38 protein-coding genes and 1 pseudogene are annotated in these 45550 nt (G+C 72.5%); 20 read left to right on the forward strand and 19 right to left on the reverse strand.

Annotation, left to right across the window (positions count from 1 at the left end):
• The 4 genes and pseudogenes from AC51EU_RS03560 to AC51EU_RS03575 form a co-directional block, all read right to left on the reverse strand.
• Positions 1-661: pseudogene (locus AC51EU_RS03560) on the reverse strand (ATP-binding protein); the annotation flags it as partial.
• A complete protein-coding gene (locus AC51EU_RS03565; protein WP_496265138.1) occupies positions 658-1293 on the reverse strand; it encodes a Pvc16 family protein in 636 nt (211 codons plus the stop codon). The pseudogene AC51EU_RS03560 and the gene AC51EU_RS03565, both read right to left, overlap by 4 nt.
• 33 nt (positions 1294-1326) lie before the next feature.
• Positions 1327-1998 (reverse strand): helix-turn-helix transcriptional regulator, encoded by a 672-nt coding sequence (locus AC51EU_RS03570; protein WP_496265139.1) that lies wholly within the window; start codon positions 1996-1998, stop codon positions 1327-1329.
• A 319-nt stretch (positions 1999-2317) separates the two neighbouring features.
• Positions 2318-2524, reverse strand: coding sequence for a hypothetical protein (locus AC51EU_RS03575; protein WP_496265140.1), 207 nt, complete (start codon positions 2522-2524; stop codon positions 2318-2320).
• A gap of 200 nt (positions 2525-2724) precedes the next feature.
• Between AC51EU_RS03575 and AC51EU_RS03580 the strand changes: the two genes are divergently transcribed.
• The 7 genes from AC51EU_RS03580 (at position 2725) to AC51EU_RS03610 (ending at position 12077) form a co-directional block, all read left to right on the forward strand.
• Positions 2725-4059 carry a chloride channel protein gene (locus AC51EU_RS03580; RefSeq protein ID WP_496265141.1) on the forward strand — a complete coding sequence of 445 codons (1335 nt, stop codon included), beginning with the start codon at positions 2725-2727 and terminating at the stop codon, positions 4057-4059.
• Positions 4060-4269: 210 nt separating this feature from the next.
• Positions 4270-5781, forward strand: a complete 1512-nt coding sequence (locus AC51EU_RS03585) for a glycoside hydrolase family 3 protein (RefSeq protein WP_496265142.1) — start codon at positions 4270-4272, stop codon at positions 5779-5781.
• A 986-nt stretch (positions 5782-6767) separates the two neighbouring features.
• Positions 6768-7799, forward strand: coding sequence for a phytanoyl-CoA dioxygenase family protein (locus tag AC51EU_RS03590; protein WP_496265143.1), 1032 nt, complete (start codon positions 6768-6770; stop codon positions 7797-7799).
• A gap of 14 nt (positions 7800-7813) precedes the next feature.
• The gene (locus AC51EU_RS03595; RefSeq protein WP_496265144.1) at positions 7814-9115 is read left to right on the forward strand and encodes a DUF6271 family protein; all 1302 of its coding nucleotides are present in this window, start codon (positions 7814-7816) and stop codon (positions 9113-9115) included.
• A 20-nt stretch (positions 9116-9135) separates the two neighbouring features.
• On the forward strand, positions 9136-10371 hold the full coding sequence (locus AC51EU_RS03600; protein WP_496265145.1) for a type III PLP-dependent enzyme: 1236 nt from the start codon (positions 9136-9138) through the stop codon (positions 10369-10371).
• The gene (locus AC51EU_RS03605) at positions 10372-10920 is read left to right on the forward strand and encodes a GNAT family N-acetyltransferase (RefSeq protein ID WP_496265146.1); all 549 of its coding nucleotides are present in this window, start codon (positions 10372-10374) and stop codon (positions 10918-10920) included.
• A gap of 5 nt (positions 10921-10925) precedes the next feature.
• The gene (locus AC51EU_RS03610; RefSeq protein ID WP_496265147.1) at positions 10926-12077 is read left to right on the forward strand and encodes an MFS transporter; all 1152 of its coding nucleotides are present in this window, start codon (positions 10926-10928) and stop codon (positions 12075-12077) included.
• Positions 12078-12134: 57 nt separating this feature from the next.
• Here the strand turns inward: AC51EU_RS03610 and AC51EU_RS03615 are convergent, their stop codons facing one another.
• A complete protein-coding gene (locus tag AC51EU_RS03615) occupies positions 12135-13013 on the reverse strand; it encodes a polysaccharide lyase (RefSeq protein ID WP_496265148.1) in 879 nt (292 codons plus the stop codon).
• 500 nt (positions 13014-13513) lie between these two features.
• A complete protein-coding gene (locus tag AC51EU_RS03620; protein WP_496265149.1) occupies positions 13514-14293 on the reverse strand; it encodes a TetR/AcrR family transcriptional regulator in 780 nt (259 codons plus the stop codon).
• A gap of 102 nt (positions 14294-14395) precedes the next feature.
• On the opposite strand from AC51EU_RS03620, the gene AC51EU_RS03625 reads away from it, so the two are divergent.
• From AC51EU_RS03625 to AC51EU_RS03645, 5 genes are all read left to right on the forward strand, one after another.
• Complete coding sequence (locus AC51EU_RS03625; RefSeq protein ID WP_496265150.1) at positions 14396-15862, forward strand: MFS transporter; 1467 nt, start codon at positions 14396-14398, stop codon at positions 15860-15862.
• A 183-nt stretch (positions 15863-16045) separates the two neighbouring features.
• The gene (locus AC51EU_RS03630; RefSeq protein ID WP_496265151.1) at positions 16046-16423 is read left to right on the forward strand and encodes a DUF6204 family protein; all 378 of its coding nucleotides are present in this window, start codon (positions 16046-16048) and stop codon (positions 16421-16423) included.
• Between the two features lie 2 nt (positions 16424-16425).
• Positions 16426-17313, forward strand: a complete 888-nt coding sequence (locus AC51EU_RS03635; protein WP_496265152.1) for an alpha/beta fold hydrolase — start codon at positions 16426-16428, stop codon at positions 17311-17313.
• 471 nt (positions 17314-17784) lie between these two features.
• On the forward strand, positions 17785-19320 hold the full coding sequence (locus AC51EU_RS03640; protein WP_496265153.1) for an AMP-binding protein: 1536 nt from the start codon (positions 17785-17787) through the stop codon (positions 19318-19320).
• Positions 19321-19559: 239 nt separating this feature from the next.
• The gene (locus tag AC51EU_RS03645) at positions 19560-20348 is read left to right on the forward strand and encodes an SDR family NAD(P)-dependent oxidoreductase (protein ID WP_496265174.1); all 789 of its coding nucleotides are present in this window, start codon (positions 19560-19562) and stop codon (positions 20346-20348) included.
• 85 nt (positions 20349-20433) lie between these two features.
• Here AC51EU_RS03645 and AC51EU_RS03650 read toward each other — a convergent pair whose 3' ends face one another.
• Positions 20434-21360 (reverse strand): ScbA/BarX family gamma-butyrolactone biosynthesis protein, encoded by a 927-nt coding sequence (locus AC51EU_RS03650; RefSeq protein ID WP_496265154.1) that lies wholly within the window; start codon positions 21358-21360, stop codon positions 20434-20436.
• A gap of 242 nt (positions 21361-21602) precedes the next feature.
• Between AC51EU_RS03650 and AC51EU_RS03655 the strand changes: the two genes are divergently transcribed.
• Positions 21603-22265 carry a ScbR family autoregulator-binding transcription factor gene (locus AC51EU_RS03655; protein WP_496265155.1) on the forward strand — a complete coding sequence of 221 codons (663 nt, stop codon included), beginning with the start codon at positions 21603-21605 and terminating at the stop codon, positions 22263-22265.
• 29 nt (positions 22266-22294) lie between these two features.
• Here the strand turns inward: AC51EU_RS03655 and AC51EU_RS03660 are convergent, their stop codons facing one another.
• The gene (locus AC51EU_RS03660) at positions 22295-22945 is read right to left on the reverse strand and encodes a ScbR family autoregulator-binding transcription factor (RefSeq protein ID WP_496265156.1); all 651 of its coding nucleotides are present in this window, start codon (positions 22943-22945) and stop codon (positions 22295-22297) included.
• Positions 22946-23434: 489 nt separating this feature from the next.
• Between AC51EU_RS03660 and AC51EU_RS03665 the strand changes: the two genes are divergently transcribed.
• The 3 genes from AC51EU_RS03665 (at position 23435) to AC51EU_RS03675 (ending at position 24732) form a co-directional block, all read left to right on the forward strand.
• Positions 23435-23800 (forward strand): ArsR/SmtB family transcription factor, encoded by a 366-nt coding sequence (locus tag AC51EU_RS03665; protein ID WP_496265157.1) that lies wholly within the window; start codon positions 23435-23437, stop codon positions 23798-23800.
• 234 nt (positions 23801-24034) lie between these two features.
• A complete protein-coding gene (locus AC51EU_RS03670; protein WP_496265158.1) occupies positions 24035-24202 on the forward strand; it encodes a DUF6126 family protein in 168 nt (55 codons plus the stop codon).
• Between the two features lie 101 nt (positions 24203-24303).
• Positions 24304-24732, forward strand: a complete 429-nt coding sequence (locus AC51EU_RS03675) for a VOC family protein (protein ID WP_496265159.1) — start codon at positions 24304-24306, stop codon at positions 24730-24732.
• 105 nt (positions 24733-24837) lie between these two features.
• Here the strand turns inward: AC51EU_RS03675 and AC51EU_RS03680 are convergent, their stop codons facing one another.
• The 4 genes from AC51EU_RS03680 to AC51EU_RS03695 form a co-directional block, all read right to left on the reverse strand.
• The gene (locus tag AC51EU_RS03680) at positions 24838-26070 is read right to left on the reverse strand and encodes a DUF418 domain-containing protein (protein ID WP_496265160.1); all 1233 of its coding nucleotides are present in this window, start codon (positions 26068-26070) and stop codon (positions 24838-24840) included.
• Between the two features lie 140 nt (positions 26071-26210).
• On the reverse strand, positions 26211-27461 hold the full coding sequence (locus AC51EU_RS03685) for an aspartate kinase (protein WP_496265161.1): 1251 nt from the start codon (positions 27459-27461) through the stop codon (positions 26211-26213).
• Positions 27462-27541: 80 nt separating this feature from the next.
• On the reverse strand, positions 27542-28924 hold the full coding sequence (locus AC51EU_RS03690) for a diaminobutyrate--2-oxoglutarate transaminase family protein (protein ID WP_496265162.1): 1383 nt from the start codon (positions 28922-28924) through the stop codon (positions 27542-27544).
• A gap of 65 nt (positions 28925-28989) precedes the next feature.
• On the reverse strand, positions 28990-33039 hold the full coding sequence (locus tag AC51EU_RS03695; protein ID WP_496265163.1) for a Pls/PosA family non-ribosomal peptide synthetase: 4050 nt from the start codon (positions 33037-33039) through the stop codon (positions 28990-28992).
• Positions 33040-34384: 1345 nt separating this feature from the next.
• Here AC51EU_RS03695 and AC51EU_RS03700 point away from each other — a divergent pair.
• Positions 34385-35758, forward strand: a complete 1374-nt coding sequence (locus AC51EU_RS03700; protein WP_496265164.1) for a M1 family metallopeptidase — start codon at positions 34385-34387, stop codon at positions 35756-35758.
• Here the strand turns inward: AC51EU_RS03700 and AC51EU_RS03705 are convergent.
• Positions 35713-36855, reverse strand: coding sequence for a PP2C family protein-serine/threonine phosphatase (locus tag AC51EU_RS03705; RefSeq protein ID WP_496265165.1), 1143 nt, complete (start codon positions 36853-36855; stop codon positions 35713-35715). The two genes, AC51EU_RS03700 and AC51EU_RS03705, sit on opposite strands and share 46 nt — an antisense overlap.
• A gap of 164 nt (positions 36856-37019) precedes the next feature.
• Here AC51EU_RS03705 and AC51EU_RS03710 point away from each other — a divergent pair, with 164 nt between their 5' ends.
• Complete coding sequence (locus AC51EU_RS03710) at positions 37020-37439, forward strand: GNAT family N-acetyltransferase (RefSeq protein WP_496265166.1); 420 nt, start codon at positions 37020-37022, stop codon at positions 37437-37439.
• Between the two features lie 80 nt (positions 37440-37519).
• Positions 37520-38260 carry a Type 1 glutamine amidotransferase-like domain-containing protein gene (locus AC51EU_RS03715; protein WP_496265167.1) on the forward strand — a complete coding sequence of 247 codons (741 nt, stop codon included), beginning with the start codon at positions 37520-37522 and terminating at the stop codon, positions 38258-38260.
• 17 nt (positions 38261-38277) lie between these two features.
• Here AC51EU_RS03715 and AC51EU_RS03720 read toward each other — a convergent pair whose 3' ends face one another.
• The gene (locus AC51EU_RS03720; protein ID WP_496265175.1) at positions 38278-38466 is read right to left on the reverse strand and encodes a hypothetical protein; all 189 of its coding nucleotides are present in this window, start codon (positions 38464-38466) and stop codon (positions 38278-38280) included.
• Between the two features lie 47 nt (positions 38467-38513).
• Entirely contained in the window at positions 38514-38762 is a 249-nt protein-coding gene (locus AC51EU_RS03725; RefSeq protein ID WP_496265168.1) for a hypothetical protein, read from the reverse strand.
• A 373-nt stretch (positions 38763-39135) separates the two neighbouring features.
• Here AC51EU_RS03725 and AC51EU_RS03730 point away from each other — a divergent pair, with 373 nt between their 5' ends.
• Complete coding sequence (locus AC51EU_RS03730; RefSeq protein WP_496265169.1) at positions 39136-41604, forward strand: ATP-dependent Clp protease ATP-binding subunit; 2469 nt, start codon at positions 39136-39138, stop codon at positions 41602-41604.
• A 10-nt stretch (positions 41605-41614) separates the two neighbouring features.
• On the opposite strand, the gene AC51EU_RS03735 is transcribed toward AC51EU_RS03730, so the two are convergent.
• The 4 genes from AC51EU_RS03735 to AC51EU_RS03750 all read right to left on the reverse strand — a co-directional run.
• Complete coding sequence (locus tag AC51EU_RS03735; protein ID WP_496265170.1) at positions 41615-42625, reverse strand: acetamidase/formamidase family protein; 1011 nt, start codon at positions 42623-42625, stop codon at positions 41615-41617.
• 142 nt (positions 42626-42767) lie between these two features.
• Complete coding sequence (locus AC51EU_RS03740) at positions 42768-43616, reverse strand: heme ABC transporter ATP-binding protein (protein WP_496265171.1); 849 nt, start codon at positions 43614-43616, stop codon at positions 42768-42770.
• Complete coding sequence (locus tag AC51EU_RS03745) at positions 43613-44683, reverse strand: FecCD family ABC transporter permease (protein ID WP_496265172.1); 1071 nt, start codon at positions 44681-44683, stop codon at positions 43613-43615. Before AC51EU_RS03745 ends, AC51EU_RS03740 begins: the two co-directional genes overlap by 4 nt.
• 1 nt (position 44684) lies before the next feature.
• Positions 44685-45550: heme/hemin ABC transporter substrate-binding protein (locus AC51EU_RS03750; protein ID WP_496265173.1), on the reverse strand; the 866-nt coding region annotated here is incomplete at its 5' end.

Genomic DNA, 45550 nt, shown 5'->3' on the forward strand with positions numbered 1-45550 from the left:
GGAACGCCCCCAGCCGCGCCGCGAAACCCCCCGCCGGTTCCGCCCGGCCGGGCGGCAGTACCTCCACCTCGTGGGCGGCCAGCTCCGGGTCCGGCGCGTCGTCCCCCAGGAGGTGGGCGATCACCCGCTCCGGAACGTGCAGGGCCCGCCCCGGCAGCGGGCGGTCCTCCTCCGCGACAGCCACCAGCGCGCCGGCCCGCAGCGGGGCGGACGGATGGAACCGGGCCCGCGCCGCCGCCTCGTACGGGCCGGTGCCCGCCAGGTCCAGGGCGAGGCCGACCGTGGCGCGGCGCCGGCCGACGTCGTCGTTGAGATAGCCGTACAACGGCTCGAAGCCCCGGTCCACATCGGGGGCCAGGGCGCACAGCAGAAGGTGCGCGTCAAGGTCCGACAGGCCGAACTCCCTGACCAGCGGGGCGAAACGGCCGCCCCCGGGGCCGTCCGGGCCGGTGCCGTCCGGCGGCCCCGCCCGGTACCCGCCGCCGGTGGCACCGGCCGCCAGTTCCCGGGCCCGCTCCGGTGTCACATACAGCCCGCGCAGCGGGTCCCCGGCCGTCGGGTCGTCGGCGCTGCGCACCTCGACCAGATCGGCCACCCGCTTGCGCAGCCCGGCCAGCCGGACCAGCAGGTCCTCCGCCGCGTCGTCGTGCCGGCCGCTCATCCGTCCGTCCCGCCGCCGGGACCGGTGCGCAGCATGCGGGGCCGTACGTCGTCCGCCTCCGCGTGGCGGTCGCGGACGACGACCGTGCCGTGGGTGACGGGCGGGGCGACGGGGAACGACGGGGTCACCGGGAACGGCACCGTGATCACCAGGTCCAGGGACGGCTTGAGTTCTCCGCCCAGCGCCGACCAGATGTCCGCCAGCGAGCGCGACTCCGCGGGCGGCACCGCGACGGACACCGGAAGCGACGCCCGCAGCGTGGAGAGCACCTCGGGGAGCGCGGCGGCCGGCAGCACGTCGTGCGGCAGCAGACACGCCAGCGCGCCCGAGAGCAACCGGTGCTCGTCCTGCGGCCGGTTCGTCCACGCCGTGATCAGGTACGACAGCCGGAACCAGCGCGGCGGCCGCCGTCTGCGCACCGCCACCCCCTCCGCGTCCCGCTCCACGAACGTGCCGCGCTCCCGGCGCGCCACCTCCTCGCGGATGTCGTAGAGATAGGCGTTGAGGGTGGGGGTGGTGCGGCGCGCCGCCCACTCACGGGTCGGGGCCTCGAACGCGACCTCTCCCAGCCCGTCCGGCAGGGCCCCGCCGCGCAGCAGCCGCCGCACGGCCTCGTCGACCTCGTCAATCACACCGGCCTCCCGTGTCCCGCGTACCGGCGTGCGTCATGAGATGTAGCCCTCCCGCAGCGCGTACGCGACGGCGTGCGCGCGGTTGTTCAACTGCAACCGTGTCATCAGCGAGTGCAGCACGTTCTTGACCGTCCGCTCGGAGTACGACAGCCGCTCCGAGATCTGCCGGGTCCCCATCCCGTCGGCGACCAGCCGCAGCACATCGACCTCACGCGGCGCCATGCCGAGCGTCGGCACCACCGCGCCGTCGGGCGCCTTCACCACCGAGCGCCGCAACCTGCCGACCTGCGCCAGCAGCCGGCCGGTCAGGTCCGGCAGCAGCTCGCCCTCGTCGCGCGCGGCGCTGCGCACCGCCTGGACCAGGCGCTGGGGGGTCGCCTGGTGGTGCCAGAGGATGGCCCGTATCCCGCACTCCACCACATTCATCAGTTCCGGTTCGCGCAGTTCGCGGGCGATCAGCACCACCCGCCGCTCGCCGCGCGTCAGCCGGCGCAGCTCCGCGGTGGCGAGATCGTCGAGCCGGTCGACGATCAGCACGGCCACCGCTGCGAACGGTCCTGAGGACGGGGCCTGCGGGGCCTCCGCGCCGGGAAACCGGCTCTGGCGGACATCGAGGGCCGGCTCGTGCTGAAGATGGTTGATCACCCCGGCCCGGCTCAGGGGATCGGAGGCATGAACGGTCACCGAGAGGCGTTCTGCGAGCACTGGTGCTCCTGTCTTTCTGTCGTGCCGACGAGAAAACAGGGTGCACGGGGGCGTTCAACGTCCGATAAGTGGCGCGTCAACATGCCGCGCGCCGGTGTTGCGCGCTCCACGGCGCACGGATTTCGGTTCGCCCCCCGTCCACGCCGGCGCGCAGCGCACGCGAACGTCCTGTACCCGGCTCGTGGTACGGCCGGACACCACCGTTCCGTATCCGCGCGCCCCGCTGAAGAGGCGAAGGGGCAGAGCGCGCGACCGTACGCACCGCCACCGAGCGCACGGAAACGACCGGAAGGGCACACGAGGCGCGCGGCCGGACCGCTCACCGCTCGTCCGCCACCGACCCCACCCGCCGGCACTCCCGTACCGCCAGCCACCCCTGGCGCACCGTCAGCACCGCCCACAGACCCGTTGCCCCCGCGAGCCAGCGCGCGTGCAGCAGCACCGCGCCCGTCGCCGACACGGCGGTGACCAACAGGTCCGCCACGGCCACCGACGCGTCCCGCACCCATCGCGTGTCCCGGTTCATCGCCGTGCCCTCACCCCGCCACCCCTTGTACCGCGGGCGCGCCGCCGGGCGCCGGGAAGGCGTGGACCTGCGGCGGTACGGGCGACGGACGTTCCACACGGTTGACGTACCGGGGCATAGGGAGCGACACGCGGGGCGGGCTCCGGCCCGCACGGTCCGGCCGGGGGAACGATGACCCGTGGACCGAGCGGAGGCGTGCGGTGGGCGACGGACAGCGGAAGGGCAGTACGGGGCGGACCGCCCCGCGCGGACCGGTGGAGCAGCCGAACCTCGTCGCACCCGCCGACGCCCCCGCGCTGACCACACGGTTCTGGGCGCTGATCGTCGCCACCGGCGTCTTGGCCGGCCTCGCGGGCACCGCCCTGATGCTGCTGCTGGAGGCCGTCGCCCATGCCACCTACTCCTACGGCTCGGGAAGCTTCCTCGCCGGGGTCGAGCACACGGGGGCCGCCCACCGGGTGACGGCCCTGGCCGCCGCGGGCGCCGTGGCCGGTGCCGGCTGGTGGTTCCTGCGGTGGTGGACCGGCCCCGGCGGCTCCGAGGTGAGCGCGGCACTGTGGCGGGACGAGGGACGGCTGCCGCTGCGGCGGAGCCTGGGCACCGCCGTACTGTCCGTGGTGATCGTGGGCATGGGCGCCTCGCTCGGACGGGAGGCGGCGCCCCGGCTCGCGGGCGCGGCACTCGCCGGCCGGCTGGCCGACGGCGCCGGCCTGGGCGCCGCGCACCGCAGGCTGCTCGCCGCCTGCGGCGCCGGAGCCGGGATGGCCTGCGTCTACAACGTGCCCCTGGGCGGGGCACTGCTGACGCTGGAGGTGATGCTGGGCAGCCTGTCGCTGCGGCTGGCGCTGCCCGCCCTCGCCACCTCCTGCGTCGCCACCGCCGTCTCCTGGACCGCACTCCCCACCGGGCCCACGTACCACATGCCCGCCGTGGCGCTGACGCCCTCGCTGACCGTCTTCGCCGTGGCGATCGGACCCGTCGCCGGACTGGTCGCGGTCGGCTGGGTGCGGATGATCCGGATCGCCCACACCCACCGCCCCTCGGGCCGGGCACGACCGGTCGTACCGCTGCTGGTGTTCACCGTGGTCGGCGCCCTCGCCGTCCCGTACCCGCAACTGCTGGGAAACGGCAAGGACATCGTGCAGCTCACACTCGGGGCGCAGCTCGCCGCGCCCGCGCTGGCGGCCCTGCTCCTCCTCAAGCCCGCGGCCACCGCCGGGAGCCTGGGCAGCGGCGCCAGCGGCGGGCTGTTCACCCCGACCGTGGCGACCGGCGCGCTGCTGGGGGCGCTCGCCGGGCAGGGCTGGTCACTGCTGTGGCCGGGCGCGCCCGCGGGCTTCGCGGTCATCGGGGCCGCGGCCGTGCTCGCCGCCGCCATGCAGGCACCCGTGGCCGCGGTGGTGCTGACGCTGGAGCTGACCCGTACCGCCGACGCGCTGATGGTCCCGCTGCTCCTCGCGGTCACCGGGGCGATGCTCGTCTCCCGCCGGCTGGACACGCCCTCCCTCTACTCGGTGCGCCTCCCGACCCAGTGAGACGGGCCCCGGAACCGGCCGTACGGGAGCGGCGAGGGGCCGCGCCAAATCCCGTCCCCACCTGCCATTTTGCACCAAATCACCATTTCCTCATGCCTTGACATCCCGGATTGGTACAGGCCAATATCCGCCTGGACTGCACCAACGCCGCCGCGGCCGACCGGGCCGGCCGGCCCCGCACCCGTCCGTTCGCCCCCTCGGAGGTCCCTCATGGCAAGCAGCAGCCCGGAACTCGCACGGCTGGCCAACTCCGTACTCCAACCGGGGTTCGTGGGCACCACCGCACCGGACTGGGTCCGCCGCAGGATCGCCGACGGCCTCGCCTCCGTCGTCCTCTTCGGCCGCAACATCGAGAGCCCCGAACAGGTCGCCGCGCTCACCGCGTCCCTGCGCGCCGAGAACCCCGAACTGATCGTCGCCATCGACGAAGAAGCCGGCGACGTCACCCGCCTCGAAGTGCACACCGGCGCCTCCTGGCCCGGCAACCTCGCCCTGGGGGCCATCGACGACACCGACCTCACCGAACGGGTGGCCCGCGACATCGGCCGCCGGCTGCGCGCCATCGGCGTCTCGCTGGACTACGCGCCCAGCGCCGACGTCAACTCCGCCCCGATGAACCCCGTCATCGGCGTGCGCTCCTTCGGCGCCGGCACCGACCTCGTCGCCCGCCACACCGCCGCCTGGATCCGCGGCCTCCAGTCCGCGGGCGTCGCCGCCTGCGCCAAGCACTTCCCCGGCCACGGCGACACCACCGTCGACTCCCACCACGACCTGCCGCGGTTCACCGCCGACGCCGACACCATCGCCAAGGTCGCCCTGCCGCCGTTCACCGCGGCGATGGAGGCCGGTGTCCGCACCGTCATGACCGCCCATATGCTCGTCCCCGCCCACGACGCCGAACTGCCCGCCACGCTCAGCCCCCGCATCATCCACGACCTGCTCCGCCGCGAACTCGGCTTCACCGGCCTCGTCGTCACCGACGGCATCGAGATGGGCGCCGTCTCCGACCGCTACGGCATCACCGGTGCCACCGTCCGGGCGGTCGCCGCCGGCGCGGACGCCGTGTGCGTCGGCGGCGAGAGCGCCGAGGAGTCCACGACCGCCGGACTCGCCACCGCCCTGGAACGCGCCGTCCTCGACGGCACCCTCCCCGAGGAACGCCTCGCCGACGCCGCCTCCCGCGTACGGGAGTTCGCCGGCTGGTCCGCGGAACTCGCCCGGCGCGCGGAGCCCGCGGCCGACACCGCCGACATCGGCCTGGTGGCGGCCCGCCGCGCCGTACGCGTCCACAAGCAGCCCGGCGCCCGCACCGACCTGCCCCTGACGGGCGCCCCGCACGTCGTCGAACTGGCCCCGACGATGAGCCTCGCCGTCGACGCCCGCACCCCCTGGGGCGTCGCCGACCCGCTGTGCGCCCTCCGCCCCGGAACCACCTCCGTCCGCATCGACGAGTCCCAACTTGCCGGGTCGGACGACACATTGGAGCGTTCGGCGCTCGCCCCCGCGGCCGGCCGGGAACTGGTCGTCGTCGTCCGTGACGCGGCCCGGCACCGCTGGATGGCGCAGGCACTCGCCAGCCTGGTGCGCCACCGCCCCGACGCCCTCGTGGTCGAGATGGGCGTTCCCGTGGGCGACCGCCCCGGCGCCGTCCACCTGGCCACACACGGCGCCACCCGCGTCTCGGGAATCGCCGCGGCGGAGGTCCTCACGGGCGCCGCGTGACGGGAGGGGGCGGTCCGAGGGCGGGCCGCCCCCTTCGTGCGTCTTCTGGCGGGGAAGTGCGGGGCGTGTCTTCCCGCCGGTCGAGCCACTCCCTCCGGCTCGGTCATGCCTTCGGCGCCGCCGCCGGTTCCGTCCTGACCGCGCGGTCGACGTGCGCATCCGGCGGAGTTACTCCCTGAGCACGTGGAACGCCCCTGCAAACAGGCTGACTTCACCACACCGTCCAGCCGCCGAAGCCCCTGCCGCGCCGTACCCCCCCCGCAGTGGCCCTCCGCGAAGACTGCCCCGCCGAACACCGGCAGCTTCCCTTCCCTCCGTACCTTTTCGGTCACCGCAGGTGCCCTCGCGCCCCGCGCCTCCCCGGATCTCCAAGCGGAAGGTTGACACCGAAAGTTGGTCTAGTCCATCTTGGGGAAAGCGTGTTCGGCAAGGTCGAAAACCCGGCGTGGTTCCTTGCCGGACGAGTGAGCCTGCCGAGCGGCACCGCAAGTCCACCTGGGTTTCCACGACCTGTGATGGGCGTCGAGTACAAGGAGGTAGGACCGGCTCCGCCGCCACAGAGATCCACGGAAACCGACCACCGCCCGGCGTGGGCAACGACGCCCCGCCGCACCCCTGTTGTGCCGCCCCGTCACGGATGCCGTGACGTCGCCATCCCCGCCAAGGGCCCGCGGCCCGGAGCGTGACACCCCCAGGCGTACGCCCCGGACCCACGCGGCACGGCCACCCCCCGCCACCCCCGTTCTCCGACACCGCGTCGTCGCGCCGTACCGCGATGACGTACCCCCGCACTGCCTCCCTCCCGGACGGGCAGGTCAGGGCGCATGCCCGAACCCCCGCTCCGGACGCCCGGCCCCCTCGCGTCGCACGACGAACCGGTCGTGCCGACGCACCGGTGGACACCGTCCCCGCCTCCCGCCCGGGAGCCACGGGGGAGCGGCCGGCCCTTCTCCACCCGCAGTACGTCCACGTTCTGGAGTCACCCCATGCCCACCCCCGACGGATATCTGTACCGAGCCGCATCGGACGTCCCCTATTTCAGCGCGGACGGCGAGTCCTATCTGGCACGGACACCGCTGAAGGACATCCGGAAATCGCGTCCCCTGCGCGTACTGTCCGAAGAGGACTTCACCTTCTGGCAGACCTACGGATATGTCGTGGTCAAGGAGGCGATTCCCGCCGCCTCGGCGCAGCGCCTCCTCGATTTCGCCTGGGAATTCCAGGGACTCGACCCCGACCGCCCGGAAACCTGGTACCCCGAGCGCACCTTCCGCTCGGACCTGGACCGCGATCTGTACGTCTACGGATTCGTCGAGGCGTACCACCACCAGCTGATCTGGGACAGCCGGCAGAACCAGCGGGTGTACGACGCGTTCGCCGACGTCTGGGACTGCGAAGAACTGTGGGTGACCCTGGACCGCCTCAACCTGAATCCGCCCAACGTCAAGAACCGCGACCGCGCGCTCATCGCGCCGACGGAACGCGGTTTCGACATCACCCTCCACTGGGACGTCGACTCCACACTCAGCGTGCTGCCGCAGCGGGTCCAGGGCATCATCGCCCTCAACGACACCAGCGCCGAGCAGGGCGGATTCCAGTGCTCGCCCGAACTCTTCCACCACTTCGACCGCTGGAAGCTCGATCAGCCGGCCGACCGCGACCCCGTCAGGCCCCGCGCCGACCGCGCCGAATTCCCCGTCGTCCGGCCCGAATTGCAGGCGGGTGACCTGCTGATCTGGAACGGCATGCTGGCACACGGCGTGGCGCCCAACACCTCGGAGAACGGTGTCCGCGCCGTCCAGTACCTGTCGATGATGCCCGCCCTGGAATCCCATCGGGAACTGCGGAATTCCCGCGTCGAATCCTGGCGCCGGCTGAGCACACCGGACTGGAACGCGACCTTGCTCGGCGACGCCGTCCGGCACGAATCCCTGCGCTACGGCACGGCCACGCTGAACGCCTTGGGAGAAAAGCTGCTGGGGCTCACGTCCTGGAACGGGAACGACACCGAACGGTGAACGGGAGAACCGCGATGCGCTCCATCTGCCTGACCCTGCCCACCAACCGCGCGTGCACCCCCATGGTCCACGCCCTCCACGACGAAGCCGCGTATGCCGCACGGAATTTCGACGTCGAGGTGCACGTACTGATCCTGGATTCCTCCGGCCCCCGGTCCTTCGCGGAACACGCCGAGGCCCTGCGGCGGATCTCCCCGGTGCCGCGGGTACGCGTGCACCATCTCGACGAAACCGCGCAGCGCGGCTTCCTGAGCCGGGTGATCGCCCGCGCCGGAGTCGTCAAACCGGAGCTGACGCTCGACCTCATGCTCCCCGACGCCCTCTCCTACGGCGCCTGCACCAACCGTGCCTTCCTCCTCGCCCGCGCCCTCGGCTGCGCCTCCGTCCACCGCAGGGACTCCGACAGCCGCTACCAGGTCCTGGACGGCGAGCCCGTCTACCCGATCCACCACGAACTCACCTCGCTCGGCAAGCGCGCCGCCGACGCGGCGGGCGGGGTCGGCGAGACCGACCTCGACGCGTCCCACGCCGGCAAGCCGGTCGTCATGGTGGGCAGCTCCTTCATCGGCGAACTGTCCGTCGACATCGGCGAGATCCAGCGGCTCGACCCCGGCGTCCACCACGACGTCGTCAGCCTGTGGGCCCCCGCCGCCTGGCCGCCCGAGAAGAAGCGGGAACTGGTCGAGGAGTCCTTCAAGGGCGCGGGCACCGCACCGTTCACCGGCGACCGCTCGCTGCTGACCCTCGTCGACCCCATGCGCGTCGACATGTGCAACATCAGCTTCCACCAGGTCCATGAGCGCGTACCGCTGCCGCCCGCGACCGACACCATCGGCAGCGACTACTTCCTCATGCACCTGGTCCAGGACGCCGCCCTGCCAGGCGTCCTCCACAACCGCAACATCGTGAACTTCTACACCGGCGAGCGGCGCACCGACGCCGGCTTCATGGCCTACCACCTGCGGTTCACCAAGTTCTTCCTGTCGATGCTCTACCTGAACGACGTCTACGACGGCATGGCCCGCGCAGGCGGCACGCTCCTCGACGCCACGCACCAGGTACGCGCCTCCCGCGTCGCCGACCTCGTGTGGGAGAGCACCCGCCTCGACACCGACGAGAACACCGAACGGCTGGACGTCATCGAACGCTCCTACCGCACCCTCCAAGGCCGCTACGCCGCGTTCGCCGCGTCCCTCGCACCACGCCGCCGCAGACTGCTCGACGAGGCCCGCCAGGACATGGAGGACTTCGCGCGGCTCATCGAGGCGTGGGAGCCGCTGATGCGGGCGAGCCGGACCACACCCGTCCACCCGTAGCCGGACCCGGGGCAACCACCATGTACCTCACCACACCACTGCGCACGGCCCTGGCCGCCGCCACCGAGGACCAGCTCGTCCTCGACCTCGGCGGGATCGAGGAGCGGTACGCGTCACTGCTGCGGGAACTTCCCGGCGTCTCCGTACGGTTCGCCATGAAGGCGTGCCCCGTACCCGAAGTGCTCGCCTGCCTGGCCCGGCAGGGCGCGGGCTTCGACGCGGCCAGCCCCCACGAGATCGCCCAGGCCCTGCGCGCGGGCGCGCCCGCCCGCAGCATCCACTACGGCAACACCGTCAAGTCCGACCACCACATCGCCGAGGCCCACCTCCTCGGCATCCGGGACTTCGCGACCGACAGCGCCGAGGACGTACGGGCCGTCGCGGCCCACGCCCCCGGCGCGCGGGTGTTCTGCCGGGTCGCCACCGACGGTGCGGGCGCCCTGTGGGGCCTGAGCCGCAAGTTCGGGTGCGCGCCCGCCGACGCCGTCCGCGTGCTGGAGACGGCGCGGGACGCGGGCCTGACACCGTCGGGCCTCTCGGTGCACGTCGGCTCGCAGCAGATGACGGCCGAGGCATGGAGCGACGCGATCGACCGCCTTGCCGACGTCGTCACCGCCCTCGCGAGGCGCGGCATCCACCCCGACCACATCAACCTCGGCGGCGGCCTCCCGGCCCTCGGCTGCCTCGACCGCCACGGCAGCCCCCTCGACCCGCCCCTCGACAAGATCTTCGCGGTGATCCGGGACGGCATGCGACACCTGCGGCGGACCTCGGCCGTCCCCCTGGACTTCCTCATGGAACCCGGACGCCACCTCGTCGCCGACCACGGCGCCATCAGGGCCCACGTCGCCCGGCTCTCCACCCGCCGGCAACTCGGCGGCACACGCGAGCACTGGCTGTACCTCAGCTGCGGCAAGTTCAACGGACTGTACGAGACCGACGCGCTCCAGTACCCGCTGCACTTCCCCACCCACGGCGACGGGGACCACGTCCCGGCCGTCGTCGCGGGCCCCACCTGCGACAGCGACGACGCCTACGGCCAGGGCCGCGCCCTCGTCCGCGTGCCCGCCGGGGCCGCCTCCGGGGACCCGGTCTGGGTCCTGTCCTGCGGCGCCTACAGCACCAGCTACACCACCGTGGGCTTCAACGGCTTCGGCCCGCTCCCGTACACCTGGGTGCACGGCGAGCGCACCGGACGGGGCGGCCCGCCCTACCGGGCACCGGACACCGGTGCCGTCGCGGGAGGACCGCAGTAGATGAGCCACGACATCCGCGTACGCCGCATCGCCGACGGCGACTGGGACGCCATCACCGCGCTGGAGGCCCGTACGTACACGCCCCTCGGACTGTCCGAGGACCGGGCCGCGCTGCGGTCGCGGGCCGAGGCGTCACCCAGCACCTGCTTCGTCCTCGACCACGGGCGGCGGCTCGCCGGCTACCTGCTGGCCCTGCCCTACCCGCCCTTCCACGGCCCGGACCTGGACCGCGCGGAGGACACCGCCTTCCACTCGCGCAACCTGCATCTGCACGACCTCGTCATCGCACCGGACCTGCGCGGCAGAGGACTGGCCGGGCACCTCCTGCGCCACCTCACCGCCACCGCCCGGACCAAGGGGTACGCGCACCTCTCCCTCATCGCCGTCGGAGGCAGCGAGACCTTCTGGGCCGCGAACGGCTACCTGGCCCACCGGGACGTACCGCTCCCGGACAGCTACGGCACCGGTGCCGTCTACATGTCCGCCGCGGTACCCGCCCCGCTCACCGGCCCCCTGCCCGGATCACCCCTGGAAGACGAAGTAGGTTGATGCACATGTCGCCCGGTAGCGACGGTTTCCGCCGGTCACTGCCCGCCATCGCGGCACTCTTCTGCGCGCTGGGGTTCCAGTACGCCACCTGGGCCGCCCGGCTCCCCGCCATCAAGACCGAACTCGCGCTGAGCGAGGCCGAACTGGGCCTGCTGCTGATGGCCTGCGGTGTCGGGGCGGCCGTCTCGTTCCCCCTCGTCACCGTGCTGATGCGGCGCCTCGGCTCCCGGCACCTCGCCGTCGCGTCGACCGTGTTCCTGGGGCTCGTCCCGCTCGCCCTGGCCGCCGCGCCGAACTACCCGGCCGCCCTCGTGGTGATGTGCCTCGACGGGCTGGGCGTCGGCTGTCTGAACGTCGCGATGAACGCACAGGGCGCCGCGCTGGAGGCCCGCCACGGGCGCACCGCCATGGCCAGGCTGCACGCGGTGTTCAGCGCCGGCTCGCTGGGTGCCGCCCTCCTCGCCTCCGGCATGACCGCGCTGACGCCGTCCGTGACGGCGCACTTCAGTGCGGGCGCCGTCGTCATCCTCGCCCTGGCCGCAGTCGCCCGCCCCGGACTGCTGACGGAGGACCGGCCCCAGGAGGAGAAGACCCGGCGCAGGATGACCATGCCGTCCCGGGTGACGCTGTGGATGGGGTGCGCGATGGTCTTCGGCACCGTGGCCGAGGGCGCCATGAACGACTGGTCGACCCTCTACATGAAGGACGTGGCCGACGCCGCGCCGCAGGTCGCGCCCCTGGGCATCGCGGTCGTCTCGGGCATGATGGTGCTGGCCCGCCTGTTCGCCGACGGCTGGCGCGCCCGGTGGGGCGACGGCCGTGTCGTCGGCACCGGCAGCGTCCTGGCCGGCGCCGGGCTGGCGTTCGCGCTCCTGGCCGGCGGCGTGGTACCGGCCCTGATCGGCTTCGCCTGCGTCGGCCTCGGCATCGCCGCCGTCACCCCCTGCGTCTATGTGGCCGCGGCACGGCAGGGCCCGGACGCCTTGGCCCTGGTCGCCGCCATGGGCACCACGGGCCTGCTGGCCGGGCCCCCGGTCATCGGCTTCATCGCCGGCGCGGGCAGCCTGGTGTGGGGGATGGCCGCGGTGGCCGCCGCCGCGCTCCTCGTCGCCCTGTGCGCGACCCGGATACGGTGGACGGCCGCCGCAGAGGTCTGACCCGCCCGGCACGGCCGCGCTCCGGGGACGACCGGGACGCGGCCGTGGGCCGGGCGTTCAGTGCTGGACCGCGGTGGACAGGGAGAAGTCCGCGAAGTCCGCGTGTTCGGTGTGCTTCGGGCCCCAGCTGGTGTCGTGGCCGCCGAAGAAGGTGGAGAAGAACACCCCGCCGAACGGGATGCCGGAGATGCCGGTGGCCGTCCGCTCGGCGTGGAGCGCCTGCTTGCCGTCGTACCAGACGGTGATGTCACCGGTCTTGCGGTTGACGAGCTGCTCGACGGTGTGCCAGCCGCCGTCCGCGACCCACTTCCACGTGCCGAGCCCGACATCGACCCCGTAGCCGGTGGGGCCGGAGTTGGTCGGGGTGTAGAGGTAGACCTCGCCCTCGTTGGGGCTGGACCTGGCGCGGAACATGAAGCGGGTCGACCAGCCGTTGCCGTGGTTCCCACCCGACTCCTCGCCGATGGTGCCGCCGTACAGGCCGGGCAGTTTGCCGCCCTTGCCGAAGTCGAAACCACGGGGGAACCTCACGCTGTACTTGAGGTCGAGGGTCGTGGAGTCGGCCAGATCGGACCGGCCGATGGCGCTGAGCTGGGTGTAGAACTGGCCGCCGCCGGGGTTGGGGCAGTTGGAGCAGGAGGGCGCGGAGGAGCCCGCGCCGTAGGTGACGCGCAGCGCCGAGCCGTCCCCGGCGCCGGAGTCACCGATCTTCTTCAGCTCGGACCGGCCCCAGGCACCCTTCGAGGCCGTGCCCCACGCCTTCTTCCAGGACGCGGAGTCGTACCCGGTGAACTGCCCGGTCCACGGTTCACCCCGGACGGCCGCGGTGGGGGCGGGGGAGACGGACCAGCCGGTGGCCGGCATCGCCGGGACGGTGGCGAGCGCGGCCGCGCAGGCGGCGGCGCCCATGACGAGACGACGGGACGGACGAAGCATGCTCCTCCTCGGGACACGGGCGGAGCGCGCCGTGCCGCTCCGCCCTGATGTGCGCTTACCGGGAACATCCGTCATGCACGTGCCATGACGCTGGGACGCTAGCGCGCACCGGGAGAGGCGTCGAGAGAGCAACAGGAAACTTTCCTAACCAATTTCCGGATGCCGGGAAGGTACAGGGCCGTCCGGAGTGAGCCGGTGCCTTCGCGCCCGTCCGCCGCGGGCCGGCGGGCGTGCCTCGCGCTCGGCCGTCGAGGCCGGCGGCCGCCAGGACCCGTCGGCACGGCGCCCGTAGTGCCGTTCCCGGTCGGCCGTCGTGACCAGCTCGGCAGGCATGGTCCGCATCGACGCCGACTGCGGCAGGGCAGGTGGCCGACGAGGCTCTTCGGCTTCCGGGTGGAGGTGTGGACAGCCCTACTCGATCGGCCGTGGGGTCGCGTTCGCGGCGGTCGCCCGGCGAAGCAACCGGTGGCGCCGTCCCGCCGGGGGCGGGTGGACCACTGTCACGGACGAGGTCGCTCGATCATGTGATCGCCGGGCGTGAGGGCGGACCTGTCGTGCGCGGCGAGGCCGGCGATGAGGGTGTCGATACCGAAGGCGAAGCGGTCGTCCTGGGTCCCGGCCATGAGGGCGTCCGCGTTTTTGATCAGGTAGGGGAAGCGTGTGGGCGATGTGGCGGCGAAGGCCCGGCCGACCTCGGCGACGAACTGGGCTGCGCGGAGCTCTTCGGGGTCGCGGTCGCTGCCGTCACCGAAGCGCTTCCGTTTGAGGTAGGCGTCGTAAACAGTGCTCGCGACATGGACGGAGAGGTGGTCGAGGGCCCATGCGGCGGCACGAGGCGGCACACCTGACTCGATCATGCTCTTGAGCAGCGCCTCCGCGGCGTCGAACATGCGCAGACTGTTGGGGATGTGAGCGAACGTCAGCCGGGCCAGATCGTTGTGGCGGGCCAGCAGGGCGCGGCTGGTGTGGGCGTGGTTGCGCAACATGGTCTTCCAGTCCTCGCCCTCGGGTATCGGCATCTGGTCGAGGACATGGTCGAGCACAGCGTGCAGTAGCGCGTCCTTGTTGTCGAAGTAGACGTAGAGGCTCGCGGGGCCGGTGTCGAACTCTGCCGCGACGTTCCGCATCGAGACCGAGTCGATTCCCTTGGTGTCGACGAGCTGGAGGGCCACCTGGACGATCGCGTCTCGGCCAAGGGCGCGGTGGTGTCGCCGCGCTGGGTCGCGGGCGGGAGTGCCGGGCGGGCGCACCGCCTTGCGGGGCGGGTTCTTGGGGGGCATGAGCGAAGCATAGTTGACACGAACACTGTTCGCGAAGAACACTGTTCGTTGATTTCACGATCAATGTTCGTGATAGTGTTCTCGTCTAGATCTGAGGAAGACATGACTACGGTCTCCGCCGAGGGGCATACCTCGGCGTCCGCGTCTGCGACGGCCTACCCGCTGCGCTGGCGCGCCCTGTGGGTGATCCTCGCCGCGCAGGTGATGGACAATCTCGACTCGCTGGTCACTTCGGTCGCGGGCCCGAGCATCACGCGTGACCTGGGCGGCGGGCAGACCTTGATCCAGTGGCTGGGTGCCGCGTACACGATCGCCATGGCCGCGGGCCTGCTGATCGGCGGACGGCTCGGTGATGTGTTCGGCCGTCGTCGGATGTTCATGATCGGCATGACCGGCTTCACCGTGATGTCCTTGGCGTGCGCGTTGTCGCCGGACGCCGCGACGCTGCTGACCTCCCGGGCGCTGCAGGGCCTGTTCGGCGCGGTGATGATTCCGCAAGGACTCGGGATGATCAAGGAAATGTTCCCGCCGAAGGAAGCCGGGACCGCGTTCGGCGTGCTCGGTCCGGTGATGGGACTGTCGGCGGTGGCGGGCCCGATCCTGGCGGGTTGGCTCATCGGCCTCGACCTGTTCGGCTGGTCATGGCGGGCCATCTTCGCGATCAATGTGCCGGTCGGCGTGTGCGCCGGTCTCGCTGGTCTCGTACTCCTCCCGGCGTCCCGGCCCGGTGGTGGGCGGCTCGACCTGGTCGGCGGCACGCTCGCCTCGGCTGCCATGGTGATGCTGATCTACCCGCTCATCCAGGGACGCGCACTCGGGTGGCCGTGGTGGACCTACTTGTCGATGGCCGGCGGGCTCGGGCTGTTCGGTGTCTTCGGAGTTGCCGAGCGTTTCCGCCAGCGGTCGGGCCGGAGCACACTGATCACGCCGTCGTTGTTCGCCAAGCCGGCGTTCACCGCGGGTTTGGCAACCGGTCTCATGCTCTTCGGTGCGCTGATGGGCTGTTCGGTGGTGTTCGCGCTCCTGGCCCAGGTCGGCCTCGGCTATTCCCCGTTCACAGCGGGTCTGGCGACGCTCGCCCAGGCGCTGGGAATGATCATCGGCTTCGTCGTGTCCCGGCCGCTGAATGTTCGACTCGGTCGCCGGCTGATGTTCCTCGGCGAGGCAATGACCATGGCCGGCTTCGGTGGCTTCGCGCTCACCTTGCACCTGGCCGGCGACAGCATCGGGATTGTCTCGATGGCACCTGCCCTGGGTCTGCTGGGAGTAGGGATGGGACTCACGATGGCCCCGTTCTTCAACATCGTTCTCGCCGGTGTCAACGCCGGTGAGGCCGGTTCCGCCTCAGGCGCGTTGACCTCGGTGCAGCAGCTGGGCGGGGCGTTCGGCATCGCACTGCTGGGCACGACGTTCTTCCACTACCTGGGCACGTCCGCCGCCCGCACGCACATCGGGGCGTTCCGCGACGCCGCCTCGACGGCGATGTACGTGAGCGCCGGCCTCGTTCTGGTCGCGTTCGTGCTCACCTTCCTGTTGCCGCGCCACGCCTACCACGGCCAAGGCCAGTGACCGGCACGCTCCGCCGGACACCCGGGCCGGAGATTGCCGGTCACCGCGAACGGACGCGGGCCGTATCGACACACCCCGAGATCAGCGCACAGCGCGGGCACCCGCGCCATGCCCTTCCCTCCCGCATCCGGTCAGCAGAACGAACGAAGCAGCAACCCAGCAACTCACCAAGGTATGGCAGACATGACAGTGAGGACATACAGAGCTCAGGTGGCAGGCCGGTTCGATCGGCTCGAACAGCCGCTCCGCACACGGCTGCTCGCCGAGCAGCACGAACATGACCTGCAGTTCGCGGCCTTCACCGAGGACGGAACCTTCACCTATACACCGACCCTGACCAGATTCACGTTCCGCTGTCGCATGGGAGTCGACGCGGACACCGCTGCCGAGGCCGACGAACTCGCCGCAGTGGAGGCCGAAGTCATGGCGATCGACCGTCTGACATCCGAAAAGATCCCGTTCAAGCACCTGAAAACCACCACGACCTGCTTGGACGACGTAAAGATCAAACGCCCCCAGCCGCCAGGGCGACGCGACCGGCACCACGTTCACGAGGAGTAATCATGCCCATCGCCGACGTCCCTTCCGGGGCCTCCCTCGCCTACGACACCTTCGGTGACCCCGCCGATCCTCCGGTCCTGCTGGTCATGGGCTTCGGAGCCCAGATGATCTCCTGGCACGAGGATTTCTGCCACATGCTCGCCACACGAGGGCGCTACGTGATCCGCTACGACAACCGCGACTGCGGTCTGTCCACCAAGTTCGACGCTCATCCGGTCGACATGACGCGGTTCATCGAGACCGTGAGCGCCGGCAACATCCCCGCCGCTCAAGCGATGATCCCCTACACGCTGCAGGACATGGCCGACGACGGCCTGGGCCTGCTCACCGCCATGGGGATCACCCGCGCCCACATCTTCGGCTCGTCGATGGGCGGGATGATCGCTCAGACCATGGCGATCACCCACCCCGAGAGGTGCTCCACCCTGACCTCCATGATGTCCTCCACCGGCGAGCCCGCATACGGACAACCCCGTCCCGCAGCCCAGCAGGTGCTGTTCAGCCCCAAGCCCGCGGACCGTGCCGGATACATCAACGCGTCCGAGAAAGAAGCCGTCTGGGCGTCCCGGCGTTACACCGATGTCGAAGCCATCCGAGACCTCGCCGCCCGGAGCTACGACCGCGCGTACTACCCAGCGGGCACGGGCCGTCAGCTCGGAGCGGTGATCCTCGCAGGGTCGCGCGCCGAAGCACTCACCTCCCTCACCGTCCCGACCCTCGTGATCCACGGCCTCGACGACACCCTCATCGACCCGAGCGGAGGGAAGCGAACAGCCGAACTCGTGCCCGGCGCGGAACTGATCCTGCTCTCCGACATGGGCCACGACCGACCACGGGAACTCTGGCCCGCGATCATCGACGCCGTGGCCGCTCACACAGCGCACGCGTGAGCAGGACATGGCCAGCGAAGCAGCACGCCACGCGACCGGAGGTGGCGGGCCCGGTCCGTGGTGTCCGGCGCTTGCCGGCGTAGGGCGACGCCTTCCGACGCTCGGCCCCCTGGTCCTCACCTGGCCCGCGTCCGCCTCCTCCATGGCAACGCCGGGCACCCGGGTGGCGGTCAGGGTGCCGCGCTCCGGCTCGAACGCCCCTCCGTGCGGCCCGGCGCGGGCCAGGGAGCTTCGCCGCCCAGGGAGGGGCCGACCGGACCACGCCGTCCCACCGGCGGTCGCGGACTTCGAAGGCCACCACGCCGCAGTGGCGACGGCTTCGGTGAGCGACCGCCCGGTCACCGCCACCGGCGGCGACGCCGAGACGGTGCGGGTGGGGGACCTGGCCACCGGCCGGCCCATAGGCCGGCAACCACATCCACGCCGAGGCGGTTCGCCGGACCGCGTGTCGCCCATCAGGAGGAATCAAGCATGTCACCATCCACCCAGACCTTCCGCACCTACGTCGAGGAGAACCTCGACGCGTTGGGGAGCGACCCGGGGCGCGACATCCTTTTGCACCAGGAGCGCTGGGTCACCGCAGGTGAGTTCCGCGATCTCGTCCACCGGACGGCGCGGGCGCTGAGCGCCCAGGGCGTCGACCGCGGAGACACCGTCACGCTGCTGTGCGGCAACCTGCCGGAGGCGATCGCGGCACGCTATGCGGCCAACCTGATCGGCTGCCGGGTCAATCACCTGTACCACAAGCTCTCGGCCGGGTCCCAGGCCGCCATGGTCCGCGATGTCGAGACCCGTGCCCTGATCGTGGATCCCGGACACCTGCAACGGGCCATGGAGATCACCGAGCGGGCCCCGGTGCCGACCGTTCTCGTGCTCGGCCCCGCAGAGACGGGCACGGACCTGCTGGAGCTGGCGGCCGAGTACTCCTCCGAGCCGCTGCAGAGCCGGGCGCGGCCGCACGATGTGTGCACCATCCGCCACACGGGCGGCACCACCGGCCACCCCAAGGGCATCTGCACCACTTATGAGCAGGCGCGGTCGTTCACGGCCGACGCCGACGAGGAGGCGCCCCGGCTGCTGGTGTGCACCACCCTCGCCCACACCGCCGGAATGATCACCGACGCCGTTCTCCGGGCCGGTGGCCGCGTCGTCCTGCTCGACAAGTTCGATCCCGCCGACGTTCTCCGTGCCATCGAACAACAGCGCATCAGCCACCTCTTCCTCCTGCCGCCCTTGCTCTACCAGCTGATGGACCACCCGGATGCGCGTGTCCGCGACACCTCCACGCTGCGCAGCATCGCCTACGGAGGCTGCCAGTCCTCGCCCGCCCGCATAGCCGACGCCGTACGGCGCTTCGGTCCTGTGCTGCTCCAGTTCTACGGCCAGAACGAGGCGGGCGGAATCAGCGCGCTCTGGCCCGAGGACCACGATCCGCGGCGGCCGGACCGGCTGCGCTCGGCGGGGAAGGCGCTGCCCGGGGTGGAGGTGGAGATCCGTGACGAGGCCGGGCGTGCCCTGCCGACGGGCGGGCACGGCGAGATCTGCGTTCGCTCCGCCACGCTCATGAAGGAGTACTGGAAGCAGCCCGAGCTGACCGCCGAGGTCCTTCGGGACGGCTGGCTGCACACCGGGGACATCGGATTCCTCGACGATGAGGGCTACTTGACGGTCGTCGACCGGATCAAAGACCTGATCGTTGTGGTCGGCGGCCATGTGTACACCACCGAGTTGGAGGACACGCTCAACTCCCATCCGCACGTCCTGCAGAGCGCCGTCTTCGGCGTCCGTGACGCCGATCGCACGGAACGGGTGCACGCCGTCGTCGTCCCGGTTCCCCGCAGCGGAATCGACGCACAGCAGCTGCGTGACCTGGTCCGCGAGAAGCGTGGCGCGATGTACGAACCGGCCGCCATCAGCTTCGTCGACGCGCTGCCCCTGACCGATACCGGCAAGCCGGACAAGAAGCAGCTGCGGCGGCAGGCCACGCGTGAGATCGGAGCGGCCTGACGGGAAGCGACGGTCCAAAGGCCGGCGCCGTCACACCCTGCCGGCCTCACCCGCACGAGACGGTCCGCATCGCTGGTCGGCGGCTTCCCCCTCCGGACATTCAGCTTCACCTCCCCGGGGGCAAATACCGGCGGCCCTTCAATTCCGGCCCGGGAGCGTCCTTTTCCCGTCCCCCGCCGCTCCGTATGACACCACGTCAGGTCCTTCTCGTGGGGCGTGGCAGAATGCGCCCCGTGACTATGAAAGAAGCCGTGACCAACGGCAGACAAGGGCTGCTTGCCGGCAAAGTGGTGCTGATCACGGGGGCGAGCAGTGGCATCGGGGCCGCAGCTGCCAAGGTTTTCGCGGCGGAAGGCGCATCGCTCGTCCTCGCCGCCCGGCGTACCGACCGGTTGGTCGGAATCGCCGCTGACCTGCGGAAAGAGGGAGCGGAGGTGGTGTGCCAAGAGATGGATGTCAGAGAGCCCGACGATGTCCGGCGAGCTGTGGACCGTGCGGTCGAGGAATTCGGGCGGCTGGATTCGGCGTTCAACAATGCCGGGATCGGCGGCGACCAGAATCCCCTGCATCTCATGGACGACGCCGTCTACGACTCCATCATGAACACCAATGTGCGGGGCACCTGGCATTGTCTGCGTCATGAAATCCGCGTGATGCTGGAAAATCCCCGCGGTGGCTCCATCGTGAACAACAGCAGCGTCGGCGGATTGCAGTCCATTCCGGCCGCCGCGCCGTATGTGGCGTCGAAGCACGCCGTGGCCGGCCTGACGCGGGCGGCCGCCGCCGAGTACGCGGGCCGCGGCATCCGCGTCAACAGCGTGGCGCCCGGCACCACGCGCAGCGAGAACATCGCCGACTGGTTCGAGCGGAACCCCGGCCTGGAGGCGGAACTCCACGCGGCCACCCCGCAGGCCCGTACGGCCCGCGCCGAGGAGATCGCCGAGGCCGCGGCCTGGCTGTGCAGCGACCGGGCGTCGTTCGTCACCGGCGTCGTGGTGCCGGTGGACGGCGGGTTCACGATGGTGTGACGCGAGGTGCGGACGGGGGAGGAGCGGCCCGGACGGCTCGGGCGCCGGGTTCCGTCCGCCGCTCCCCGCGCGTCCCGGACCGCCGTCAGCTGCCGAACCGGCCGAGTTCCGTCCTGAAGACCGCCCTGCCGTTCTGGTGGCCCGTCACCACGACCCGCAGCCCGCGCGGGTCCCCGGCCCCGCCGTCGACCGCCGCCTCGATCCAGCACGGCGCGTCGAACTCGACGTACTGGGCGAACGCCGTCTCCACCGCCCTGGGCAGAAGCACACCCGACGGCGCCTTCCCGGCCGCACCCGGCCCGCCGTGCACCGCGAGGTGTGCCGCCTGGTGCGCGGCCTCGATCAGTACCAGGCCGGGGGTGTGGTCGACGGCGTGGTCGTAGAGCACCTTGTTGCTGAAGTCGGACCGCAGCCGCCAGCGCATCGGCCCGTCCGCCGGCGCCAGTACCACCTCGACATCGGACGTACGGCCGACGGACGCGGGCGCCACCGGGTCCGGCAGCGGCGGCTGCTCGCGCACGGGGGCCGCGTGGACGCCCCGGAGCCTGCGGTACACCGCGGGCACGATCCACTCGAACTCCGTGACGGCCGTGCCCACCGGGGCGCCGTCCCGTGTCCGGATGTCCATCTCCACATGCAGTCCGGTCAGGCGCGCGCCCCGGCGGCCGTGTTCCCGGCAGGCGACCCGGACGACCAGCTCGGTCGGCATGTCCCGCTCCGGCCGGAAGTCCGCGTCGAGCCCGAAGTCGAACCTCCGCAGCAGTGCCGCGTGGTCCATCGGCGTGCCGAACTCGGCGTGTGCGAGCAGCAGGCCGATCTGGCGCACCGTCTGCGCCACGACCAGCGACTCGTGCCGGACGCCGAGCCCGGGAACCGTACGGGCGAAACCGGCGGGCCACCGCGCGAAGACCGTGAACTCCATGCCGTCGTGCCGCTCCCAGCCGGTGAGGAGCACGAACTCGTCGAAGCTCAGATGGACGAGTTCCTTGCGCACCGGTGCGGGGGAGGGCATGACCGGCAGGAGCGGTGGTGCGTCGTGCGGCGCGGGTCCGCCCGAAGGTCTCGGCATCAGCAACACGGCACGCATCTCCCCTGGGCAATGATCTGCATCCTGAGCCGGAGGGTCCGGCGGTGCTAAGATACGTACTGTCCGGTTTTATTTTCAATGCGTCGACGTCGATACGTACAATTCAGCGCCCAGTCCACCGGGACACGAAGAGTTCGGCACGGGCAACACACGATTGAGGTGTCCTGATGGCGCAGCAGGCACGGGCGGTCCAGACCCGCCGCACGATCCTTGAGGCGGCCGGCGCGGTCTTCGACGAACGCGGCTACGAGGCCGCGACGATCGCCGAGATACTGACCCGTGCCGGGGTCACCAAAGGAGCCCTGTACTTCCACTTCGGCTCCAAGGAGGACCTGGCCCGGGGCGTGCTGGGCCAGGCCCTGACCACCGAGGGCGTGATGCCCCAGGACTCCAAGCTCCAGGAGTGGGTCGATGTCGGCATGGTCCTCGCGCACCGCCTGCCGCGCGAGCCCCTTCTGAGCGCGTCCATCCGGCTGTCGGCGGACCGGCGCGCGCGTGAGCTGTTCGGCACGTCCTGGCCCGGCTGGATCGACTTCCTCGCCCGGCAGCTGGCGGCGGCCAAGGAGCAGGGCGAGGTCCTGCCGCACATCGTGCCGGCCGAGACCGCGGCGCTGTTCACCGGTGCGTGGACCGGCGTCGAGATCGTCAACTCGGCACTGTCGGACGCCAGCCTGGAGTCCAAGATCGCCTCGCTCTACGACCACCTGCTGCCCGGCATCGCCGTTCCCGGGGTCCTCACCCGGCTGGACACGGCCCCGGACCGCGGCGCCCGCATCTGGCACGCGCACCAGCGGTCCGGCAGTGAAGGGGAATCGGTTCTCCGTCCTTGAGCCGCCCCGCGTCGTGACCCGGGCGTCCGTTAGCGCGTACGCCCGTGCCGGTGTGCCCGGGTCAGCGGATGCGTACCGGCGGGGTCCGTGCGACGCGCGGCCTCTCCCGCGGGCGGACGGGGCAACAGCGTCCGCCAGAAACCGGTGATCGCATCGGGGGAGAGCCACTTGTGGTCGTCGCGCGCCAGGACCTCGAACCCGGCGGTCGCGCCCACCACCGTCGCCGTCATCTCCTCCACCTGCGCCTCCGGGGGCAGTGCGCCCTCCTCGCGCGCCGTGTGCAGCAGACCGTTCACACAGCTCGCCCACTCCTCGCGGAGATCCGTTCCGGTGTGCCGGGCGGCATGGCAGTTGAGCCGGAAGCCGGCCCGCACGACCACGTCCTGGCACAGCTGCCGTGCCAGGACGTGGGTGGTGTCGACGAGCGCCTGGAGGGCGTCCGGGCTCTGCCGGCGTACGGTGCCGGCGAGCGCCTGTAATGTGCGCACGGCCTCGGCCTCGACGGCCTCCGCCACCGCGGCCTTGGTGTCGAAGTGGAAGTGCAGGGCCCCCGCGCTCACCCCGGCCCCCGCGCTGATCGTGGTGAGCTTCGCCTGGGCGTAGCCGTACTGGTCGAACGCCTGGGCCGCGGACCGGATCAGCGCGTGCCGGGTCCGCTCGGACCGCACCTGCCGGGTCACCGGCCGCGCCGATCGGACCGCCGGCCCGCGGGGGCCGGGCATCGGGCCGCGGGGGCCGGGCATCGGGCCGCGCGAACCGTGCTGCGGGCGGGGGGTGACGGAAGTAAGGGGGGAGGTGTCATGGGGATATAAAACCAACTCGCTGGTTTTATATCCAGCGGTGGAGAACGCCGGGGCCGTGCCTCTTGTCTCTGCCCGAACGGGCCGGTCGGGAGGAGAAGCTGTACGGGACTGACCTGTGGTGGCGACGTGCGTCGGCCGAGGCGCAGGATCACCCGCACACAAAACCAGCGACCCGGTTTGTTTCCGGTGTCGGAAGGGGCCCCGAGGCCAGGTCACCTGCCTCCGCGCGCGTCCGCCGCCCCCCTCGTGTGGCCTAGAATTGAAGAATTCATCAATTCATCAGTTGGCCCAGCGAGTACATCGGCCGGAGCGACCGAGCGGTCACCGACGGCCGCCGGACGCCGCGCCGCGGAGCGAAGGACGGCAGTGAAGCAGACGCAGATCCCGCTGTACCAGGTGAAGGCGGAACTGTTCCGGATGCTGGGACACCCGGTCCGCATCCGGGTACTGGAGTTGCTCCAGGGCGGGCCGATGCCGGTCCGGGACCTGCTCACGGCGATCGAGGTCGAGGCGTCCAGCCTCTCCCAGCAGCTGGCGGTGCTGCGCCGCTTCGGCATCGTCAGCGCCACCCGCGAGGGATCGACGGTGATCTACGAGCTGGCGGGCGGGGACGTCGCCGAACTGCTCGCGTCCGCCCGGCGGATACTGACCGAGCTGCTGTCCGGGCAGAACGAGCTGCTGGCCGAACTCCGGGAGAGCGGCCAGGAGCCGGAGCGGAAGGGGCGGGCGTGACCGGTCCGGGACGGTTCCTGCCCCGGCGGCGCCGCCGCGCCGCGACCGCGGCCGACGGCCGGGGCAAGACCGTACGGGTCGGCTTCGTCCTCCCGCGGGCCGGCGCCCGATGAGACGTACGGCACGGAGCGGCGCCCGCCCTCCGCGGAGAACACCGGCACGGTGGTCCGCGCCGTACCCCGCGGCCAACCGTGAGACCGGGGCGACGGGCCCCGGAAGAGAACGAGGACGGTCATGAGCAAGGACACATCACCCGGCGGCCCCGACGGTGCCCGCGCCGACGACGAGGGCTGGAAGGAACGCGGCGCCTCCGTGCGGGTGTTCATCTACATCGCCGGCAGCCATCTGCTGCTCGCCTTCCTCGCCCTGCTGTTCTACCTGGGCACCCACGCGAACAAGTAGCGGCACTTGGTGCCCAAGGCGGCCCGAAGCGACGGGTGGTGGGCGGATCCGCCCCGGGAAAAGAGCGGCGGGGTCCCCTTGGTGCGCGGTACGGTGCGCCGATGCCAGAGATCAGGAAGTTCCAGGTCACCTTTGACTGCGCAGAACCTGAGCGCCTCGCCCGTTTCTGGTGCGACGTGCTGGGGTACGTCGTTCCTCCGCCGCCGGAGGGGTTCGCCACGTGGGACGACTTCCGGCAGACGCAGCCGCCGGAGGAGCGGGACGCGTGGTTCGCCTGTAGTGATCCCTCGGGTGCGGGCCCGCGGCTGTACTTCCAGCGCGTACCCGAGGGGAAGAGTGCCAAGAACCGGGTGCACCTCGATGTGCGGGTCGGCACCGGACTCGTGGGGGAGGAGCGCCTGGCCGCGCTGGAAGCCGAGTGCGCGCGGCTGATCCGGCTCGGCGCGGTACACGTGCGGACGCTGTACGACGGCACCGACTCGTGCGTCCCGATGCTGGACATCGAGGGCAACGAGTTCTGCGTCGACTGAACAACCTTTGGGCTGGGGAGGCGGGAGCCGCCTCCCGTCGGCCTTGGGGCGGCACTCACGCGAGACACGTGGCGGCGCGCGAACCGGCTACGGCCCGCCGCCCCGCTACCGCACGTACCGGGCGATCCCTGTGGCGCGGTGCACCAGATGTTCGAGGGGTCCTCGCCGGAAGTGCCGGGACCACACGACGGCCAGCAGGACCAGCCCGCCGCAGAAGCCTGCCAGCACCGCGGGCGGCGAGCCCGGAACCTCCTCGATGTGCAGCGCCCAGATGCCGACGATGTTCGCCACGTACGCGGTCAGCGGCATCCCGCCCACCGCGAGGACCGGCGCCGCGAGCCACCGTGCCCGGTGGAGCGTGTCCGCGGCCGTGACGCAGGCGGTCAGCACGAGGACGGCGATGCCGGTGCTGCCGAGGATCGCGAACGTGGTCTCGCTGTGCGGTGCGGCCACCAGCAGCCAGGCCGGGTGGGCGTGCACGGGATCGCCGACGGCGTCGGACCACCAGGCCGCCAGGGCCGGGCCGGAACCGTCCCCGGTCGCGTCCACGGTGGCGGCCGCACCGGGGACGGCGCGCAGCGCCAGCCAGGACCCGCCGTGCCCCGCGACGGCCAGGACCACGCCCGCGAGGGCCAGCCGCCACCGTACGGCGGCCGACGACAGATCGAGGCGCGCCACCGCCATACCGGCGATCACGAAGGGCATCCAGGTCGGCGCCGGATAGGCGCCGGTGAGGAACAGTCCGGTGAACCCGTCCGTGCCGCTGATCCGGGCCAGCGGATCGGCGGCCGTCAGCGCCTGTGTCCAGCCGGCGCTGTCGAGCGCGGTCCGCGCCGCGAACAGCGCCTGCGGCAGCACCAGCGCACCGGCCGCCGCGATCAGCGCGAGCGTCCCGGCACGCAACCGCCGCAGCGGCAGGGCGAGGACGAAGTACAGGCCGTACGAGGCGAGGATGACGTCGACCGGGGTCCGGGCCATGGTCAGCGCGGTGCCCAGCGCCAGCAGGACGGCGGAGCGGACCAGGACCCGCGCCACGGCCTGCCGGCCCGCGCGTCCGGTTCTCGGCAGCGGACGGCCGGTGAGCAGGACGAGGGAGAAGCCCGCCAGGAGGGCGAAGAGGGCGGACGACCGGCCGTGCGACAGCTCCAGGAGGAAGCCTCCGGGGCCGCCGGCCGACGGGTCGGGGCCGACGTGCGCCGCGTACATCCCGAAGATCGCGACACCGCGCGCGAGATCCACGCCGACGAGCCGGCCCGTCTCCGCCACCGGACGCGCGGGCCGGACCGCCGCCCGCGGCTGGGCGGCGGTCCCGGACGGGTGGGTGTGCTGCTGGTTCATGCCCCCAGTGTCGGCAGGGCGGTGCGTCAACCTCTCCCGCTTCAGGGGGATTTGGGGAGTCGTTGGGACGGTCTGCGCTCCGCCGTCACCGTACGGCAGGACGCCGGGCCCGCACCGTACGGCACGGACCCGGCGCGCCCTCACGCCCGGACGAGCGCCTCCCGGGGAGGGGCCAGCGCGAACGTCTCGTGCAGTATCCCCACCGCCTCGTCGAGGCGTGCCGCCCGGCACAGCGCCGAGACACGCAGCTCCGAGACCGTCAGGGTGTCGACGCCGATCCCCGCCGCCGCCAGCGCCTCGCAGAACGCGGCCGTCAGACCGGGCACCGTACGGATGCCCGTACCGATCAGCGACACCCTGCCGACGCCCTCCTCGTACACCAGGCCGGTGAAGCCGAGTTCCGCGCGCTGTTCCTCCAGGGCGGCCACCGCGGCGCGCCCGCCGTCCGCGGACAGCACCAGCGTCAGATCCCCGCCGTCGCCCCCGGCCGGGCAGTGCCGCACGGCGAGATCGACGTCCCCCTGCGCCTCGGCGGCGATCCGCAGGACACGGGCCGCGGGCCCCGCCCGGCCCGGCAGCCCGGTCACTGTGAGCCGGGCCCCGGAACCGTCGTGCGCGACCCCCGTGAGCGCGGCCTGTTCGGCGGACGGGGCCTTCGCCGCGCCCGTCACCATGGTCCCCGAACCGTCGTGGAACGAGGACCGCACATGCACCGGCACCCCGTGACGGCGGGCGTACTCCACACTGCGCAGGGCCAGCACCTTCGTGCCGGCGGCCGCCATCTCCTGCATCACGTCGTACGAGATGGTGTCCAGCTTCCTGGCGGTGGGCACGATCCGCGGGTCCGCCGTGTAGACGCCGTCCACATCGGTGTAGATCTCGCAGACGTCCGCCTTGAGGGCGGCGGCCACGGCGACCGCGGTGGTGTCGGAGCCGCCGCGCCCCAGCGTGGTGACCTCCTCGGTCCCGGGGCTGATGCCCTGGAAGCCCGCCACCACCGGTGTCCGCCCGCGGTCCAGCAGCTGCCGCACCCGGTCCGGTACGACATCGGTGATCCGCGCCCTGCCGTGCGCGGCCGTCGTCCGTATCCCGGCCTGACGGCCCGACAGCGAGCAGGCGGGGACGCCGAGCGTGTGCAGGGCCATGGCCACCAGGGCGTTGGAGATGCGCTCACCGGCGGTGAGCAGCATGTCCAGTTCGCGCGGCGGGGGCAGCGGTGCCGCGCGCCGCGCCAGGTCCAGCAGGGTGTCGGTGGTGTCGCCCATCGCGGACACCACCACGACCACATCGTGCCCCGCCCGGCGGGTGGCGGCGATGTGCTCGGCGACGCGGGTGACGCGCGCGATGTCGCGCACCGAGGAGCCGCCGTACTTCTGGACGATGAGAGCCATCTGATCAGACCTCTCCGGGAGGTTGTCCGGCACGTGCGGAATGCGGGGGCCGCGGGCGCGGCCGGGCGGCGGCCGTCACCTCAGCCGTCCGCGGCCTGCGCCCGGCAGCAGTGGGTGACGGCCTCCCGCAGGATCGCGCAGGCGGTGGCGACGACATCCTCGGTGACGTTGAGGGGCGGCAGCATCCGCACCACGCAGTCGTCGCGGCCGCCCAGCTCCACGATCAGCCCGCCGCGCAGCGCGCGGGCCTGCACCGCCGCCGCCAGCGACCCGGCGGGCGTCCCGTCGCCGGGGTCCGCCAGCTCGACGCCCCACATCAGGCCCCGGCCGCGCACCTCCCGCACCCACGGCAGATCGGTGAGGCCGGACAGCAGCCGGCCGATCTGCTCACCGCGGGCCCGGACGTTTCCCAGCACATCGTCGCGGCGGACGATGCGGATCGCCTCCACGCCCGCCGCGAAGGCCAGTTGGTTGCCGCGGAAGGTGCCCGAGTGCGCGCCCGGCTCCCAGGTGTCCAGCCGCCGGTCGTAGAGGATCAGCGCGACGGGGGCGCCGATGCCGCTGAGCGCCTTGGACGCGACGACGACGTCCGGTTCGATGCCGTACTGCTCGAAGGCGAACCAGGTGCCGGTGCGGCCGCAGCCGGTCTGCACCTCGTCGACGACCAGGGGGATGCCGAGGGATCGGGTCAGCTCGCGCACCCGCCGGACGAAGTCCGGGTGCGCGGGCACGATCCCGCCCTCGCCCTGCACCAGTTCCAGCACCACGGCGGCGGGCGGGGCGATCCCGCCGTTGGCGTCGTTCAGCGAACGCTCCAGGAACGTGGCGCAGTTGGTGGCGCAGCCGTCCGGCGTCAGGCCGACCGGGCAGCGGGTGCAGTAGGAGTACGGGAAGAAGTGCACACCGGGCATGCCGTTGGCGACGGGCCGCTTCTGCGACACCAGGCCGGTCAGCGCCATCGCCGCGTGGGTGCTGCCGTGGAAGCCGCCCTGGAACGCGACGATGTCGCCGCGCCCGGTCGCGGTCTTGCAGAGCTTGACGGCGGCCTCGACCGCGTTGGCCCCGGTGGGCCCGCAGAAGTGCACCTTCATGCGGTCGCGCATACCGGGCGGCAGCATCGACAGCTGCGCCTGGGTGAACGCGTCCTTCACCGGGGTGGGGAAGTCCAGGCCGTGGGTGAGTCTGCCGAGCTGCCCGACCACGGCCCGTACCAGTTCGGGATGGTTGTGCCCCAGGGAGAGGACCCCGGCGCCGGTGAGGAAGTCGATGAAGACATTGCCGTCGACATCGGTGACGAAGCTGCCCGAGCCCTCGGCCAGCGCGAGCGGCAGACGCCGCGGATAGGCGCGGGCGTTCGACTCCGACGTCTGCTGGCGGGCGAGGTACGCGGCCGAGCGTGGGCCGGGAAGTTCGCCGAGGACGCGTGGACCGGACAGGACGCCCGGACGGTCAAGGGGTGACATGAGACGGTCTCCGAGGGGTGTGGAGGAACACGGTGGGGGACAGGGGAGGGGCCGCCGGGCGCCGTTCAGCGGGGCCGGGCCGGGATGCCGCGCCAGCGGCTGCGGGCGGGCAGCCGCTCGCCCTTCATGACCAGGGACATCGCGTCCAGCGACGCGCCCGCGCCGACCTCGGCGTCGTAGAGGACGACCGACCGGATGCCGACCGAGGCGCCCTCCGCCACCGTGACGTGGGACATCTTCATCACCCGGTCCTCGAACAGATGGGTCTGGAGCGAGGTGACCTCGCCCACCGCCGCGTCGTCGCCCACCCGCACCAGGTCGAACTCGGTGAGGTACGTGGTCGACAGCCACACCCGGCGGCCGATGCGCGCGCCGAACCACCGCATGACCACGGCCATCATCGGCGTACCGGTGAGGAAGTTGAGCAGCGACGGGACGACGAGGTTCTCGAACAGGCCCGTGATCAGTTCCGTACGGCGCACCCAGACGCTCCACAGTGCCTCCGTCCGCGGCCGGTAGCGGCCGATCACCAGCCACTTCAGGGCCACGACCAGCACCGTGGACGCCACCGCGGAACCGAGCACCAGCGCGGGGCCCAGCAGGAGCAGCGCCCACGGCGGCAGGCTCCCGGCCAGCTCCGCCCCGGCGCCGAGGGCCGCCAGCGCCGTCAGACCGCCGAGGGTGGCGGGCAGGGTCACCCGGAAGAACTCGATGGCCAGCCGCGCCGCGATCAGACCGGGACTCGGGTCGTAGGTGAGCCTGGCGGGGAACGCCTGGCTCTCCTCCCGCCGGGGCAGGAAGATCGCCGGTGATCCCAGCCAGGTCGTCTCGGGGGCGACCGGCCGGGCCGGCGCCACCGAGTGCACACCCAGCAGGGCGTCGTCGCCGACCCGGCAGGAACCCGGCACCAGGGCCCCGTTGCCGACGAAGCTGCGCCGCCCGACCTCGCCGGGGGTCACCGCCACCCGGCCCCGGTGGAAGACCGCGGGCGCCACCACCGACACATCGGCCACGAAGCTGCGCTCCCCGATGACCAGCATGTCCGGGTCGACGAAGCTGACGGTCGCCACCTCCGACCAGCGGCCGGTCCGCGCGCCCAGCGCCCGCAGGAACGGGACGAGGTAGAGCGTCGAGTACAGCGCATGGGTCACCGTCAGACTCAGCGTCATCATGCCGTCGGCGATCCACTTGCGTACCCCGAAACCACTGCGCTCCCGGTGGATGCCCGCCCGCGCCCTCGGCATCACCAGCCGCTTGACGACGAGCACGAACAGACAGGTGGTCAGCGCGACCAGCGGCCCGGCCAGGGCCAGGGAGGCGAGGCCCCAGCCGATGCCCTCCCGGGCGGTGACGACACCGACGAGCACCGTGCCCGGCACCAGGACCAGCAGCGGCCCCAGCACCCGCAGCAGCGCGCCCCCGGCGAACCCGGCCAGTACCGCGAGCGGCCAGCGCCGCCCGTCGTCGGGCTCCGCCGCCAGCGCCTCCAGCAGCGACGGGAGAGGGGTACGGGCGGCGGGCGACCCGGACCAGTGCTCGCCCGCCGGGACGACCTGGTCCGCGGCCACCAGCGACTGCTCGCCGACCGAGCCGCCGTCGCCGATCACCGCGCCCGGCAGCACCACACTGTTCGTCCCCAGATGGCTTCCGGAGCCGAAACGGACCGGCGCCAGCCGCAGCCAGCCGCCCTCGACCAGCGAGGACTGCACCCGCGCCCCGTAGCCGATGCTCGTGCCGTCACCGATCCGGGTGAACGCCGGGAGCTCCACGGGCGAGGACAGATGGCAGCCGCGGCCGACGCGGGCGCCGAGCAGCCGCAGATAGGGCGGCAGCAGCGGGGAGCCGGCCAGCGCGGCGACGGGGGACAGCGCGAGCACCTTGGTGCACAGCCAGAACCGCAGATAGGTCACGCCCCACAGCGGGTACCAGCCGGGGCGCACGCCGGCCATCAGCAGCCGGCAGCCGGCGACGGGCAGTACGGCGAGGCTGACCAGCAGCCAGCCCGCCTCCAGCGCCAGGAACGCCGGCAGGGGGAGCCTCACCAGGGTGTCCAGCACCGTCCCCGCGGCCGGTGCCCGTACGGGCAGGTCCCAGGTGGCGCACAGCCGGTAGAGGAGGACGACCACCGGCACGCTCAGCGCCAGCAGCCAGATGTAGAGCAGCGCGGACTGGGCCAGTCCGCACAGCCGGACGCGGGCGGACGAGTGCTTCCTGGGCGCCGGAGCGGGGGACTCGCCGGACGGGCGGTTCTCCGCCGCCTCGGTGTCCGCCTCCAGGAAGGCGGCCAGGCCGCGCACCGTCGGGTGGGCGTAGAGGTCGCCCATGCCGACGCCCTGGAGGCCGGGTTCCTGCCGCAGCCGGGAGATCAGCCGGGCCGCGGCCATGGAGTGCCCGGCCAGGTCGCAGAAGAAGTCGTCCTCCACGGAGATGCCGGTGGTTTCCAGGACCTCCTGCCACACCGTCAGCACCCGACGCTCCAGTGGCGTCCGCGGGGCGACGGGTGGCCCGGTACGCCGGCCCAGGGGAGGCGACACCGGGGCGGGCAGCGCGGAGCGGTCCACCTTGTCGGCGGCCAGCAGCGGGAACTCCGGCAGCACCTCGACGAACGACGGGATCATGTAGGAGGGCAGCCGGCGCCGCAGCGCGGTGTGCAGACGCTCGCGCAGCGCGTCCTCGTCGCAGGTGAGGGCGCCGCCGGACGGGGTGACATAGCCGACGAGGTCCTGCGCCACACCGTCCCGCTCCAGGGGCGTGACCACGGCGTTCTCCACGCCGGGGTCCTCGCGCAGCACCTCCTCGATCTCCGCGAGTTCGATGCGGTAGCCGCGGATCTTGACCTGGGTGTCGACCCGCCCCAGGTACTCGATCTCCCCGCCCGGGGTGAGACGGCCCAGGTCACCGGTCCGGTAGAGCCGGGGCACGGCGGCCCGGTCGCGCTCCACCGGGTTGCCGATGAACCGCTCGGCGGTCAGGTCGGGGCGGTTGACGTACCCGATGGCCACCCCGGGGCCGCCGACGCAGATCTCCCCGCTCGTGCCCTCCGGTACCGGCCGCAGCGTCTCGTCCAGGAGATAGACGTGGTACGTCGGCAACGGGCGGCCGATGGTGACGTCCCGGTCCGCCAGCAGCTCGGCGCAGGTCGCGGTGACGGTCGTCTCGGTGGGGCCGTACGCGTTGAGGATGCGGCGGCCCGGCCGCTCCCAGCGGCGCACCAGGTCGGGCGGGCACGCCTCGCCGCTGACCAGCAGGGTGCGCAGCCGCGGCAGTTCCGCCTCAAGGGTGGTGAGCAGGGTCGGGACGCAGCAGAGCACCGTGATGCCGTGCGTGTCGAGGAACTCGGTGAGCCCCTGGCCCACCCGCCGGTCGTCCGCGGGGCCCGCCACCAGCGTGGCCCCCGCGACCCAGGCCGGCCATATCTCCTCCAGGGAGAAGTCGAAGGCCAGCGACAGCCCCTGGTGGACGCGGTCGTGCTCGGTCACGCCGTAGAGCGGGGTGACGACGTCCAGGAAGTTGACGATGCTCGTGTGGGCGACCGCCACGCCCTTGGGACGGCCGGTGGTGCCCGAGGTGTAGATGACGTAGCACGGTGACGACGGGTCGGTGGTGACGACGGGCCGTACGGCCGGGCGGGCGGCGAGGTCGTCCGCCAACCGGTCGAGTTCGAGGACCTGGCAGGGCGCCTCCCGGGTGCGGTCGCGCAGCGCCGACGAGGTGAGCAGCGCGGTCAGTTCCGCGTCCCGCGCGATGTACGCGGTCCGGTCGGACGGGAACGACGGGTCCAGCGGGACGTACGCCGCACCGGACTTGAGCACACCGAGCAGTGCCGCATACGCGTCGGCGGACCGCTCCAGGAGTATGCCGATCATGCGGCCCGGCCCGGCGCCGCGCTCCCGCAGCAGATGGGCGAGACGGTTGGCCCGGCGGTCGAGATCGGCGTAGCTCAGTGCCTCGTTCTCGCAGATGACGGCGGTACCGTCCGGTTTCCGGTCACAGGTTCTTTCGAAGAATTCCGGCAGGAGGCGAACATATGACGTCGCGTTCGCATCCGAGGGGTACGGGGGACGGGGAAGTGCTTCCGCGATCGGTGACCGGGAAGCGGGTGCCACTTCTGTCATGTACCTCTCCCTCTTCCGAAGGATGTGCAACAACCTTGTTCATCTCCGGGTGCGTCACACCTGGTGTGCGGTGCTCCGTCCGGCGGATACGGACCCGTTCACGCCCTCTTGCCCACGGCCGTGACGCGGAGGGAATTCCGGTGTGTCCGGCGGTCGTGGACGACGTTCCAGGTCACGGCGTGAAGCTGGGGAAACCTTCTTGAAGAAATACCCCGGACGCCCCGCCGCCGACCGGATGCCGGGGCGCGGAGGCGGGACGCGGTCGGACGGGGAACGGCGCCGCGGGAATACGGTGCGGACCGATTCCCGTCCGTTCCGCGAGCGGTCGTCAGATGCTGCGCGGATATCGGGGACGGGGAACTCGGGCGGCCACGGGGACGGGCCCCGGGGCCCACCGCGCCCCGCTTCCGCGCGACGGGGCACGGCGCCTCTGCCGACAGGCCGACGGCATCGGCACCATGGCTGCCCACCGGGCGCCGCAAGCCTCGCCACCTGCCCTTTCATTCGCCGAAGGTTCCCGGCCGGCTGCGGGCGGACTCCCGCCGGCCGCCCCCTGCCGCACCGCACCCTTCAGCGGGAACTCCACATCCCGGATCAGCCTCCGTGGGTCCGACACCAAGTCAAAAGGGAAACTAAGTGCCGGGCGCGGGGGCGAACAGGACCATCCGCGCCAAGGCGGCATGGCCGGTTGTGGCAGGAGTGCGCCCCGCGCGAGTCGCGGACCGCGGTGAATGCCATAGGACCGGCGCGGAAGAAAAAGGTATGACGTGAGCGGGGGAAACGGATGCCTGATCGATTGCCGTGCCGTGGCCGCCGCACGGAGAACGTTCTCCGCGCGCACGGTAAATCCCCGGATTCCTTGTCTTTCCGGCCGCCCGGTCCGTTGCCCGGACCAGGACCCCTCCCGGGAGTGTTCCCTTCCGCCGCGAATGCATGATCTCCGCACGGATGCTCGAATCGCGGCAGGGAAAACGGAACTCCGCTTCGGAGGCCGCCGCTCCGGTCGCGTCAAGACGGAAAGCGGACTCCAGGGCGCCACGGCGTTATGGCGAATCCCGCCCCGCATATGCGCAGGGCGCGTAAAGTCTCTCCCCCGCGCGGACCGGCGGTTCGGAAAGCGGGCAAAGGACTTCTCTCGTCATTCCCGTGGAGCCCCGCTTTAAGGTCCGTCCCGTGTGCCGATTTCGGTGAGTTCTTGTCACAGGTCCGGGCGGGCCGGGGCCCGGAACACCGCCGGACCCCACGGCACCGGCCACCACGGACCCGCCCCCGGGAGTACGTTGAGCGGGGGCCGCGCCCCCGCGGACGACCACCCCGCAGCCGCCCCACCGGAAGGGGACCGCAGGTGAGCGCAGCACGGACGAAGGGGCCCGGGGCGCCGCCCGCGCACCGTCCCCCCGGCACCGGCCGGCGCACCTTCCCGCACCACGGCGACGACGGCCACCTCGTCCGGCACCACCACCTCCGTCTCGACTGGAAGCCCGCCACCGGCCGCCTCCTCGCCCGCGCCACCCTCACCGTCCTCCCCCTCGTCCCCCTGGCCACCCTCCGCCTCGACCTGTCCGGCCTCACCGTCACCCGCGTCGCCCTCGACGGCACACCGGCCGCCTTCCGCCACCGCAAACGGAAACTCCTCGTCACCCCCGCCGCACCCCTGCCCCCGGACGCACCGGTCACCGTGGACATCGACTACCGGGGCACGCCCCGCCCGCTGGGCATCCCGGACCTCGACGACTCCGCCGGCTGGTACCCGATGCGGGACGGCAGCCGGGTCATGAGCGAACCACTGGGCGCGCCCTCCTGGTTCCCCTGCAACAACCGGCCGGACGCCAAGGGCACCTACCGCTTCGAGATCACCGTCCCCGACGGCTACCAGGTGTGCGCCAACGGCCGGCTCGTCCGGCGGGCCGCCGTCCGCAGGGGACGCGTCCAGTGGGTCTACGCGCACGAGGAACCCATGTCCCCCTACCTCGCGACCGTCGTCATCGGCCGCTTCGTCTTCCAGGAGCAGACCGGCGGCCCGGACGGCGTCCTGGTCCGCAACGCCTTCCCCCAACGGCTCGCCGACCGCGCCGCGTACGACTTCGGGCGGCAGCCGCAGATGCTCGGCGTCCTCACCGGCCTCTTCGGACCCTTCCCGTTCGATGTGTACGGCGCCGTCGTCGTCGACGCCCCGGTGGGGGACCCGCTGGAGTCGCAGACGTTCTCCGTGTTCGGCTCCGACCGGGTCGACGGGCGGCGCGGCCACGAGGACGAGGTCGTCCACGAACTCGCCCACCAGTGGTTCGGCAACAGCGTCGGCCTCACCGACTGGCGCCACATCTGGCTCAAGGAGGGCTTCGCGACCTACGCGGAATGCCTCTGGTCCGAGGCGTCCGGCGGACCCGACGCCCACCGCGTGGTCCACTCCCACCTCGCCACCCTGCGCCGCGCGGGCCAGGACCTCGTCCTCGCCGACCCGCACCCCACCGTCCTCTACGACGACCGCCTCTACAGCAGAGGGGCCGCCACCCTGCACGCCCTGCGCCTCACCGTGGGCGACGAACGGTTCTTCGCCACCGCGCGGGCGTGGTACGCGCGCCACCGGGGCACCAGCGCGGGCACCGAGCAGTTCACCGCCCTGGCCGAACAGGTGGCGGACACCGACCTCGGCGGCTTCTTCCGCGACTGGCTCTACCGCGGCCCGCTGCCCGCCCTCCCGCCGGCCTCCCGCGGCTGACCGGGAGGCAGTCGCAGGATCGCGACGGCCGCCACATCGTCCGCCAGGCGATTGCGGGTGTGCGCCCGCAGGTCCTGGTGCAGACGGTGCAGCAGTTCCTCGGGGCCGTCCTCCGCCCAGGCCGCCACCCGTTCGGCGAGCGGATAGAACACCCCGTCCCGGTCGCGGGCCTCGCTCACCCCGTCGGTGTAGAGAAGCAGCAGATCACCGGGGAGGAACGGCAGCGTCGCCGCCCCGTAGCCGGGGTCGCCGGGGAAGCCGCCCAGGCCGATCGGCAGGCACACCGGCCCGTCCGCCAGCGGCGTCGCCGTTCCCGCGCGCAGCAACAGGGGCGGCGGATGCCCGCAGTTGACGAGGTGCAGCACCTGCGCGTCGTCGGGCAGGTCCAGCAGGGTGACCGTGGCGAACGACTCGTCGGCGTCGTCCTGGCTCCCGTCGGTCCACTGCCGGTTGTCCCACCGCATCGCGCCGTCGAGATGGATCGCGAGCCGGGCGAGGGTGGCCTGGCGGTGCGCCGCGGCACGGAACGCGCCGAGCAGCAGCGCCGCATGACTGTACGCCGGCAGGCCCTTGCCGCGGACGTCACCGATGAGCAGCCGGGTGCTGGTGGCGGTGCGGGCGGCGGCGAAGAGGTCGCCGCCCATCTCGGCCTCGTCCTCGGCGGGGAGATAGAGGGAGGCGATGCGCAGGGGGCCGCTGCGGCGGGGGAGGGGACGCAGCAGCACCCGCTGCGCGGCGGTGGCGATCGAGCGGGTCTGCTCCAGCCGCCGCTCGCCCCGGTCACGCACCAGGCAGACCGCGACACCGACGGCGGACACCAGGAGCAGGGCGATGATCTGGGCCTCGACGTTCGGCGTGATCTGTGCGTGCCGGGCGATCCCCACGAGCGCCTGCGCGCCGACGGCGAGCACACCGATCACGGCGGTGAGCCGGGCGCGGGCGAACGCCGCGGTGAGGGTGGGCGCCGCCACGAGCAGCGGCCCCAGATGGATGTCCGGCGGGATCAGCAGTTCGACCACGACGACCGCGACGATGAGCGCGAGGGGCAGCACCACGAGGACGTGGCCGGACTCCCACGGACCGCGCGGTTCCCTCACCCGGCGAAAGGTCATGCGCCATGCTCGCACCACCGTCCCCGGCATCCCCGGCACGTCGCGCCGCCGACGCGCCGGGCGCGCCGGGACGGTCCCCGGTCCGCGCGGGCGTCGGTGCCGTCCTCGGCCATCACCTGGCCGCGCGGCCGCCTGCTAGGTTGTCAGGTGTGAACAATGCTTTCGGTCATGACGAGATACGCCCCGGGGTCCCGTCCGCCGACACCTACCGCGCGCTGCGGACCGCCTGCGGGCTCAGCCCCAAGTCCGCCGCCGCGGCCGAGGCCGCCCTGCCGAACACCTGGTACGGAGTGACGGTCCGGCACGGGGACGACACCATCGGCATGGGCAGGATCGTGGGCGACGGCGGCTGCCACTTCCAGATCGTCGACATCTGCGTCCTGCCCGACCATCAGGGACGGGGACTGGGCCGCCGCATCATGGCGGCACTCACCACGGAACTGGAGGACCGGGCGCCGTCCGGCGCCTATGTCTCCCTGATCGCCGACGGCGACGCCCGCCACCTCTACGCCAAGTTCGGCTTCACCGAGACCGCCCCGGCCTCCGTCGGCATGGCCCGCTTCTTCTGAAAACCGGCCCGGAGCGCAAGGCGTTCGACGGGCCGCCCCGCCGGCGATGACGGGACGGCCCCTAGCTAGGATCGCTCGGCATGACTGCCCCGGTACCCACCATCCTCGCCACCTCCGGCGGCCACCGCGTCGGCGGCCGCACCATGGTCACGTTCGACTCCCTGGTGCACCACGCCGTCGACCTGTCGGGCGTCCACGGCCGGCGACCGCGGGTCCTGTACGTCGGCACGGCCATCGGTGACGCGGAACACTTCACCGCGCGGATGACCGAGGCCGCCCGCGTCGCCGGATTCGACCTGACGCCGCTCCACCTCTTCCCCATGCCCAACCTGGAGGACGTGGAAGGGACCGTCCTCGACCAGGACGTCGTCTGGGTGATGGGCGGATCGGTGGCGAACCTGCTCGCCGTGTGGCGGGTCCACGGTCTGGACACGGTGTTCCGCCGGGCATGGGAGGCCGGAGTCGTCCTCAGCGGCGTCAGCGCGGGATCGATCTGCTGGTTCCGCGGCGGTGCCACGGACTCGTTCGGCCCCGAACTGCGGCCGCTCACCGGTGCGCTCGGCTTCCTCCCCTACGGCAACGGCGTGCACTACGACACCGATCCCGGCCGCCGCCCGCTCGTCCACCGCCTCGTCGCCGACGGCACGCTGCCCGCCACCCACTGCACCGACGACGGCGTGGGTCTGGTCTACCGGGGCACCGAACTGGTCGAGGCCGTCACCGAAGTGCCCGGCAAGGGCGCCTACCTCGTCACACGCGACGGTGGCACGGCCACCGAGGAACGCGTCGAGCCGCGCCCGCTGCCCTCGCCGCGCCGCTGACCGCGCCCCGACGGCGCTCACAAGGAGATCAGCCTCACCACCGTCACCGTCAGGACCGTTCCCGAGACGTAGTAGACGACGACCGCGCCGAGGACGGTGGCCTCGCGGCGGTCCTCCTGGCCGCGGATCGGGGAGGAGTGGTGTCCGTAGGGGTCGCGCCCGAGGGTGCGCTCCATCTCCGCCCGGAACGCGGCGGCGTCCGGCATCTTCGCCAGGCTGTCGTCGGCCGGGGGCGCGTAGGTGACGCGGTAGGTCACGCCGCACCCGTCCGTTCGGCCTCTTCACGATCGAGGCGGTCCATGATCGCGTCGGCGACGGGGTCGGGGACCGCCTCCAGCATCCAGTGCCGCATGACACCGTGGATCTCGTGGACGCCGGCCGCGTCGACGGCCTTGTCGAACTCGGCCCGGCGCTCCTCGGGAAGCGCCGCGCGGATGTCCGGAATCGTGTTGGGCACTTCCACCTCGGTCCCGTCGATCACGGTCTTCAACGGCTCGGCCACGACTCCACTCTCCTCGCTCTGGAACCCCTTCCGCCCCACGCTAGCGGCCCGGTGGACCGGATCGCGCGCCCACGCCCCCACGGGCGGGAACTCCCCGTCCTCACGGCCCCGGCACGCCTCATGACGGCCGGAAACGATCGCCGGAAGTGGCGGAGAAGATCCGGCGGGCGTGACCCGAACGGCCCAACGCCCGGCAGGTCCCGCCGCGCCCCTCACCGCCCGCCGACCCCGACGCCCGCCCCGCCCGTGCCGCCGCGACCGCCGCCCTCCCTGCGGTCGCACGGCGGCACGCCCCCCTCGACACTGGCCGCGTACGGGCAATCGACTGCGGGGCGGCGGCCGGTGGTCCGCCGCCCCACGACAGGGGGTCACGGTGACGACTTCGCCCTTCGGGTCAGGCGACCCCTTCTCCGATCTCTTCAACCGGTTCTTCGGCATGAGCCCGGCGGCCTCCCCGCCCGCCGTGCAGCGCGTGCCCATCGGCCGCCTGCTCAGCGACTCCTCGCACGAACTGCTCGCGGCGGCCGGCGGCCGGGCCGCCGAGGACGGGTGCGACCTCGACACGGTGCACCTGCTGTGGGCCGCCACCCAGGTACCCGCCGCACGGCAGGTGCTGGAACAGGGCGGCACCGACCCGGACGCCCTCGCCGCCGACCTGCGCGGCAGCCTGCCGTCCGGCACCGGCACCGGGGAACCAGCCCTCACCCCGGCCGCGAAGCGCGCCCTGCTCGCCGCCCACGCCCGCTCGCAGGCGGCCGGCGCCTCGTACATCGGCCCGGAGCACATCCTGGCCGCGCTGCTGGACGACACCCGCTCCGGCGCCTCACGCACCCTGCGCTCCGAGGGCGCCGCCCCCGGCGCGTTCGACGGCGCGCGGGAGGGCGCGGCGGGCGCGGGCAGCGACACCCCGACGCTCGACGAGTACGGGCGCGACCTCACCGAGGAGGCCCGCGGCGGACGGCTCGACCCCGTGGTCGGCCGGGCGGAGGAGATCGAGCAGACGGTGGAGGTCCTCTCCCGGCGGACGAAGAACAACCCGGTGCTCATCGGGGACCCGGGCGTCGGCAAGACCGCCATCGTCGAGGGGCTGGCCCAGCGCATCGTCGCCGGTGAGGTGCCCCGCGCCCTGCGGGACCGCCGCGTCGTCGGGCTCGATCTCGCCGGACTGGTCGCCGGCTCCAAGTACCGGGGGGAGTTCGAGGAGCGGCTGAAGAAGGTGATCGACGAGGTCGTGCGGTCCGGGGACGGCGTCATCCTGTTCATCGACGAACTGCACACCGTCGTCGGCGCGGGCGGGGGCGGCGAGGGCGCCATGGACGCGGGCAACATCCTCAAGCCCGCGCTCGCCCGCGGCGACCTCAGCGTCGTCGGCGCGACCACCATCGACGAGTACCGCAGATACATCGAGAAGGACGCCGCGCTCGAACGCCGCTTCCAGCCCGTCATGGTGCCCGAACCCACCGTGGAGGAGACCGTCGAGATCCTGCGCGGCCTCCGTGACGCCTACGAGGCCCACCACCAGGTGCGGTTCACCGACGAAGCACTGGACGCCGCGGCCGCCCTCTCCGACCGCTACCTCAGCGACCGCTTCCTGCCCGACAAGGCCATCGACCTCATGGACCAGGCCGGCGCCCGGGTGGGACTGCGCAGCCTCGGCTCACCGGACGGCACCGCGGGCCTGGAGGACCGCCTCACCAAGCTGCGGCGGGAGAAGGACGAGGCCGTCAGCACCGAGGACTACGAACGCGCGGGCCGGCTCAAGAACGAGATCGGCGCGCTGGAGCAGGAACTGGCCGGCGCCGGGGAGGAACGCGGACAGGCCCCCGCCGTCACGGCCGAGGACATCGCCGACGTCCTCTCCGCCCGCACCGGCATCCCCGTCTCCGAACTCACCGAGACCGAACGCGACCGGCTGATGAAACTGGAGGACGCGCTGCACCGGCGGGTGATCGGCCAGGACGAGGCGGTGACCGCCGTGTCCCAGGCCGTGCGCCGCGGCCGGGCCGGGATGGGCGACCCCGACCGGCCCACCGGCAGCTTCCTCTTCCTCGGCCCCACCGGCGTCGGCAAGACCGAACTGGCCAAGGCGCTCGCCGAACTCCTCTTCGGCGACCCCGACCGGATGGTGCGCTTCGACATGAGCGAGTTCCAGGAGAAGCACACCGTCTCCCGGCTCGTCGGTTCCCCGCCCGGCTACGTCGGCTACGAGGAGGCCGGGCAGCTCACCGAGGCGGTGCGCCGCAAGCCGTACAGCGTGGTGCTGTTCGACGAGGTGGAGAAGGCCCACCCGGACGTCTTCAACCTGCTGCTCCAGGTCCTCGACGACGGACGGCTCACCGATGCCCAGGGACGCACCGTCAACTTCCGCAACACCGTGGTCATCATGACCAGCAACATCGGCTCCCAGCGCATCCTCCGGCACCACGGCGCGGTCGACGAGATCCGCGACGAGCTGATGGCCGATCTGCGGGCCCACTTCCGCCCCGAGTTCCTCAACCGCGTCGACGAGATCATCGTCTTCCACGCCCTGACCCGTACCGACCTGGTGAAGATCGTCGACCTGCTGCTGGAGCACAGCAGACGCCGGCTGCGCGCCCAGCAGATCGGCCTGGAGGTCACCGAGGCCGCCGAGGAATGGCTGGTCAACCGCGGCTACCAGCCGGAGTTCGGGGCCCGGCCGCTGCGCCGCACCCTCCAGACCGAACTCGACAACCGGCTGTCGACCATGCTCCTCGACGGCACCCTCAACCCGGGCGACACCGTCGTCGCCGACGTCCAGGACGGCGCGCTGACACTGGGCCTGGCGGAGAAGAAGGACGACACGGAGGAGACGGCCGCCTGACCGCCCGCCGTCACACCAGCGCGGCCGCCCGCGCCCGCAGCTCCTGGTGCAGCCCGCCGTGCGGCGCGGCCGGCGGCAGCCACTCCTTGCGGAGCTTGGCGACGCAGGTGTAGTTGCTGTCGCAGACATTGGCGAGCGGCGACTCGGCGGCCTGCGTCACGAACTGGTACGCGTCCAGTTCACCGAGCCCGTAGTCCCGGCCGAGCCACCGCACCAGATCGAGCTGGGAGATCCGGAAGGCGTCCTCCAGGGGGCGGGCCGAACCCGTGGAGATGATGTGGGTGTCCGACTCCAGACGCGGCCACGGCGTGGCCACCCCCTTCAGCAGCTCCACGATCACCACGGTGTGCATCGCCGTCTCGACCGCCGCCCCGCAGCTCTCACCCTCGCCCTGCCGCGCGTGCCCGTCCCCGAGGCTGAACAGCGCCCCCTCGACATTGACGCCCAGATAGCAGGTGACCCCGGCCCGCATCTCGGGCGTGTCCATGTTGCCGCCGTGCGTGTCCGGCACCAGCGACGACCGCACTTCGAGGCCGCCGGGCGCCACACCGACCGTGCCGTGCATCGGGTCCATCGGCAGCGTCAGCTCCGTCCCGCCCTCCCGGGTACGGAAGCGGCACAGCCGCCGGGTCCGGTCCAGCTCCCAGATCCACACCGCCTCCGGCAGCGGCGGGTGCAGCGCGGCGGTGGTGTGGGTGGCGCTCAGCGCCCCGAACAGCGGCACCGTCGCCGAGGCCGCCCAGTCCCGGCGCGGTTCGATCGACACGAAGTGCACGGCCAGGGTGTCGCCCGGCTCCGCGCCCTCGACATGGAACGGCCCGGTCTGCGGATTGACGAACGGGAAGTCGCAGACCTTCGACACCAGGTCGTCCGCCGTCCGCACCCGCCCGCCGAAGCAGTCCTCGGTGAACACGTCGAGCACCGTGCCGGGTGCGATACGGGCCACGGGCGCGGCCCCGCCGAACGTCCAGGCGTACTCCGTGTCCGCGGGCCGGACGGTGACGATGCGCGGGTCGGTCATACGGGCTCCTCGGTGACGGGACGGCCGGTCGTGCGCGGGCGGCGCGCCGCGCCTTCCTCCGCACGCCGAGGGTAGGGACGCGGGCGCGGCGGGGGAAGACGCCCGTACGGGTGGACCGTCCGCCCCCGCCGTCCCGTCCGCCTCACCCGTCCGTGTCGTCGTCGTCCCGGACCGGTACGACCAGCGGGCTGCCCGAGCGGGGATGCGCGAGCACCTCGACGGGCTGCCGGTAGAGCCGGGAGAGCAGCCCCGCCCCGAAGACCTCGCCGGGCGCGCCCTGCGCGGCCACCCGCCCCTCGTGCAGTACGGCGGCGCGGTCCGCGTACCCGGCCGCGAGGGTGAGGTCGTGCAGGACGACCACGACGGCGTCACCCTCCCGCGCCCGGCGGCGGCACAGACGCAGCACCATCTCCTGGTGGCGCAGGTCGAGCGCGGCGGTCGGCTCGTCGAGCAGCAGCAGCGCGGTGCGCTGGGCGAGGACGCGGGCGAGCGCCACCCGGGCGCGCTCACCGCCGGAGAGCGCGGAGAACGGACGGCCGGCGAAGCCGGTGACCTCCGTCGCCCGCATCGCCTCGGCGACGGCCCGTTCGTCCTCCGCCTCCCGCTCCGTCCGCGCCCACGGCGCACGCCCCATGCGGACGACCTCCTCCACCGTGAACGGGAAGGAGAGCGTCGCGGACTGCGGCAGCACGGCCCGGCGCAGGGCCAGTTCGGCCGCCGACCACTGTTCGGCCGGCCGCCCGTCGACGCGTACGGTGCCCGCCTGCGGCACCAGGTCGGCGGCGAGGACGGCCAGCAGCGTGGACTTGCCCGCGCCGTTGGGGCCCACCAGGGCCAGCACCTCGCCGGGCCGGGCGGCGAGGCTCACCCCGTCGAGGACGGTGCGGCCGCCCCGTACGACGCGGACGCCGTCGGCCTCGGCACAGGGCCGCCCGGCCTCCGGCGGCCGGGGCATCCGGCGGGCGCGTGCCCGGAAGAGGGGGTTGGTCATGCCCAGCCTCCCTGTCCGCGGCGGGTCCTGCGCAGCAGCCAGAAGAAGAACGGGCTGCCGACGAGCGCGGTGAGGACACCGAGGGGGAGTTCGGCGGGCCGGGCCAGCGTGCGGGCCGCGAGGTCGGCGACGACCAGCACCAGCGCGCCGCCCAGGGCGCTGCCGGGGACGAGGAAGCGGTGCCCCGGACCCGCCGCCATGCGCAGCAGGTGCGGGACGACGAGCCCGACGAAGCCGATGATGCCGGAGACGGCGACCGCGGCGGCCGTCAGCAGCGCGACGACCAGGACCAGGCCGAGGCGCAGCCGTTCGACGTCGACGCCCAGATGACGGGCGGAGCGCTCGCCCAGCGCCAGCAGGTCCAGCTTGCGGGCGGACAGCGGTGCCAGGGCGAGCCCCACGAGGGCGCACGGCAGGACCGCGGCGACCTTGGGCCAGGTGGCCTGGGAGAGGGAGCCGAGCTGCCAGAAGGTGATCTGGGTGAGCTGCGCGTTGTCGGCGGCGAAGACGCACAGGCCGATGAGCGCGCCCGCGAAGGCGTTGACGGCGATGCCGGTGAGGACGAGGGTGACGACCTCGGTACGGCCGCCGGACCGTGCGAGCAGATAGACCGCCGTGACGGTCACCAGCCCGGCCGCGAACGCGCAGACCGTCACCGTCCATGTGCCGAGGAAGGTCAGGCCCAGGCCGATGGCGGCGACCGCGCCGACGGCCGCGCCCGACGAGACGCCGATGACGCCCGGTTCGGCGAGCGGATTGCCGAACACGCCCTGCATCAGGGCGCCGGCGCAGCCGAGCGAGGCGCCGACCAGCAGCGCGAGGACCACGCGCGGCAGCCGTACGTTCCACAGCACGCTCTCGCCGATCCGGTCCAACTCCGCGCCGCCGAGGTGCAGATGGTGCAGCAGCGAGCCGAGGACGTCCGGCAGCGGGATGCCGTACGCGCCGGTCCCGGCGGACAGCAGACAGGCCAGGACCAGGGCGCCGGCCAGGCCCGTGGTGAGCAGCGCCGTCCGGCCCGGGAGCCGGGACGGCGCGGCGGTGCTCGTGGCGGGAAGCGGTGCCATCTCACTGCCCCCCGGCGTGGAGCTGCCGGACGAACGAGCGCAGCACCTGGTCGGTCCGGGGACCGTACGCGAGCAGGACGCCGTCGTCGATCGCCACCACCCTGCGGTCCGCGCCCGCAGGGGTCTGCGCGATGCCGGGCAGCTTCACCAGCCCGTCCGTGCCGCCGACCGATTTCAGCCCGTCGGTCATGACGAGGAACGCGTCGGGCGCGGCCTTGGCCAGGGCCTCGCTGGTGAGCGGCGTGAAGTCCTTCTTCAACCCGGAGGCCGCGCCGGCGTCGACGCCGCCCGCCGCCTCGATGAGCGAGCGCGCGCCGGAGGCGGCGCCGCCGAGGAGGTACACGGACGCCGAGCCGCGCAGGTAGAGGAAGGCGACGCGGGGCTTGCGGCCGCGGGCGGGGACGGTGCCCTCGACGGCCTTCAACCGCCGGTCCGTGCGCGCCTTCAGCGCCGCGCCGGCCTCCGGCACTCCGAGCGCGGCGGCGACCGCGTCGACGCGGCGGTCGATGTCGGCCAGCGAGGCGGCGGGCGGGACGACGACGAGCGGGACGCCCGCGGCCCGTATCTGCTCGACGGCCTCGGACGGCCCGGTGGTGGACTCGGCGAGCACCAGGTCGGGCGCGAGGGAGAGCACACCCTCCGCGGAGACGTCGTGGGCGCGGGTGACCAGGGGGAGTTTTCCGGCCTGGGCGAAGGTGGCGGTGATGTCGCGGGCGACGACCCGGTCCCCGAACCCCAGGGTGAAGACGGTCTCCGAGAGGGAACCGCTGAGCGGCACGATCCGGCGCGCCTTGCGCACCGTCACCTCGCGGCCGTCGGCGGACCGTACGGTCGCCGGCAGCCGGGGCGCGGGGGCGGGGCCGGGGA

The sequence above is a fragment of the Candidatus Streptomyces philanthi genome, from assembly GCF_059553635.1.

Bases quoted from the DNA above. Each gene is read 5' to 3' on its own strand.
- AC51EU_RS03575 (WP_496265140.1), bottom strand. From the start codon at position 2,524: ATGAACCGGGACACGCGATGGGTGCGGGACGCGTCGGTGGCCGTGGCG.
- AC51EU_RS03585 (WP_496265142.1), top strand. From the start codon at position 4,270: ATGGCAAGCAGCAGCCCGGAACTCGCACGGCTGGCCAACTCCGTACTC.
- AC51EU_RS03590 (WP_496265143.1), top strand. From the start codon at position 6,768: ATGCCCACCCCCGACGGATATCTGTACCGAGCCGCATCGGACGTCCCC.
- AC51EU_RS03595 (WP_496265144.1), top strand. From the start codon at position 7,814: ATGCGCTCCATCTGCCTGACCCTGCCCACCAACCGCGCGTGCACCCCC.
- AC51EU_RS03600 (WP_496265145.1), top strand. From the start codon at position 9,136: ATGTACCTCACCACACCACTGCGCACGGCCCTGGCCGCCGCCACCGAG.
- AC51EU_RS03605 (WP_496265146.1), top strand. From the start codon at position 10,372: ATGAGCCACGACATCCGCGTACGCCGCATCGCCGACGGCGACTGGGAC.
- AC51EU_RS03610 (WP_496265147.1), top strand. From the start codon at position 10,926: ATGTCGCCCGGTAGCGACGGTTTCCGCCGGTCACTGCCCGCCATCGCG.
- AC51EU_RS03615 (WP_496265148.1), bottom strand. From the start codon at position 13,013: ATGCTTCGTCCGTCCCGTCGTCTCGTCATGGGCGCCGCCGCCTGCGCG.
- AC51EU_RS03620 (WP_496265149.1), bottom strand. From the start codon at position 14,293: ATGCCCCCCAAGAACCCGCCCCGCAAGGCGGTGCGCCCGCCCGGCACT.
- AC51EU_RS03625 (WP_496265150.1), top strand. From the start codon at position 14,396: ATGACTACGGTCTCCGCCGAGGGGCATACCTCGGCGTCCGCGTCTGCG.
- AC51EU_RS03630 (WP_496265151.1), top strand. From the start codon at position 16,046: ATGACAGTGAGGACATACAGAGCTCAGGTGGCAGGCCGGTTCGATCGG.
- AC51EU_RS03635 (WP_496265152.1), top strand. From the start codon at position 16,426: ATGCCCATCGCCGACGTCCCTTCCGGGGCCTCCCTCGCCTACGACACC.
- AC51EU_RS03640 (WP_496265153.1), top strand. From the start codon at position 17,785: ATGTCACCATCCACCCAGACCTTCCGCACCTACGTCGAGGAGAACCTC.
- AC51EU_RS03645 (WP_496265174.1), top strand. From the start codon at position 19,560: ATGAAAGAAGCCGTGACCAACGGCAGACAAGGGCTGCTTGCCGGCAAA.
- AC51EU_RS03650 (WP_496265154.1), bottom strand. From the start codon at position 21,360: ATGCCCTCCCCCGCACCGGTGCGCAAGGAACTCGTCCATCTGAGCTTC.
- AC51EU_RS03655 (WP_496265155.1), top strand. From the start codon at position 21,603: ATGGCGCAGCAGGCACGGGCGGTCCAGACCCGCCGCACGATCCTTGAG.
- AC51EU_RS03670 (WP_496265158.1), top strand. From the start codon at position 24,035: ATGAGCAAGGACACATCACCCGGCGGCCCCGACGGTGCCCGCGCCGAC.
- AC51EU_RS03675 (WP_496265159.1), top strand. From the start codon at position 24,304: ATGCCAGAGATCAGGAAGTTCCAGGTCACCTTTGACTGCGCAGAACCT.
- AC51EU_RS03680 (WP_496265160.1), bottom strand. From the start codon at position 26,070: ATGAACCAGCAGCACACCCACCCGTCCGGGACCGCCGCCCAGCCGCGG.
- AC51EU_RS03685 (WP_496265161.1), bottom strand. From the start codon at position 27,461: ATGGCTCTCATCGTCCAGAAGTACGGCGGCTCCTCGGTGCGCGACATC.
- AC51EU_RS03690 (WP_496265162.1), bottom strand. From the start codon at position 28,924: ATGTCACCCCTTGACCGTCCGGGCGTCCTGTCCGGTCCACGCGTCCTC.
- AC51EU_RS03695 (WP_496265163.1), bottom strand. From the start codon at position 33,039: ATGACAGAAGTGGCACCCGCTTCCCGGTCACCGATCGCGGAAGCACTT.
- AC51EU_RS03715 (WP_496265167.1), top strand. From the start codon at position 37,520: ATGACTGCCCCGGTACCCACCATCCTCGCCACCTCCGGCGGCCACCGC.
- AC51EU_RS03720 (WP_496265175.1), bottom strand. From the start codon at position 38,466: ATGCCGGACGCCGCCGCGTTCCGGGCGGAGATGGAGCGCACCCTCGGG.
- AC51EU_RS03735 (WP_496265170.1), bottom strand. From the start codon at position 42,625: ATGACCGACCCGCGCATCGTCACCGTCCGGCCCGCGGACACGGAGTAC.
- AC51EU_RS03740 (WP_496265171.1), bottom strand. From the start codon at position 43,616: ATGACCAACCCCCTCTTCCGGGCACGCGCCCGCCGGATGCCCCGGCCG.
- AC51EU_RS03745 (WP_496265172.1), bottom strand. From the start codon at position 44,683: ATGGCACCGCTTCCCGCCACGAGCACCGCCGCGCCGTCCCGGCTCCCG.